The organism is Sulfoacidibacillus ferrooxidans, from assembly GCF_022606465.1.
In the GTDB taxonomy this organism is placed as follows: Bacteria; Bacillota; Bacilli; order Alicyclobacillales; family SLC66; genus Sulfoacidibacillus; species Sulfoacidibacillus ferrooxidans.
The window spans coordinates 1-43477 of the sequence record NZ_JALBUF010000015.1 but is presented as its reverse complement, the minus strand read 5'-3'; the positions used below and the strand labels follow the sequence as shown (position 1 = coordinate 43477).

The window sequence follows — 43477 nt, the reverse complement described above, 5'->3', positions numbered from 1 at the left end:
CCTGTACAATTCCAATCAATGTATTTCAAAAAAGCGAACAAAAAGGCAAGCTAAATCCAAGGTGCAATCCGTCAGACTGTTTTGATATTCTTTGTTCGGTGTGTCCACCATATTGACTTAATACCACGGTTATGGTACGGTATGAATATTGTCAAATCCATGATAGCATTCATCGATATGAGTTCTTATATGGAACTATATGTTTGTGAATAAGCCAGCATTGAATGATTGCAGGAAATATGCATGGTTTGGCCTGTTGATTTACCTTCGTTTACATAAAGTAAAATCTAACTGTGTTGTCTTTCATTTTACAGTGTGATACTAGATATCATCTATCGATAGCAGACACTAAGATTCTATCTTGTATGGATACATCCTTCATTATATTACACGTTAAGTTCATGATTTTTGTAGCTATCAAGGATACTTTTAGGCTAGTTTATTTCGTTGGATAGGATGATTATGAGAAGATTATATGTACGAACTTTGCTAATACTCAATGGATTAGCTATCCTCTTATTTGTTTATTTAAGTCATGTGTTTTGGGATTTCACGATTCAAACCACGCAACAACGGTTACTTGTTCAAGCGGAGGCCACTTCCGTGTTGCTTGATCATCGCTGGCATAGGAATCAACAGATCATCGAACAAGCGGCGAAACGTTTGGCGGGTACTTTCTCACCATCAAGTACAAAACATGTTCTCGATCAGTTGCAACATGCTCTAGAGACGGAGCGAATGGAGACTCTTGCGGTCATGACTACCACTGGGCATGATCTTGTATCTGTTGGCCCACACATTTCCGTTGATCACATCGTTTTTCAGCACACCTTTTTTATTTCTCCTCCTTTTTCCTCTAAACAACATAGGGGATCTCTTGTCGTACTTGAAGGAACTCCAATTGATGATTCGGATCATCTGTATCTAGGCATGATCCAGCCAGTGGGGTTGTTCCAGATAAGTCGCCTAGTGCCTACACCACTTTATACAGGTATTCACATACGCATCATTCAAGCAGAGGCAATCAGGCAACCTAGTTCTTTGTTATTTCCTACACCATCAACGATGTCGGATCCCAATTCATGGTTGGCTCAAGTCATCCAGCACACCTCGAATACATCATTCGGTGTGTTGACGCACACCATGGGTGCGCATGGGAACTATTGCATCATAGGCTATGATAAACTACAACATTATCCGTTCTATATAGTGAGTAGTCTTCCAGTGAATACGGTATTTTGGACGTGGATTCATTCGATGTTCATTGGAATAGTCGGATTTTTGATGCTGGTTATTTTTTCTGACCTAGCCATCTTCTTTTTCCTTTTTAAATTAGATGCCTCTCACAATCGAAAAAAGAGCACGCTTCAATTATACGAGATTCTTTCTACAGTAACTCATATTACGAGTACAGCTGAGGATGAAACAACCTGTCTTCAAACACTCGTCATCGCATTATGTGCATGTTTTTATGCCGCGTCGATCGGGCAAGTCGATGGTGAAAGAGTGACTATTCTCTTTTCTGCAGGACCCGGTGCAGATCAGTTGCAAAAGCTATCTTTTGATTTATCCAATGAATTTTCTCAGAATGCACCACTAGCTGTACGAGCGATCAAGGCGAAACAAATCTCCTATGATAACCATCTTCAAAGGGTCGATAAACAACAAGACTATGGCATGATGATCGAGGAGTATAGCTATGCTTCTGAACTATCGATTCCCCTCATACGTCAACAACAAGTATGGGGTGTGCTCAATCTCATCAGTGATCGTTCAGGTGTGTTTGATCGAACGGTCCTTCCACTTGCCAATCAAATAGGGCATGTATTGCAAGACGCACTCGAACGTTTTGATTTGCGTGAAGCACAGGCCATTCATGATCAAAAGAATGATATTCATCTTGCCTTTCATGATGTGATTGGTGTCATTGCACAAGCATCACAAGATCATCTATCTGAAGATCAGCTTTTGCAGTTAGTATGTGACACATTCATTCGACGGCATGTGTTTACAGGCGTAGAAATCGGTATGCCATTATCCGATGGCATGTTTCAATTCCCCTATTATGCCGGGATAGGAATCGATGATGCTAGCAACCATCTAGAAATACGGGTCGATCATGGGCCCCTATCACAAGGACCAGCCAGTCGTGCATGGCAATCAGGAAGGTATCTAGTAGAAAATGATGGGGAAACATCTGTAGCGATGATTTCATCCCGTCAACGTACAGATGAACGCAATCAGTGGAACGCCAGTGCATATTTCATCATCAATCGCGAAAAGGAAAAATACGCATTATTAGGGTTGTACCATCAGGACAAAGCCATTTTTGATGAAGAATTCATTCAATTAGGCATTCGATTGGTCGAATTAATTGGACAGATTCTCACCAATCAAGAGCGGGAAGCAGAGCTCATTCGACTGCACCACTTTTATGAAGCGTTAGCCAAAGCCAATGAGTTGATCATTCATATGAATGACTCACAAACTTTATTTCATCAATTGGGTGAGTTAATCATGTGTCGAACGGAGGCATTAGGCTGCTATATAGGGTTCGAAAAAGATCATCACTTAGATATAAAAAGTAGATTATTTACCAATGCAGAATTAGAAATACTTTTTGATCAGAGTATAGCGCAATTTTTATATGGTTTTCCTGGAGCTCCCCCAACGGTGGTTGGAGATGTGTTACTTACACATCAACCGGTGGTTGTCAATCGCTACTCAGAAACTACACGTTATCCTGGAAAGGAGGGATATCCCTTCATGTCGCAATCTGAATTAGATTCGATTGCAGCCTTTCCGATTTACGGCAGCGATCAGGTAGGCGTGCTGACAGTGTTGGGTACAACAGATTTGTTTTCTTCGGAAATTATCACTTTATTACAATCGCTTGCAAATAATATAACGGATAAACTTCGTCAGTTACACACGGAGCAAGAGCGGAATTCAGCACAATCAGAGCTGGCTTATCAAGCTTTTCATGATGCGCTAACTCGTATTCCTAATCGTGCCTATTTAGAAAGAATGATCGATCATATTCTTGTAAAACAAAGCCAATCTCCTTATCCACTTACACTCATTATCGCAGACTTAGATGGATTTAAACAGATCAACGATACCTATGGACATAGGGCTGGAGATGTCGTTTTACAAGTGGTTGCTATGCGATTGAAGGAATGCTTGCGTTCAGATGATCGGATCTTTCGTTATGGAGGAGATGAATTCATTATACTTGTTGAGGAATTATTACCCCTAGCAGCCATGGAGCGGATTTGTAAACAAACGCTCCAGCGCATTCAAGAACCGATTCTATGGGATGGGAACTCGTTAACTGTAGGGATCAGCATCGGCATTGCACAAGACTCATCTGGGACTCAATCGCCACGGTCTTTATTTAAAGAAGCAGATGAGGCATTGTTTATGGCAAAGAAAGCAGGTAAAAACACGTATGTTATTCGATGAATAGGGATAGACCCATGATGGGAGGAAGGGATGATTTTATGGAAAAGGAACAGTTCGCTAAACTATTGGGCTATCCATCTTTTTATCAATTGCAAAATGCAAGTACCTATAGTTTGCTAGATATGGATTCAAGTTATTACATTACACCTACACAACAAGGGTGGGTAGTGTGGTGTGATGCAGAGGAACAAATGAATCAAACGAACATGGTTATTTTCTCTACGCAAAGAGAGGCTCGATTCTATTTGCATGCATTAGTGAAGGAACTACAATAAACCTATGTTATGCATGTATTACACGCAATTTTTATAATATAACCTCTCGTCATTAGAAGGCCGTTGAATAGACAATAGCAGTAAGTATTCGAGAATTTTACTGGGAATGAAAAGCGCCGGGCTCGAATCTCATTTTCCAAACATAGGGGGTATGATAAAAAACGATAATTAAATGATTTTTCAAAAATAGTCGTTGTTTTGGTTTATAGCCTGGCTTTATGCTGTAAAGAGCGTCGATTTTAGGTCGATATCGATCTCTTGATACCAGGCATCTGTGTATTGACAGATCATGATCCCCACATTCGGGTGAGGCCTATTTTCGTGCTGCGATGGCTGCAGTTTCAAGTAGATAGTCAAGCTTTTCACGTTTATTGAACGCTCCACTGTCGTTCTCCATTGGTAGACATCTCTTCACGCGTTGCTGTCACATGCAACCTGTGGGTAAACAAGCGCTGCGTGTCCTTCGTATCGATGTGTATATGCGCAGACCGTAGAACCAGTCAGAATAAGGTGAATCACAGGTGCAGACACCGTTCTTTCATCAGGGGATAGCGATAGGTAATGCCGTCCACGGCTGCGATCGTAGCCATTGTCTTTCGTGGCGAGTCCCTTTTGACAAACGGGCATACCTTCGAGAGACATCATGATGTTGCCCTTGTACTTCTTGTTTTCGTTTTGACATTGGTTTAGGTCAATGAATGCATGGGGTGCCCTTAGACTCGAAGTAGATGTAAAGAGCCGGACATTCTGAGCAACATCCAGTACAATCTGTTGCCAATGCCCAAGTGGGTAATATTGCTCCAAACTCTTTGATGCTTACGATAAGTGAAGTGACACAGAATCATGGCGTGAAGCTCGCTCCCATCGAGGATCGAGTGGAAGGTCATAGTGATTGTCCGAGGCCGTGAATAGGTACAAGGTGGTACCCGAAGTAATCGCAGTGGCTGTTGCCATTCGGGTGCGTATAGATGCCGTTTCAGGTGCATGGGTCAGTCACGTTCTCAAGAGCCACAACTATGCGTGTTATGGGGAAAAGTAGCGGGTCGCGCAGGTATTTCATCAGCTGGAACAGAAAGCGCAGCTACGTCACCAAGGAGATCGAGCCAAACTGCTCACGAACCTAGGGACAGAAGAAGGTCTATGTGAGAATGACCGTACGCTAGATGGACGTAGCAGGATTCTGTTGATCAAACGTTCAACTTTTATGGAAGTTGTGGTAGGTGCTTGTTCACCCTTCTTACCTTTGTCGGGTTTCCTATTGCGTGTAGGCTTGATCTTGCCAGTCAGATGAGAACTGGTCGAGGGCCAAAGACGAGCAAAGAATCGTAGAAGATGCATGTGTCCAGGTATTAAGTAAATATGGTGGACACCCCGAACAAATAATTTAAAAATAGTCTGACGGATTGCCCATGGAATGTAGTTTGCCTTCTTGTTCGCTTTTTTGAAATACATTGATTGGAATTGTATATGCGGCTTAGATCCAATTGACAAACGAATCCGCAGACGGGTTTACCACTTCTCGTTGTATTCCCTAATGTCTTTCTTTGCTCGTTTACGTGTTGGAGACTTTTCCAACTGTACTAGTTCGCGTTTCATGACGCTGTGGAATGACTTCATACCATTCACTTGATGATATAGCCTGCAGTCTTGCTTCGCCTCAAACTATCCCTGGAGCTATTCGAAGAGCTTCATCCTTAGCCTCTCATCAACAAGTTGTGCCTAGTTTAGCTAGGCGCACCATTACAGGAATGGCTCCTTTACGACTTTTCGCCAAGTAAATAGCTAACAACACTTTTCGCCGTGTATGTTGTATGATTAGCAGAAATCAATTCAGCAACTTTATGAATACCATCTCCACTCGTAACAATAGGAGGTTCTAATAAGGTGGATGTTTGATACTGTGACAATCCGGCAGTTGCCATTAATCCGTTACATAAGCATTTGCGCCCCACAGTGTTTTCGATACATCCGCCTTTTTCCAAATAAGTATGTACAGGTTCTGCAGCACAGCGATATTGTACATGGTTCTGCTGATCGAGATAAGCTTCTCGTAAATATCCTAAATCGCATCTTCTCGTGCGGTTTTGGTATACTTCTTTATCTGACAAAGAACCTATTACATCCACAACTTTAAATGGGAATCCGGTAGGTGAAGCAAAGGGATCCGTATGGACATGGATTGGATGCTTTATAATATCCTGTATGACTTGTTTTTTAACCTTTCTATCCATTCCGGATTCTTCGCAATATGCAAACAGTGTACCTACCTGAATTCCTGTTGCCCCGTTTGCTTGTGCAGATTGTAGCCCTGCAGGAGAATCATATCCTCCAGCGAGCCAGAATGGATATCCAAGTGCTGCAACCGCATGAAGATCAACAACATCGCGTTGATCATATATAGATTGCCCGGATTCATCATATTTTTTAGGCCCCCGCGGTGGGGCATTATGGCCCCCAGCAGTTGGCCCTTCAATGATAAAACCTTCAACAGAACCTGTTGATTTTTTTGACATGAGCAAAGCTAAACTATACGATGAAATGATCGGAAAAAAGGCCGGACGATGCAACTCTTGTCGAACACCATTATAGTCTCTTGGATCAAAGTGACTACTAGGTCCCTCTCCAGCCTTCATTCCCACAACTTCACATTTCAAACTTGCCGGTTCATTTTTAGCTAAAAGATTAATGGCTCCAGGAATCTCACGAGGAATGCCAGCTCCCATTAAAACAACATCTACGTGAGCGTTCATGGCGCCATATAAAATCGCTAAGTTAGGTAGTGATAATTTAGTCAACAGATTGATGCCAACTTGACCATCATGATCGAATTTAGCTAACCAAACTTCAGCAAATGCCCCAAGCATAGCCACTGTGCGTAACCATGTAGAGGATTCCAGTGTCCACATCGGTAATCGTTGATACGGTTGTGAAGACAACTTTCCATTAGGAACAAAGTACTTATCTATGATCTTTTGTGCTAGAGATGGCCATGGTGATGCCGCTAAAGCTTTTCGCATATAGCCTCCCACATCACCGTCTTGTAATCGTCTCAAAAGCACAGTATCAATTCCTGTTCCAGAAACTACTCCAAGCTGTCCAGTTCGTGAAACAGCACGTGCTAATTTCCAATTGGAAATTGCCACACCCATACCACCTTGGATGATTTCGGGCCATTTTTTTGTGGTGGTTGTATTTACATCCATATAAACACCCTCCAATGGCAGTGATAGAGTAACAATTGATCTTCTGGACAACGAGACTCATGGATGTGAAAGACCCATCGATAATTTTTTTAGATCTATTGTAAAGTGAATGGATACTAGCTTCCATGATGCAAGCAACGCTTAGCTAAAGCGTTAGCCATCCGATAATTCTTGTAATAGCGCAATCATGAATCTAAGTGAGTGTTGTACGGTGGGATCCTTTCTTAATTTTGCTAAACGAAACATAGAAATAGATGATTTATCTTCGGAAGATTTAAGTAGTGCATCTGTAATAATAGTAGGACGAGAAATGATTGGTTTGCATAGATCAGCGGTCAAAACTAAAAGCGGCGTCAGTTGCAATAAAACAGGTAATACTTGAAATAACTTGATGCCAGATGGAAAAACATCTTCTTTTAAGGGTATGGAAAGTTGTTTTATACTCTGCAAAATATTATCAAGAAGTTCAGGATCCTTTGCCATAGGTTCTAATAAATCCATACCCATCTCTAAATAAGATGTCATTTTAACCAATAAAGGTAGTTGATCCATTAGTGTATTTAAATTATCCACCATGCCGGTTTTTTTAAGTTTACTTAATTCATTTGTTATATTTAAGATTAATTCTGGATCTTTTACCATAGGCTCAATCAACTCTGTTCCAAGCTCAAGTATTCCTAACCATTTAGCGATAGTTGGCATAGCTCGCAACACAGTTACGGTTGCGTTTTGAATGGTGTTATCTCCTAAAATTTCAAGGAGTTCGTCAACTTGATCAACAGCTAGTGATTCAGAAGTCATCCTGTTCCCTTCTTTCTAAGTAGTAATACATCACTAAAATATTAAATCGGTAAATTGGTGAATCCATTTTTCATTTTCCAAATGAAATATTTTTCAAATGCTATTTTTGCTCCATGAACCCAAGATCCATATTGTAACGTGTAATTTTTTTGGGGTGGAAAAACTGGATCAGCAATCATATAAATACCGGCATCACCAGAATCCAATATGCATAGCGCTTTCATATCATAGGGATTGAATTCAACATGGGGCATTCCGTTAATTTCAGCAATGATGTTCTTTACGGCCGTTTTTGCCATATGTTCTGCCATATAACCCGTTTTTGGAACACCAGTAGGTATAGGCGTCGGTTCTTTTGGACTTAAAGCGACATTAACTCCACCCGCAAAAATATTAGAAAAATTAGGATGACGGTATTCAGATGTAACTGGGATAAATCCTTTATCATTTCCAAGACCAGGTGTATTAAACACGGCTTCAATTCCAATAAACGGTGGGATGAGCATGCTATATGAAAAAGGAATCTGTGTCCCATCGTCTAGAATCACTTGATCTTTCTCCACTTTTTGAATGGCATGATTGGGATAAGCTACAATATCAAGTTCTGCAAACATTTTTTTAACCATATGTTCAGAATCACCTACGCCGCCTAAGCCAAAGTGACCAAGAAACGGTTCTGGAGTGATCCAACTTATCTTCACTTTGTTTCTTAAGTTATTTTTACGCAAATAACTTTCAACATTTAACAAAAATTCATATCCAGCACCAAAGCAACTTGCTCCTTGAGTTGCACCAATCACGATAGGCCCTGGATTTTTTAAAAACTCTTTAAAAGCTGCTTGTGCAGATAAGGAGTGCTGCAAGTTGCATACGGAGTGCGTGTAGCCACCATGTGGTCCCAATCCTTCAACTGCAGCAAAATCAAGTGCCGGTCCTGTGCCTAAAAATAAATAATCGTACTCCAATGTTCCTTTTTCTGTATAAACTATATTTTGATGCGGATCGATTTTCGTAACAGAATCATGAATAAATTGTATTCCATGTTTATCCATTGTAGGTTTAAGAGGAAATGAAACTTGATCAGGTGTTCTTGTTCCTAAAACAACCCAAGGCATAGATGGGATAAAAACAAAGTTTTCCTGTTTTGAAATAACCACTACCTCATGTTCTTTACCAAGTTCTCTTCTCAGATCTAATGCGGCGGTAAGACCCGCAAAGGATGCTCCAACTACCATAATTTTAGCCAATTTAGCATCTCCTTTAATTAAATATATTTCTTAAATAAGTAAATCATGAAATGCACTATTGATGTGAACCGTAATCTCATATTACATTTATAGCTTATCTGAGAAGAGGACTATAAAATAAGATCCAGATGGATGATATAGACTAGTTCTTATGTACTATTACGATCAATTTATGTACTAGCGTTGCAGTGAACGATCAAGTCCTAAATGTGGTGTAAATTCGCCCCACGGTAGATGTGTAGATATGTTAACTGATTTGTTGTAGTTTCGGTTGCATTTCGCTTAGTTTTTTCTGTTCATCACGCCACACGAAATACTCCGCCATATCCAAGTATTTGTGTCCCGTTTGCCACTTCTCGTCCATCTCCATCAGCAACGCGCCAATGAGCCGTGTCACAGAATCCCGGTTAGGATAAATCCGAATCACGCGATCCCGTCGCCGTATTTCCTCATTGAGCCGCTCCATACCGTTGGTTGTGCGCAGTCGTTTGCGATATCGGTCTGGCAATGACAGAACCGCTGTAATGTCATCGAATCCGTCCTCCAGCACAGCAATGGCTTTAGTGGCTTTGTCTCCGTAGTCTTCTACAACCTTGTTCATCAACATCCTCGCGGTTTCCACGTCTGGCGCATCAAGAATGGCACGGACTTTTCCGTACAGCTCGTCGTGTAGACTCTTTGGTGTCGCTTCCAAGAAGTTACGCATGAAGTGCGTTTGGCAGCGTTGCCACGTACTCCCCTGGAACTGTGAATGTAGCGCCTTGACAAGACCGCTATGGCTGTCCGAAACCACGATGTCGACACCGCGTAAGTCACGACTTTTCAGCCATGAAAAGAATTCAGACCAACTCGCAGTGGACTCACTATCCCCAATCATCATGCCAAGAATCTCTCGATATCCTTCTTCGTTGACACCTGTTGCAATCATGACCGAGCGAGCACGAACACGCCCATCCTCACGGATTTTCAATACAATTGCATCTACCAAAACAAAGGGATATTTCTTCTCTTTCAGGTTACGTCCATTCCACGCATTCACGATTGGGTCAAGACGTTTGCACAGTTCCGACACAGTAGATTTCGAGAATTCAGCACCACACAATTCTTCGGTAATCGCAGTGATTTTTCGAGTCGACACGCCCTGAATCACCATCTCCACTAAAGCCAGAAGCAGTGCCTGCTCACTGCGCTGGTATCTCGCAAACATTTCGGTAGAGAAGTTCCCATTGCGAAGCCTTGGGACGTGCAATGTGAGCGTTCCAACACGCGTCGTTAGTGGATGGGGACGAGTCCCGTTACGATAACCTTGGCGCTCATCTGCGCGTTCATAAGGCTGTGCTTGCACCTGCTCAGTTGCCTGTGCCTGAAGGACTTGGTTTAATACCTGTTCAAGCAAATCTGACATCCCTTTATCGCCAGAAAAAAGCCCTTTCAAAACCGTGTCATCCAGTGTAATGTTGTATTGTGCCATTCGCATAAACCTCCCAGTAGATTAGGTTCTCGACAAACTCATTCTACCAAAAGGGGCGAGATGGCACTTTCATATGATGTCACCCAGTGCGTCCACTGAATTTACACCATTATACGGACTCAACTCAGTGAACTACTACGAGGCTAAAAACTTCGTGATAGTTCACTGCAGAAGTATACATTTGTGAACGCCTTGTCAAGTGCGAACTTTTGTGTTTATGATTTTATTTCAGATGATTCAAATTAAATTTTTTAATCACTGTGTCCTACTCATACTGCCACACACTATACGTAAAGATCGCTTCCGCAGGATATACGCGTCTCCCCCTAGAGGTTGGCGTACCTTTTCTGTGCAGACTTTTGATCAACAAGATCCGACATGTCGCAATGGTGCGGTTACCCTTGTAGACGTCTAACATTTGTCGACGAAACCCAATGACTAATACATACTCATCACCACTCATAGTTGGTTATACATCGCAGATTGGCTCGTCTCATACCACACCATTGTTTGATCGCCCAATGCAAATTGATCCACATAGAAGAATAACTCGATCTGCCAACATCTGCGAGATAGCGCGGCGATCTCTAGATCATCAAAATTTAAATCATTTGTCCTCTCGATCGTTTCGATATCCTCTGTGTGAATAGCAATCAAGCATAGCTTAGATGTTATTCCTTTGAATCAGAGATTCAGGATGAACGTGACGATCTTCTTTCACTTTGCTAATCCGTGCATAGGATATGACTGGAGACAAACTGAACTCCCATTGCGTTGTAGTGATCAAATGCCAGGTAGATAACATTGCCCTAAACAAAGACATGAAGCGTGCCTTCATCAACCTCTGTATTTTTACATATAGTATCAAACGAAAGTATGAGTAACCATCAGGTCATACCTACTTGCGTAGAGCGAAACTCAGCCCAAGGATAGATGCTAAGGTGCATGGTAATGATCATTGATGCATAGCTTCTCACTTCTGTTCTAGCCAAATAGAAGTGAGAATTTCGGCTACACGCAGGAAACCAATACCTAGAACGTTTATGAATTCTCATCGCGTATCTTTGGCAAAAGTATGGTTGTGCTGATTGATGAGAATACAATGTCACGATGGAGCATCTCATGTCCATGAAGATGTAGACTGGTCAGAGATGTGTATTCCCTTACATCTAGATTTATAGTAAACAGTTCGTGCGTGTAGCAAATCGCCGTGTGAAAAAGTGCTTCAATTTCATACAATTAAGGTGTTTTGTGAATGGCTGTCCCGGTACCCTCGTCCGTGTTGAGCCTCTTTGGCCAAAATCGAACGAGACAGGCTGTACGACTTCATCAAATAATAAGATTCATAAAATTCTATTAAATTAAAACATTCAAAGCAAAAATAGCTCATTTAGACCGTCAAATTTAGTACTTGTATACCCTATATGTCATACAAGTTTTTGTTATATTGAATTCAAGTTAAGAAAATAGAAAAGAGGCATGTGTCATGAATACTTTATATGATGTTGTTATCATTGGTGGAGGAGCTGGCGGATTACAAAGTGCAATACATATGGGTCGTTACGGATGGAAAACATTAGTTATTGATAGAGGAAAGGGACGTACATTTTATTCCCCTGTATATCATAATTTACTTGGCTTCCCTGAGGGTATATCAGGTGCTGAATTATTAATGCGTGGTAAAAAACAAGCTAAAAAATATGGAGTTGAATTTTTGAATAAAATAGTAATCGATGTGATTAAAGATGAGTCCGGAATGTTTACGATTACAGCACAGCGTCGGAAGGAATTTCGAGAACATTCCAATTTAGAAATATCTATAATACACACACGTAAATTGGTTATTGCTACTGGGATTATGGATCAACATCCAAATGTCCCCAATGTTTATCATTGGGCTGGATATAGTATTTATTATTGTCCTGACTGCGATGGTTATGAGTTACGAAATAAACGAGTAGTCGTAGTCGGAAAAGGCGATGGAGTAGCTAAAAAAGCTCTTATGCTATTGAATTGGACACGTAATATGACTATTGTTAACGTAGACACTCATTCTGCAATTAGCCCTAACCTCTTAGCGCAATTGTCTGATTACAATATAACCATTTATCAAAGCGAACTAAAGGAGTTTTCTGGTTCCAGTCGTGACCGTATTGAAAAAGTTATTCTTCAAGATGGTACAGAAATTGTAACGGATCTTGTGTTTTCGTCATTAGGTATGTATAGCGTAAACTCTGAATTAGGGTCGAAATTAGGCATAAAAACGCTAGATAATGGACATATTATTGTAGATGCTAGAACAAAAGAAACTTCTGTTAGAAATGTATGGGCCGTTGGGGATATTGTTGCTCATTCTCAACAAGTTATGATCGCAATGGGTGATGGCGCTCAAGCTGCAATATGGATCAATAAGTCGTTACGAGGAGATGGATTATTACCGCAAATAGATTTGATTGATGAAGAGGCTATTCTTACTACCAACTAATTCATTTGAAAATACACTATTAAGTGTGAAGTATCTAATGTACCCCTTAGTGAAAGATATTTGTGTGCATTTTATTGATTGGATTCGCCGTAAAACCTTTTGCTTTAGCCCTTAGCATTATCCATAAGTAGGGATTGCTGATGGCTTCATTGCAATAAGTACAAGGATTTATGAGGTTTTATGTCGGAACTGCACACATGACCTTTCAAATTTTTACCATTAAATCCCGATATATTGAGGGCGGCATGTACAAACATACAGAGCTTCAATTCGTAATGCCAGACGATGTTTTCCCTCCCTTTGTCAGGCTACTGAATAATGAGAATCAGTGGATTCAACTCGCCTCCTCATTCTCTGGTGGAAAATTGAAGCTCACTACGTTCAGACGTTCCAACCCTTCCGCAGAGGGGAAGGGTTGGAACGTCTGAACGTAGTGAGCTTGCTACTCTTATCATTCCGTCTGAGCGACTGTGAGACGGTTCAACTGATCATGGAGTTAGTATAAAGTAATGGACACGAGACAATCTATAGTACCGCAATACACACGGATTTCGGTTAAGTGTCCAGGCGCTTCTCAAAGACTCACGAAGGAAGAGCGAAAGGATCATAGACAAACGAGGCTTAATGCGGCGGAGCATAATGCCGTTCAAAAGAAGTTTGGCGAAGAGCGCATCTACGGACTTGGTCTGATTAAGGCGCAACTTGCAAACACGAGCGCGACCGTCACGGCCTTCCAACTGCTGATGATGAACCTGGAGAGGAGTGCTACTTGTCCCACTTAAAGAACATCTAGATGTGATAACGTCTGCGAGAACGTGTAGTGATCGTATTGCATCAAGGTCCAGATCATTCGTAAGTATTTCGATCATTTCGTTATCCCTTGAGTAGACAGTGATTAAGTACAGCTTTGATGTCATTTCTTTGGATCAGAGGTTCTGGACTAACGTGACGATCTTCTTTCACTTCGCTAATCCGTGCATTGGAAATGACTGGATAGACCAACAGAACTCCCTTGCGTTATAGTGATCAAATGCTGGAGAGTTAACATAGCCCTGAACAAAAAAAATGTAGCGTGTCTTCATTGACTCCTATTATTTACCTATTAGCATATTCTGAACGTGGTGTGTATTTGCTCCTCAGTAGATATCGAATTATGTTCACTTATTCTTGATCACTACATAGAGGGAAAAAATAGTTCCAGCGATCTATTACCAAATCAACAAGGGTTGGATCAAATTGAGTCCCTCTATGTGTACAAATGAAATGTCTAATTTCCTCTGACGACATTCTTTTGCGATAGAGCTTTTCTGTATCTAACGCATCCATCACATCTGCAAGACTAACAATTCGTGCACAGAGCGGAATTTGAATCCCTTGCAATCCATGAGGATATCCTGCACCATTCCACCATTCATGGTGGAATTCCGCCTCTTCCATTGCGTAACGCATGAATTTTTCAATAGAATATGGGGAAGAAGCTATAATCGGCATGATTTGACTAAGTATATATCGGCCTGCTCTTGCATGGGTTTGCATGGCACTACGTTCATCGGGGGTCAAAATATCTGCTTTAGTTAGAATGTCCTTTGAAATGATGATTTTCCCAATATCATGAGCAATCGCCGCTTCTGATAGCCAGGTAATATCCTGATCTGCTAAATCGTACTCCTCCTTAGCTATTTGTGCGATTTTTCTTGAATATAGCTTCACATGATCCACATGCGGATCGATCATTGGATCATTCCATTCAGCCATTTGAATCATCACTTGTAAAAAATGTGTAGTCACGTAGTGAACGATCTCTTCACGTACTTTTTCTTCTTTTATATCATAGTTTTTTTGGTAGACTTCATACATAATGACTTCGCGCAGTTGCATTCGTTTTAGAAATAGGGGAAAGAAAATATCTCGATCTTCGAGGGTCATCCTAATAAACACTTCTTGAATGATAAAATGAAAGGTTTTTGCAACCCATTGGATGGGAATACCCAAGTCCACATGGATTTTTCCTATATGTTTCATCGTTTGTTTTTCATAAGCTAATGTCGCGTCGCAAAGTGATAAAAAAAATCCCCTCATCCCAAACTCTAAGTGGTCTCGTCGTGGTCGAATCATATCATGTAAAGAAGGCTCGTTCTCTAACATATTGTAAAGACGTGTTACCACATCGGGAGCATGTTTTTCGAAGAAAAAGAAATTGGCAGATAATTGTAGTGCGTCTTCATTGGAAAATACATGATCAATATCCATATATCAATCTCCTCCAGAGCTAGAAACACCATCATGATCCGTAGTTTACAATGAGTATACAAACGATATAGTGCTTTTACGTATACCCACATTGACATCTCTAGGTGTTCATTCGCACTCTATACCTTGTCAAACTTATTTTTGTGATACCGTTCTCATAGGCAGATGATCTTCATACGAACTATACACGTGTATTTTTTCATGTTAAAACGTTGTACATTCTTGTCATGACAGACGGTTTAGCTTATCCTACCTTCACTCGTTTTGTCATTGGATCGTTCCATAGACTACTTTGCAAGATGTTCTGCATTCACTTCTTCTTCAGATAAATCGTTAAAAAGTGCTTCTAAGCGCAATAATTCAGTCTCTACAATTTGTAAATTGCGTTGTTCAGCATCACGATCCATTGTATTGGTGAAAATGAGCAATCTCATACCCAGTAGAGAATTACGCACTTCATTTACTAATGCCCAGGGCACTATTTGTGCGCGTATGGTTCTTTGAGCGGGTATTTTATTTTGTTCACGCGTATGTTGCGTAGCAAGTTGATGACTATGCCCTAGCCATGCAATGACTGAGCACCCCAAAAATTGCAAAATAATAGGCGCCCAATGTTCATGGTGACCACCATTTTCCATGATCGATAACGCAGTAATCAGAATACCTCCAAAAACTGCAGGGACAAATCCAATGCTGTAACCAACAGCTCCAGCTAAAAGCACTTCTATACTTGAAAATACATTATGTTCGATAAATGAAAATAGTAAAAAGACAACACCAAGTAATGCAGCCATCAAGGTTACGCGCAAACGTAAATAATTGAGTACGTTTTCATCAAACTGAGAAATCAATTTCATGCTATGAGTAACCAGACGTTTGATATTTCTCCACATGGTAACCCCTTCTATTCTGCAGAATCGTTATTTTTCAATCATTGAAGGTTGGGTCAACAAAAGAGAACATAGCTCATTAACCTTTGTGACCCACCAACATGCCACGTCAGTTTCAACATCTCTTCTTATCTTACTGAGATCGCTACCCGGTTTACTTTTGCCTGTTCGAGGTATTTGGCCACGACATAGCCACCACTCATGTTTTGTACTTGTGTAAAGCCATGTCCTTTAAGGATTTGATGGGCAAAATAGCTCCGCTGACCGGATCGACAATAAAGGATCGTTGGCTTTTGAGGATCTAATTCGGCGATTCGTGTGCGCAACTCATCGAGTGGAATATTGATCGCATGGGGCAACATCCCTTTGGCCGTTTCATCCGGTCTTCTGACGTCCACAATTTGAAACTGCAAAGGATCCATTGGCCATTCGTTGAGTAGTTCTACTGTCCCATCATATACATGTTCTGCTGCCATACCAGCCATAATCACCGGATCTTTCGCCGACGAAAAAGGTGGAGCATAGGCGAGATCGAGATCTGCAAGATCCTCTACCGTCATACGACCAAAAATAGCCGTTGCCAACACGTCCACACGCTTATCGACGCCTTCACGTCCCACCACTTCCCCGCCGATTAAGCGACCTGTGCTCTGCTCGACAATCAACTTGATCGTTATATCGTGCGCACCCGGGTAATAGGAAGCATGATGCCCTGCCGTATTGTAAGAGACGAAGTAGGGAATACCTGCTGCCTTAGCCGCTCGCTCCGTCATTCCTGTCATACCTATATTGACTGCACCTACTCGTACAATCGACGTTCCAAGGGCTCCTCTAAACTTCACGTGCATCCCACAAACATTCATTCCGATAATGCGGGCTTGTTTATTCGCAGATCCAGCTAACGCAATCCAATGCATCTTTCCATCGATCATATACTTGACTTCAGCCATATCCCCGCCAGCATAGATATCGGGATCACTTGTTTGCATCATATCGTTGACTTTCAGCGCTCCTGTCACACCCAACGCTAAGCCCGCGTCTTTTGCCAATTGAACATCCGGACGTACTCCAAGTCCCAAAATAAATACATCTGCCTGCACTTCTTTCCCACTTTCAAGAATCACCGATCGTGCACGGTCATCGCCTGTAAATGACGAAACCCCATCCCCTAACACAGTCGTAATCCCCATGCGTTTCAACTCATCCACCACGCGACTCGTCATCTCTTCATCAAAGGGCGGAAGAACCTGTGTTGCTTTTTCAATTAATGTTACGCGCAACCCTAGTGCACGAAGATTTTCGGCCATTTCAAGTCCAATAAATCCTGCTCCAATCATGACCACTCGTTTTGCCTGATACAGTGATATAAATTGTTTAATCGCGTCTACATCAGGGACATTGCGCACAGAGAAGATACCTGGCAAGTGCAATCCTGGAAAGGGAGGAATCAATGGCTTTGCGCCAAGTGCTAACACGAGCTTGTGATAAGTCTCTTCATAGATGTCTCCAGTGACGATATTGCGTATTGAAACTACTTTTCGTGTTCGATCAATAGCGATCACTTCTTGACGCGTACGCACGTCAATTTCAAAACGTGCTTTTAACGACTCTGGCGTATGCAAAAGCAAGTCATTGCGATCTGGAATGACGCCACCTAAGTAATAAGGTAAACCACAATTAGCAAATGATACATGAGGTCCTTTTTCGATGATCACAATCTCAGCTGTTTCATCCATTCTCCGTACCTTGGCAGCAGCACCGGCACCAAGTGCAACCCCGCCAATAATGACAACCTTTAGTTTGTTCACCTCTTGCATAGTCAATCGCCTCCTACAACCATCTTAAAAGCACATCTCCGTTCACATAAGCCCCAAACAGACTATCCGCATATAGCGCAAAGAGACTACATGCGAGTGATCTAATATGCTACATGTCATCTACAAGCAAATTCCTTCCGCCTTGCTGTTTTGATGTAGACGTAGCTGTACAATCTAAGATTCATAAGGGAAAAGTATGGTGGATGTCTCTCATAGCTGACCTCTCCGTGATGACAATGATTATGAATCGAATCATTGCATTTATTTATAGTTTTTTTATGAATCCTTCTCGCACTGCATAGGTAGCAGCCGCTACGCGATTGATAACATGCAATTTATCCAAAATACGTCGCACGTGATTGCGTACTGTATTTTCACTAATAAAGAGACGTTTGGCAATATCCTTATTGGTGGCGCCTGTTCCAATCTCCCTGAGGATATCGATTTCTCGTAAGGTTAGTGGTTGTTGTGCATTCTCTATCTCTTCATAGGTAGACGGATTAGACAGGCCAGAGAGAATCGTAGGGGCTAGATGATCCGGAACAACGGTTTCGCCCTTTGACACGTTATGCACAGCTTCGACTAACTCATCGGGATCGACCGTCTTAATGAGATATCCTTGTGCGCCATGTTTCATTGCATCAAATAAGGATTTTTCTTCCTCGTTGACCGTTAAAATGAGAATGTGTACGGGGACTTGTAACTTACGAATGCGTCGTATCGCTTCGAACCCATTCATTTGGGGCATAGATAAATCGATGATTAATACATCTGGGCGAAGCGATTCAACAAGGTGTACAGCTTCAAATCCATTCTCGCCTTCTCCCACCACCTCAACGTCTGGGGAGTTTTGCAGGATGCCGATAACACCGTTTCGAAACAGCTGGTGATCATCTACCACAACCACTCTAATGCCCACATAGCATTCCTCCTACTGTATCTACCCAATACATACTCTCTTTTTTCTAGTATTCCATAAGAACCTCTGGGGTAACACAGCCATTCAAACTATACTTGTAGTCCTTATAGACTAAAAGGTAACAGCATCGTTTTTCATTCTCAGAAAAACAAGGAACTGCCCAGCCATATGACTCGATAGCAATACTCATGGTCAGTGCTACATGAGAGCATAAAGTCTATCTTTGACTTCATCTTAAGCTTATCTTCTATTGAACTATGGGTGCATGATCAACAAGTTTTCTCGATTCCCATGAGAGGACTATAGGTATTTTCAAGGGGTGCCATCTTACAATTTTATGATCAATTTCTACTTATTTTTGTTCACCATCCGATAAAAAATGAACGTAGACTACGGACTGTAGTTCAAAACGACTATGCCTAGCATCCTAGTATTCTATCCATATGAACCAGAGAAAGTAGTCGTTTTGGTTCTTACGATAACATCGCCCATCCATTACCATGAAGATATCGAAAGCGAAGGGAGTGGCACGCGATGGTAAACTTCTCAAATGCGTGGCCCAATTATTATGTCGGCTATCTATGGCTCATTGTTTTCATGATGTTTGTTGCAGCCAAATATCCTCACCATGATCGAGGCGATAAAAAATGAACTGGACCAAAAGCATGCGCACCACAGTGACAGAAAAGTTGACGTGGGATAATCTCTTACCTTCAGAACAACCCATTTACGTCTCATCGCTCGTCTATAGTTTTGGTGTTTTTACATTAAGCAGTCTGGTCTTCACGATTATGTCAGGTGTCATCATGGCGGCATACGGCCCCACTTGGTATCAATATTCTGCTGCGGGGGCGTTCTTTCGTTCGGTGCACTTTTGGAGTGTTCAGGCCTTTTTCTTCTTTATGACGATGCATCTGGTAGGTCAGTTTTTTATGGGATCGTGGCGTGAAGGTCGCGCCATGACATGGGTACTTGGGGCACTCTCCTTTGGTGTTTCCGTGATCACCGCCTTCACCGGATACCTATCCCGCGGTGACTTCTTTTCGCAGTGGAATCAGGTACAAAGTAAGGATGCCTTCAATGGCGCTGGACTCGATGGGTTTTTGAACATCTTAAATAACGGGCAAGTCTACGGTCTCCACATCGCCGTGTTACCACTGATCTTAATCGTTCTGGTCGGTTGGCATATGGTTGCCGTTCGAGCCAAAGGCGTTGTTCCACCCTATCAAGCAGCACATGTTCAAAAGAAAGAAGGGGAAAAAAGATGACTCGAAAAGCGCACTTTGAACGCAATACTTTGCGCTTTCCCCAAAAAGACTTCGATATGGTGAAAGAAGGCATTGTTAGTCTTGGCATCGTAGGCGTCGCAGTTGTGATCGTGGCAGCTATTTTCGGTGCACCGTATCGCCCTGCCATTACCAACCAAGAGATCGCTAATCAAAAACCGATACTCGTGATGCAAACAGCCATGGGTGACCTTGATGGTCAAGGAGAAATGGCCGCCTATGGTCCACCATACAATAACGGTTGGCACGGTGTCGCACAAAACATTCAATCCATTGGTCCCTTTTCACCGCAAACATGGTGGGGTACTCCCTACCATCTCTACACGCCAAATGCGGATGTCATCACACCCTTAACCATGCTTGCAACGGCATCCAATAACTCGGCGTTGCAAGCTGCCATACAAACCTACAACGCAGCTTCCTACACGCAGCAGCAAGCATGGGATAACAACTTTACTAACGCATTAAATAAAGCCACTGTGCAAAACGGGCAAGTCGTTGTCCCAAGTGGTCAATACGGCCCGGTGCAACTCATGATGAACGATGAATTGGCTCTCGCGAAGTCTGGATTATTATCTGGTGCACTCGATCGGGAGACCAACAATGGAGTTTACCGTTGGAACATCCAAAATGATCTCTTATTTTTACAAGGTCCAGCACTTCATCAATATGCTAAAACCATCGACATGAAAGGTGGGCAATGGGGCATCAACCACGATGAACAAGCGTATCCTGGCCCCTGGTGGTTGACTCCATACACTTTCTTGTATCAAGTACCGCCAGGTTCCACGTCGCCATCCGGCGATGAAATCGTCGCGTACACCATTGCTGTTTTATTTGGACTACTCATTTTGCTGCCGTTTATTCCCGGTCTCAATAAGTTGCCACGCGTACTTCCTGTGCACCGTGCTATCTGGCGAGATTGGTACAAACGGTTAGAGACAACCAACGCCTGTGCATCCTGTCCACTAGCTACATCGTGCAATAAAGAGTTTCATGGTCCTATGACCGCTGCAGCAGACCATAAGATACCAGCATGCTATGATCAGACAACATCAGGAGCGGAAGGTTCGCGTTTCGTATCACAAGACTCTGGTATCCAACCGCATGCATAATCAAACGAATGAGTAGTTGCCATTGTAAATGAACCTATAGGTGGTGTAAAACATACACCACCTATACAGAGGAGACGACGAAGATGAGTAAGGGACTCAAGTTATGGGTGATTTGGATATTAGCATTACTTGCAGGGGTGTATGGAACGGCTGTTGTATACCAAGCGATCACGACCACAGCGAAAATAGATTATGTATACGGGATTCCTATTCTCCTCTTTGGCATCTGGGTGACAGGAAACATCTGGGCTTCGGCACGTCAAGCTTACCGCCGGCAACGCGCGCATCAATCCTAACATTGACCTTATGAGGAGTTGAGTACAATGACCACTCGATGTCACCTATCCATTGATGTATATGGAAATCCTATCGTCTATCGAACCCAATCCATGAACATCGTACCCATACTCTAATGCATATAAAAACATGGCTGGGTGACGCAATTTACGGCGTAAATGACGGTTTAGCTGCCATATTTGGCATTATAGCGGGTGTGTCAGGATTTACGAATAGCCATCGGATGATTCTTGTATCCGGTTTATTTGGAGCCATCGCAAGCACTCTGTCTATGGGAGCTGGCGCATGGCTTGCTGCACGCTCTGAAAATGAAGTAAAGGAACGAGATATAGTGGATCATCAGCGCCACTTTACTACTCATGTAGAAGAGTACATCAGCGAATTGGTCCATGACTACGAGCAAGATGGATTTACTCATGCAGAGTCTCTTTGGATTGTAGAGCGTCTTTCAAAAGATCCAGAACGGTTCTTACACCGAGTTCTTACTGATCATACTGGATGGATGGAGTTGCACTCAAAAAATCCATGGCACGCCATGCTTTTTGCCGGAATATCCACACTCATTGGCGCCTTTATACCGCTTGTCCCACTGTTTTTCTTTACGAACTCATGGGGATTTATGCTAGCTGCTATAGTGAGCATCATCGCGCACTATGTAGTAGGTGCAGTCAAATCATGGGTCACTCTACGCCCTTGGTGGCAAAGTGGTTTAGAAATGATGATGGTAGGTATCCTTGTGGGCGTAATTTCCTATGGCCTTGGATCCATGAGTGCATGGTTCATTTAAGTCACTAATCACTCGTGGATCACAGAAACTCTTCCCCCCGGATACAACTACGTCATCTCGGGGGGAGAAGAGTTTCATTTGAATCCTACTATACGTAACGATGAAAGTTAGCTACGGTAAAGGATATGCGTTATTCATGCAAATAGTTTTTTACATGCTGACTGACCCGTGTTGCATCTTGGATACAGTCAGGAATTCCCATACCCCGATATGCAGCTCCAGCCAAAAAGATACCCGGCAACTTTGCGATTTCCTGATCAATTTGCTCCAGTCGTTGTAAATGACCAACATCATATTGAGGCATAGAGGATTCCCAACGTTTTATGTGAACAAACTCAGGTTCATCTTTCAACCCTGTCGTTTTTTCCAAATCCTCTTTCACTTTTCGAATCAGCTTTTCATCATCCCATGTAACTGCCTCCTCATCTCCATCACGTCCCACATAACAGCGAATTAATAAAGTTCCTTTTTTTGACGCATGCACCCATTTATTTGATACAACCGTGCAGGCAGTGATGCTCATCCCTTCATGACGTGGCACTAAAAATCCAGATCCCACAAGCGAAAATGCATAAGAAGGACGCGTATATCCGAATGAAACAGTGGCCGTTGAGGCATAACGAATGGTCTTTAACTTTCTCACATCTATCTCTAATCCACCCAAAAGTACAGCTGAGTCAAAGGCTGGTGTAGCCAGAATGATTGCATCCGCAGGCACCAGCGACTCTCGACCCTCTTCAACGATGTGAATATAGTATTTACCATCCGATGTCAGCTGAATATCTAAGGCTTGAGTATTTACTTTCACATCGGTATACTCTGTAATCTGTGATACTACGTGATCCACTAATTGTTCGAGGCCATGTTCAAGTGTAATAAACATCGGCCCTGATAAGCGCGATACCGATGATACACGTTTTCTTTGCCGAACTGCACCAAGTAATAACCGAGCATTTTTTTCGTACAATTCACGTAACATCGGCATGGTGGCCTGTAAACTCAAATGATCGATATCTCCTGCGTAAATCCCAGATAAAAGAGGTGCTGCAAGAGTATCCACAATTTCATTGCCCAGTCGTTTTCTTAAAAACTCCCCTACTGATACATCATCTGGATAGGGTACATGCGGAAGCAACACCTCAAGGAGTGCACGAGCCTTACCTTGCAAACTCACTAATTTCGTTTTTGCAAAGGCACTAAGATCTGATGGAACGCCCGTTTGAATGCCTGGTGGCAAAGGATGAAGTTTACCCTGATGCCACACAAGCGTGCCACCTTGTGAACTGACTGGAATCATGGTATCGTGTAAGCCTATTTCTTTCATGAATTCAACACCGGCCGGTTTACGGGTAAAGATCGAGTCTGGTCCTACTTCCAGTGTGTATGCATCCGTTCTCTTTGTTTGAATTTTCCCGCCAAGTCGGCCCTCTTTTTCTACGAGAGTACACGATATAGCACCTTCTGTTTCAGATGCATAGAGTTGATGGAGACGATAGGCGGCCACAAGCCCAGTGATTCCTCCCCCTATAATGACCACATGAGGGTTATTCATAATTGTAGATTCCACCTTTTACGGATTACTTCACATGTAACTGTGTAGGTACATAAGAACAGGCTGGATCCTCCGCTAAAGGATCTCCTGAATCACTAAATGCACGAGAACGAGACCCACCACAAGCATCCACATAATCACACACACCACATTTTCCACTGAAAGTTCCACTGCGAATAGCCTGTAGCGTTGGATGGTTACGATAGATGGTAGATAAGCTTTCTTCACGTATATTTCCAAGTGGAAGTGGTAGAAAACCTGCTGGATAGACGGTTCCATCATAAGATACAAAGATAATGCCTTTTCCATCTCGTGTTCCGCTTGTTTGAGCTTTAGATGCCGTTGTTGAAGCGCCTAATAACATGGTTAATTCGTTCGATAACTTCTGATAGAGAGGACTCAAATGAAAGATCTCAGCGATCTGTTCTGGAAGAGTCATCGTCCTTTGGGGATCATGTAGTTTTCGTTCAGCTACTACCCTGCGAAAAAAAGGTGCCTCTACGGTGCGCACGGTCATACCATAAGTAGACACATCAAACAAAAAGTGAGAGACATCTTCACATTCAATAGGTGAAATTTCTTGTGAATCGATTCCCCGCCCTACGTGGATGAGGAAAAAAACTTCCCAAATGTGCACCCCGTTGGTTTTTAATAAGTGGGCGATTCTAGGTAACTCATGAACATTATCGCGCATCACAGCAGTATTGATCTGAACTTCAAAACCAGCATCAACCAGTCTTTGCATCGCGTCGATCGTATCAGAAAAATGCCCTTCAATTCCACGCACGCCTTCATGAGTCTGAGCCGTAGCTCCGTCTAAACTAAGCGAAATAACCTTTACACCAAGATTTTTCATTTGTACAATGGCTTCATCTGTTAATCGTGGGGTAACGCTCGGTGCTACTCCAACTGGAATGTCTAACGAACGGGCTTTAGCAATGAGAGCGAAGACATCCTCTCTCATCAGAGCATCACCCCCTGTGACAATAAGAACGGGATAAGGCTTACCAAATGAGGTTAAACTTTCAATAAAACGATATCCTTCTTCTGTAGACAGTTCTCCTGGCATAGGTTGTGCTATGGCTTGCGCACGGCAATGTTTGCACGCCAGTAAACACGCTCGTGTCGATTCCCAAAAAACTAGTATGGGTCGTTCATTAACATTGAAAGCTCCCATATCAATCCCACCTAAGACATTAGAATGATGTTGATACAATCATCATGTACCTTTACTTGACTGTAACATGGAGAGCTTCTGATCTCATGACCCATTTGGACCAGTTTGATACCTGTAACACACATATGAATAGATGATCATTATGGTCAGAATACGAGACAGGCAGCATGTTACCAAAAGGTAAAACAGACTAAAATCATGTCTGAATATGAAACAATACATGAATATACCGTGAAGGTGATCAAACCTTTTGACTATTGGATTACATCCACCGATTCAGGCAGGTCCAGCATGGTAATATTCATTTTTAAATTTATCTATTCCGGATATCCTTGTTGTGGCTACTATGTTGGTTATTTTTATCGTAGCGATTGCATTACCGTTTCCGGGAGACAAATCATGAGTAAGAATTGAACGCGCTCTACGCGCGAATGGATCAATCGAACGATTCCGATGGAACACTTACTGCCTGATACGATGCCAAAATATGTGCACTCTTATCAAATGCGCCGTAAAACCCCTTGCTTTAGCTCTTAGCATTACCCATAAGTACCTCCAAAATAATGCTGAACACATGCCCTGAGTTTTTGTAGACTTGCCTCATGAGTACTCAACTTATGCCAGCGGCTTCAGGTCATCGTTACTGTGGGAGAGTCTTCTCCGAATCGGATATTGAGATGATTCGGACGATCACCACATCCCAACAATATCCAACCAGAGCAGCCATTGCTCGTGCTCTGTGCACTGCCCTCACTTGGGTTAAACCTGACGGACTTCCCAAAGTCATGTCCGCCAGAGTGGCTCTATTGCGAATGCAGGAGGATGGACTTCTGTCACTCCCTGCGCCGACACATTCATACACGCCTGTCTGTGGTACGGAATTCACGGCTGCTTCCAACCCTCAACCGGAGGTGCGTTGTGCGATTTCGGAAATGGCGAGTCCCGTACTCCATCGAGTTGTCACCGCGGCAGATTCTAAGCTATGGAACGAAGTCGTGGCGCGTTATCATTATCTGGGGTACAAACCGTTGCCTGGTGCCCAGATCCGATATCTTGTCAGGCACGAAAACATGCTATTAGCTGCCATAGGCTTCGGTGCTGCTGCCTGGAAAACAGCTGCCCGAGACTCCTTTATCGGGTGGACACCTGAGGAACGTACTGCACATCTTCATTTAGTGGTCAACAACGCTCGCTTCCTAATCCTACCTTGGGTTCACGTGCCCAACCTGGCGTCTCGCATCCTTAGCCTAGCCGTTCGGCAAGTGGTGCGCGACTGGCCACAACTGTATGGATACCACCCAGTTCTACTAGAAACCTTTGTAGAACGGCAGCGATTTTCCGGCACCTGCTATAAAGCTGCCAATTGGCTCTACGCGGGTCAGACTACAGGGCGAGGTAAATTGGACCGTCATCATCGCCAGAACGTTCCTGTTAAGGATGTTTATCTGTATCCCTTACACCGCCATTTCCGACAGTCATTGACCACTTCGAGGACACACTGATGCTGTGGGCAGCCAAGGAATGCGGAACAGCTGATTTTGGTGATGCTCGTCTTACTCAGCGACTGGTTTCCTTCGTTGCAGAGCTGACTGAGCATCCGCAAAGTTCCTTACCCGAAGCCCTTGGTCAGTGGAGCGCCACCAAAGCGGCCCATCGGTTCTTCAGCAACGAGAAGGTAACAGGTAAGGCCATATACGATTCCCATAGAGGGGCGACTCTAGATAACATGCAGGATCAGTCTATGATTCTGGCCGTACAAGATACGACCATTGTTACTTTCACCTTGCACCGAAAGGCCGAAGGACTGGGACCTATCGGGCAGACAGGTTTGTCTGGTTTTTTCCTACACAGTTGCCTTGCCGTATCTACCAAGGGGGTCCCGCAAGGAATCTTGGCCCACCGTTTGTGGACTCGCTCTACTGAGGATAAGGGAAAACGGGAACTCCGTAGACAACGTCCTTTGGAAGACAAAGAGAGCGTACGTTGGATCGACGTTACGAAAGAAGTACGAACTGTCGTTCCTGATACTACCAAAGTAATGATGGTCGGAGACAGGGAAAGTGATATCTTTGATCTGTTCCTTCTCGCAGTCAACAACCATGATTTTTTGGTTCGAGCCGCCTGGGATCGCCGACTTCATGATTCGGATGACCATCTCTGGCATGTTGTTGAGAACGCCCCCGTCCTTGGTCAAACAACCATCAAAGTACCACGTAGAGACGAACGCCCTGAACGGGAGGCCATCCTTACCTTACAGGCTGCAACGGTAACCTTAAGGACGCCACATCATCGAAAGAAGGAGAATCTGGCACCCCCCACAGTGAACGCCCTACTCGTGCGAGAACAATCGCCGCAGGATGGCGAACCACCTATCGAGTGGATGCTTTTGACCACGTTACCTATCACTACTTTTGAAGAAGCTCTACCATGTTTAACTTGGTACACCTATCGTTGGCGGATTGAGCGATACCATTACATCCTAAAAAGTGGTTGTCAGATAGAAAAGCTTCAGTTGGAGACGAAAGATCGGCTCATGCGTGCACTCGCAGTATACAGCATTGTGGCCTCACGTTTGCTGCGGCTTACTTATCAGGCTAGGGAAACGCCAGAGGCACCCTGCACGGAAGCGCTCAGAGAAAGCGAATGGCAGGCCCTCTATACAGCGACGCACAAGACAACCGTTCTTCCCGAGCAACCTCCGAATATGCAAACCGCTGTACTGTGGATTGCCAAACTCGGTGGTTTTCTCGGACGCAAAAGCGATGGCAATCCCGGCTTAAAGGTGCTCTGGCGAGGCTTCCGCCGACTCCATGATCTAACTACGATGTGGGAGATCCTTCACCCGCCTAATATTTATGGGTAATGCTAAGCACTGAAGTGCGGGGCTTTACGGCGGATAAATATGGTTTCCACGGCTCTAGCCATCGCTATGTGGTAGAGCGCGTAGCCCAGATCATGGAGACCCCCAAGGAACGGATGCGTCTCATCAGTTGTCACATTGGCAATGGCGTGAGCGTGACATCCATCCGCCGTGGTCAGTCGTACTACACGTCAATGGGCTTTACGCCACTTGCCGGAGTGACGATGGGCACACGAAGCGATACTATCGACACCGGCATCATCCCTTACATTGAACAGATAGAGAACAGCACGACTGCTCAAGTCTTCGACATGCTCAACCACCACAGCGGCTTACTCGGCGTCTCGGGTATCAGCAACGATGTGCGGGTCTTGTTGGATCACGAGCAGAGGGGAAGCAAACGCGCTCATCTGGCGCTCGAATGATATATTTCGAAGCTGCACAATTATATTGGGCTGTCTCTCGCTGGCCTCAACGGAACCGACGGACTCGTATTTACGGCTGGCATTGGTGAAAACAGTCCAGAAATGAGCGAAAGAATTTGCCGAGGCTTTGAGTACGCCGGCATCTATCTAGATGCCAAAGCCAACTATGAAGGGAGTGGCGAACGAGTCATCTCCAGTCCTTACTCACCCATCAAAGTCATGGTGATCCCGACCAATGAAGAACTCATTATGGCGCGCGACCCCTATTGTATTGTCCAAGTAGCACATGGTGCGGATGTGAACGCTACGATCCTTCTCCGGTCAACCGCGAATCAGCCACTGTCCAATAAAGGCGATGAAACCGAGCGTCGCGCAGGTGCCTCCTGATGCTAGCCATGGTAAAGCCCACGTCGCAGTACTTTGCTGACCGATCCCGATCATGCCGATGATCAGCATCACGGCCCCTAGTCCGGAGACGCTGACTTGTCCGAGGGCCCACGGTGCCGGGGCCGGTCGGCGGTTTAATATCAGCGGGAAAAAGGTGTATCCTATGCCATATACGAGCGTGGTTACCCACCCTAAAAAGAGCAAATGCAAAGATGGCAAGGACAAGGGGTCCACGCCAAGTACCTGCAAGACACCAAGGATGAATGCAAACAACCATGCCATCCACCACGCGACTCGGCTCACTACAGGCACTTCTTTAGGCATTCGAGGTAACTCTCTGAGGTAAAGTGCGGCAAGCCAAGTAAACGAGAGACCTATGGCTCGCAGAGCCCAGTGGTGAAGCCATCCTTCCGGATTCGCAAAACCAGCACAGAGCACGCCTACAAACCAGAGCCATTGAATGATAGACACTTGTGTTTTTTGCAAAGGACGCACGCGCTCATAACGCGGTAGCAAATGCAACGAGACAGCGAGTACCGTTCCAGCGAGCCAGCCGTCATACAATAGAATTTGTATGCGTGTAGAAGACAGCCACGGTGTGCCTCCGTAGCGAATGGCCTGAATACATGCGACGACAGCAACGCCTACAAAAAGAACAAGAGCCATACTGGTTCCTCGTTCGGCCACGCGATCGGTCTGACGCCATATGACATCTTGTCGACCCAAACGAAACCCTGCGAACGACGACGGTAGGGAAAGCAATTCAGCAGCACTTGGCGCAAAGGATTCGGCAACACGTCGAGGCTTATGAGCATCGACGACGGCCGACAGAACAGCTGCCATAAATAGAAGAGCTGCTAAAGCCTGCAAGGACCAACCGACGTCCAGTATCCCCGTTAGCGCGGTGCCATTGCCCAACAAAATGGCGATGAGTCCAGCCTCGGCACTCGCGAAGTGTAGCCATGGCAACACGGGCCAAGGAACGCGCAAGGACGCGAATAGCTGCAACACGGCATACGTCATTCCATATATGAGAAAGGTGAGCCAGCCAAAAGGGTTAAGTTCAGCGTGATAGGGCGTAAGCAGATTAGCCCACGCCAGATGATTCGTCATGAGCGCGCCGAGGATCGCACCCGCAAGAAAATGAACCATACCCATTCCGATAAAAACACGGGCCACGGGTTGTATTCTCATTGTGATCCTCCTCTTGTAGTGGTCGATCTTAGTGTAACGCATCGTCGTCTGCGTCTGTTGTGTGCTGAATCACATTTGTGATTTTGAGCACAATGTCAGCGCATCAAATAGCGTATAGTTTGGTTCACTGATCTACCCATATGAATGGACGGTGGTGCTGTCGCACTACCGTCTACACCGTTATTCTGAGAAGTGAGGAACCCGACCATGACCAACGTCAGTACTCAAAAAAAACATCTCTCCGCGACACTCTGGTACGTAGGGGTTGCACTCGCATGGGCTATCCCTACATGTGTACTATCCGGATATTCGCTTCCTTTTGCAGTTAGCGGCAACCTCGGGGCGGGTGTGATCCTAGCTACAGTACACGCGCTTATTCTAGGCATGCTGCTTACAGGAGCGGCCGGCATCTTGTGGCAGTTCGTACCGATCGCGTTTCAAGCGAGGCCGCTACCGCGACATGTGCTCTATTGGCACCTGCCTCTTCACACGCTTTCCGTCTTGCTGATGGTCTTTGGATTTCTAGCCAACCGGTTTGACATCGTCGCCTATGGTGGTCTGTCTCTGCTACTTGTCACCTTGGCTTATGGTTTTTTGGTCTTTGCTGCCTTGCGGCAGGCACGCAATCGCACAGCAGTCTGGGAGCAGGTCGGCTGGCCCCTATTCATCTTGCCCATCGTCATGATTCTCGGAATTGTCCTTGCCTTCGGCACGATCAATGGCAGTAATCAGTGGCTGACCACACACGGCGGGATCGGCTTGCTCGGTTTTTGGATGCTGATGGTCATCATATTATCGTATAAATTCTTCCCAATGTTCGCACTCAGTCATGGTTATGAGGTCTCGGCTAAGCGTGTTGTCCGCATCTATGTACTAGGACTGCTACTCTTGCTTTCGGGTATCTGGCTTCATGATGCCTCACACGGGTGGCGTCCGGTGCTGACCCTATCCGGCTTTCTAGGTGGATGCCTGATGCTTGTTGCTTTACTGCTTTTTACCCGCGACTCCTCACGGATTCTCAAGGCGCGAAAGAGGAAACGATTGGCACCATCGCTGATCGCCGCACTGGTCTCCACAGCAGTCTTACTCGTCGCCACTACGGCCGCCATTGTTGCGATGTGCCTGCAGATGGGAACTTGGTCCGTGGCCATTACCTATGTCATGCTATTTGGAGGACTCGTCCCACTGTTTATTGCTTATTTGCATAAAATCGTCCCCTTTCTCCGTTTTGAATACCGCTATTCTTATGCGTCCGATCGCAAAACGGCTCCTGCCCTCGATGACATGGTACAACGTATACCTTTTGTATGGGGAATGAGTATCTATGCCTCTGCCTCGCTGTTGGGCCTGTTCACGCTATTGCTGGATCATGCGGCCGAGGGATATGGGTGGGAAATCCTCATTGGCGTCGCGCAAGCGATCGGTTTACTCCTCGTGAGTCTAGGACTGCTGCACATTCTTCGCATAGGCGGAGCACGTCCCATGTAACCAGTAGCCCAGTCCGAAGCGTAACGGCTCCACCTTCTCCTCATGATGAAACGGTGCGTTTCTGGCGAGTCGGGCAGTGTCAAGCCTGATTCGCGTGGCGTAGGCAGCCGCCTGTGCGATCTCTCGATTACTTGCACCCGTACTTAGTTGTCTCAAAGTTGAGTCCGTATAATGGTGTACATTCAGTGGACACACTGGGTGACATCATCATACGGACTCAACTCGGAGAGGTCGAGTAGCCAGAACTTCTGGATGAATGACCAGTCCTTGGCGACAAGCATGAGAATGCCGCCAGAGTAATGGCTACGTCATTGTTCGAGAACGAAAGATTGGTACTGGTCGTGCGCACGAATGGAAGGTAACATGGGGTTGACTACCCCTTTCGTCGAGGATAGAGTTGGATGGCTCTGCACCGCGATTATTGGGGTGGTTTTTACATGTCAAGTGTTATTTGCAGATTTTTGAGGTGTTTTTTCGGCGGATTTCGAAAAGAAACTTCTATTTTTCATACCTAAGAAGGTGCGACGACCACGTCAGTGGTGGAGGAAACGGCAAAAACCTCAAGACCATCAAGCCTTGAGGAATCAATAAAAAACAAATGCCGAGAGGCTATCCAGTTGTGTGGAGGCCGCTGATGGTCCGACCTCATAAGATAATTTCAGTGCTTCTTCTTTGAATTCTTTGTCATACACTCGCATATGGATTCCTGCTTTCTTTCTTTTTTTATCATTGTGTCCAGATTTACTAGTTTACTGACTCAACAAAAATGATACTGCTCCAACAAGGGTGTCTTCATTTGTGGAAAGCCAACGAACCCAAGCGGGGCATGGCTTCACGAGCGCTATCAGGGTACGAAACTTGAGGTGACAACCTATAGTCACCCCAGCATTGTCTGCGGTCGATGTCGGTTACTGATTCCATCTACTGTTTCGCCTGGAGTATAAAGGCATAACGGATCACTCTCAAAATAATTTCCAGTGACTGCGTATGCGCGCGCCCGCGATCCCCCGCAGGCCTCTCTAAATGGACATATACCACATTTGCCCACTAGCCGAGACCGATCCCGTAATGCGCAAAATACTTCCGATTCGCGATAAATATGGCTGAGCTTATCGTCTCGTATATTACCTGATAGAATAGGCAAAAATCCGCTAGGAAACACGTCCCCAATGTGAGAAATAAAAACAAATCCATCACCATCATTCACGCTTCTACGGACACTGGCTGAATCGTGTAACAAGGCAACCCGCCGGTATTCAGGGGATTCCGTGGTTTTGATGAGGAAAGGGCGACGGAGACTTTGTTGATATAGCCATTCCATTACTTGCTCATGCTCCTGTGCAGAAATCATGTCTTGTGCACGTGCTCGCCCGGTTGGGATCAACGAAAACACACTCCACAATACAGCTCCGAAAGACTCTGCTAGGTCTGCAATATTCGACAGATCGTGAAAGTTATACACTGACAATGTGGAGTTTAGCTGGATGGCAATACCTTCCTCGAAAAGTATATTCAGTGCATTTATGGTCAGATCAAATGATCCCTTCGTTCCTCGAAATTGATCATGGATTTGCGCTGTAGAACCATCTAAACTGAAAGCCCACCGAGACAGTCCTACCTCCTTGGCCCGTACAATGGCCTCTTTAGTTACCTTTGGAGTAGCACTCGGCGAAATGCCAACATGGAGCCCCAAACTACGAGCATAGGAAATAAACGTAAACAAATCCTCTCGTTCCAGAGGATCACCACCTGTGAATACGATGAAAGACGTACCCATTTCAGCAATCTGATCGATAAGTTCGAGCCCTTCCGCAGTCGAAAGCTCTCGCGGATCTCTCTGCCGTTGAGCCTGCGCTCGACAATGTAAACAGTGCAATTGACATGCACGAGTCACTTCCCAAATTGCAATATATGGAGACTGGGAGAAGTCCATTTGTATAGCGGGACTCTTTTGCACGTACTCATTTACGACATCCATGGTGGAACCCTCTCTCGTCCTATTGACTTCGTATCATCACTACGTGTCAAATATATCTGCCATCCTCAGTACGCAATAGACACGAACCTACTAACTATTCGTTACCAAATGACTAGATAGTAGGAAGTCCGATCAGACTAGTCTCAACGTGAAACAAGCCAAGTGGTCAGTGGTTCTACTGAAACAAAGGCCGCTTCTCGTGTGATCGCGCCTTCAGACATAAGCGGATTGCGGTCGCAATTTAATGTGCATCCGGTGTGAGTACGAGCAGCACCACGCTTTGCTTGATCGATCTTACGGCGTGCTCCACGTACGCGTCTATCGTGGCGAGATCGTGTGTACGCAACACGACGCTCTCGTTGCCCGCCACAAATTCAATCTCACCCGACAAAACGACGATCGTCAGCACCTGCGCCGCATGATGGCGGTCCAGGGTCTGGCCTTCTTCCAAAGACAATTGCCTCAGTGTCAATCCTTCCCTCTGCATCATGGTTTGGATCTTCGGTTGTGTAAACGTCAGTGTGAATTTTCTCATGAACTCTTTTTCTCCTTTAGTTTCGTTAACACCAGCACCATTTGGACACAAAAAATCAGGATCGCCACAGCCGTCACAACCGTTCCCGTCCATGTTATCCACTGCCACATCAGGCCACTACCGACAGTGAACAGCAAGACCCCAGCTCCAAAGGAAAGAAAGACGGGTTGTGACTGACGCACGTTTAGAAGATCAGCAATCGTAGCAGGTTTTCCTGCCCCAGGATCGTGGCGTGAGCGATGGCTCCAGATTAAAAATGGAAGGATCTTATAAGCGTAAGCCATGACTGTCAAGGTGACACACCCCAGTAGATACAAGATAACAACACTCTGCCATCCGGCCTGCTCGTCCGGGTGCAGCCACTGTACAAAAGCCAACAGAACCAACCCGAGGACGCCTGCCAAAAGCGCCCATCTTGCCGCCTGCATAGGTGACTCTGGCCGCTTGCGCATACGGTGTACAAACATGTCACGCAGTGAGAATGCATGAAAGACGAACGCCCCCGTACCAACGGCCATCCCGGAATAAGTAATCCCATCTATATGACTCCAGATTCCCGCGATGGCCAAAAGGATCGAGATATGGACCAGCCAGAGTGTCGGTCGATACCAGTGAACACGATAGCCGTGCGCTAATGTGAACATGGGAAAGAGTTTGTAACTGAACCCCATAAGCAGCAATGTAAAGAATCCGCCTACGGCCAAGATGATATGCGTGGCGATCAATTGATTCATCCATGGGTTCAACCCTGGTGTCGTTCCAGAGTCCGTCAATACCAACAAAATAGCGACGCTAACTGCCAAGATTAGATACACGTGCGCCGATACAATAAAGCTCCATAGACTATCCTTTTTCTTTACACTGCACAACGATACGAGGACCGTACCGGCATAGAGATAGATGGCCAGGATCAGCGCTCCACCGAAAACGAGAAACCCCATTTCCCACCACTGGCTCATCGTCACCCATAACCCGACAAACGACATAGCATACAACCAAAAATTCCAGCGAGCGATACGCACACTCGCGAGTGGGATTAAAAAAGCAACGGTTGACAGTTGATAGACGGCGCCCATGACAAACGACAGCAACGACCCGAGCGTCAGGAGATGCGCGGCCGCAACCACAGACGCCGCCCCTGGATTTCCCACCGCAAGCGAGGGCGTTTGCGAGGTCATATCGAGGGCAAAAAGACCGAAACAAAATACTCCAAAGGTCATATACCGAAGCGGTACGGTATAAGGCGGAGACTGACTGGAAATTTCAGTTTCTCTCATCATGCGTATGCTCTCCTCGTCTCAGGGTATCTGTTGGCCAGCGGGCAGACGTTCGTAGAAAGAGCTTTGGGATCACCATCCTAATTGGCGCTTTGCGGCGTCTGACATCCGTTCTGGCGACCATGGCGGATCCCAAACGACGTCGACGTAGACCATATAAACATGAGTCGCCTGAGCTACTGCCCATTTCACCGCTTGACTCAAGTTGTCATGTGCGGGACACCCGGGCGTGGTCATGGTCATCTCCACTTGTACCGTACCCGGCTCCAGTTCCTGCAATCCATAAATCAGCCCAAGGTCCACCAGATTGATCCCTATTTCGGGGTCACAGACTTCCTTAATCCTCTCACGTATTTCTTCAAGATCGACGACACCGTGCTTTCCATCGCCCATGAATATTCCCTCCCGAGTTAGCGCATAACGTTGCCTTACCGATCGATCCGAACCCGTACGATGTCATCCTCCTCGTAGATCTCATATACCCAACCAGTTTCATCTAACTCTGGTAGCAAAAAAGCTGGCACCCGATCATTCCAGATCTCAAGTCCGATGTCCCCGTTTTGCAACTCCGAGATGCCTTCTAAACATTCGAGCGTGCGCGTCATGGGTTGCGGTGGCTCAAGCCCACGATTGTCGAGATGCTTATAGGGCCGTTTCGAATCGTCTCTGTAGAAGTCCACGATAAAGTGCTCTGGACTCATTTGGACAGCACAATGAGAAAGACCTTGTCGACTCATTACTCGAATCAAAGGCTCGGGAAGAAAGGTCGCATGCAACTGAAGTACGTCATTTCCTTTCAATCCCTGCACTGCCTCCATAATGCGGGCAAAAGGTTCTTCTCTGGCCTGCAGCATCGGGCGAACATCTAGCTCCACCAAACGTCGTGTCATGACGACTCCCTCACTCTCTTGTCAATCTGTACCTGCCAACGAGTAGGACCCTTTTCAATGTAGGTCCACTCAAACTGACCTGCATACTCGGCGGACAGTTGATAGTATAGCGTCCTAGGGTCGTGATCATTGACGAGTAGCAACCACGATCCATGGGATAGTGCATCCCACACACCGAAAATGGTCTGATGCTTCACGGCGGGGGCAAACTGACGAACATCAATCACTGCAGCGAATCATTCTTGTACCAACAGGCAGTCCCTCCTCATTCAGTCGCAGTAACAACTTCAGTATGCACCCTAGGTGCGCAAGAGAGTGTGTTCTGAATCACACTAGAACCGTCCCTTGGGTGATAATCTACAGACATACAACATGCAACGGAGGTGCAAAGATGAGTAAACAAAATTGGTCCGTAAATTTAGAAACAGAGGAATATGCAGATGATCGTGACCTGGTGATTGCAGACTCTATCCAGGCGATTCTCGAAACGGGGCCGGGGGGATTTGTGAATTTGGCCATTGCGCCACAGCACGGGAATCCCGACGATTACTTGCTTCGGGCTCTGGCTGATCGCTTCCGGGATGCAGTTGCGGTGCGATTCGTGGATCAATGCGGGTGCGGAGGGTATGTATATCGCGTATCGCGCCTCCAATAATCAGTATCGAGGGACCTGAACTTTCAGGCTCATGGCAACCGTTCCGGGTAAACGATCCACTCCCCCCGATCGCCTGTAATCACGCCAGCACGTCTCAGCTCATTCCATACTCGATTGACGGATTCCCGTGTCATACCGATCATCATGGCCATCTCGCTGTTAGTGATCGAGAGACGCAAGTGCACGCCGTCATGCTGCGTTCTTCCATGCTCTTCGATAAGGTGCCGTAACAGAGTCAGAACACGCTCGTGAGAGTTCGATATGAATAAGTCCTGCACTTTGGTCTGCAGTTGCACAATGCGCTCCCCCATGACGCGCATGACTTTGCGTGCGATCAACGGATCATCCATCAGCAGCCTATCGAACGCAGCACACCCTATGGCTAACACATCGCTGTGCTCCACTGCTTGTGCGGTGCCTGGATAGGGATCATCCGTAAAGAACCCGACGTGTGGGAACATTTCGCCACGGCCCAATAGATTCACGATGTGCTCTCGACCTTCGACATCGACCTTGGAGATTTTGATCAGTCCCTTACGAATAAAATACACTGCTTCTCGAGTCTGTCCCTCGGAGAACAGAGTCTGTGTGCGGACATAGTGGTGTTCCACGCACAGCGCCCGAACGCGTTCTAGTTCCTCAGCACTCAGGTCACGAAAGAGGCTTACATTCGCCAATAGTTGACTGGACTCCATATCACACCTCCATTTTCCCTGCCCATCGTTTTTTCTCGATCATAATCCAACGCACACTTGACTCCGGAAAATCGCGGTATCCTTTGCTTGTGGCGATGTTCATCATAGGCCACAAGAAGGAGATTTTTGATATGGCTTTTACCGTTACCTCTCCAACCCACGCTTCTTTATATTCAAAAGACAGACTCTCGATTCGCTGTACTTCATTTGTCACTTTGGTGATCGATGCAACCGCGTCGCTAGTGAAGTCCGCCTCCACTCATTCGTACCACTCCATTAAGCAAATAGTAAGCCCTCGTCAAACAATCAACCAGATTCGAATGAACCATTTGCGCCCTAGTCCATTTTTACTATCAGTGGAATTGCCGGATCATGACAAGATAGTCCACTTGGGGTTTCCTAAACCTCCCCATGGATAAATCCAGAAGGTTCTAAAAACCTGATATGAACGAGGCCTGTCAAGTCTCCCAGCCAGATCTTGTTTTTCCCCTTACCACGCGGGTCCTTCGGTCGTCAAGAGTCCGTGGAATACCGCAGCGAAGCGAGGATATGCCGCGAAAGCTCTTGACGAAGCAACGTTAGGCCCGTACTGAACTACGGGAGGTGTCGACCTTAAGGAGACATCTCCACTGGTGCACAGTTTGAAAGTGAAGGATCTGGTTCGCAGGCAAATCTTCTGCAACGGTCGGCAATCTGATATACGCGGGTTGGGTACCGCAAGTGATACCTCCGTCAATGGCTGCCTCAGACTAAAATCGTGCGTTTGACGAGCGTCTAGCACATAGGTTGTACGAGGATTCCCTATCCCGGGACTTGCCTACGAGCCAGATCCTTCACCACAGTTGAGACGAAAGAGCACGGACATTGCGCCATGAATCAGGCTGATGTTTGCTCCCGCTCCTTGTCTCTTTGTTCAACCTCGCAGGCAATGGCCCAAACAAAACCGAGTAATTCACGTGCAACTGCTGTTAGGCTATAGGGGTGGACACAACGAATCGAGAGTGTGAAAATAAGTAAATCGATTCGAGGTGTTCATGGTGACAAAGACAAATAGATACAGCACGGAATTTACTCGGAAAATCTGGACACGCTCTGTTTAGGGAATCAAGTAAAGAGGGGGATGGATGGGTTCAATCGTATGAAAGAATCTTTGAATTAATATTTGAGCGTTTTCATCAAAATGCAACCGAGGTTAGTAACTCGGTCGAACTAGCGGACGTCTTACGGTGGTTACCTCGCACGGCAGCAAATTTATCGCCAGACTTTCTCAGGGTATTATGGAAGTTATTTCATAGTAAAAGACTAGATGCTCTGAGAAATAACGACCTTCTGGAAGCGTGGGATTTTATCAAGTATATTCTCGATTCACAAACCTGTCCGGATGACGAATCAGTTCGTTGGGATGAATTGCGCATCTGGCAGTGGATAGATGATTCGAGAGGAATGTACTTCGAGACCACAGACCAATTTGCACTCCGTAAAGATGCCCGGTTGGAAGCATTTAAACCAGTTAAGAATCGATTCATTCGTATTGAATCGATTCAATGTAAAAGGTTATTATTTGTGCGCACGCCCAACTTAATCGATTCACCTGTTCTTGAAATAAGTGCAGAGGTAGAGGCATTGCTTCAGAATTGTACGGGTGAGTATACTGTTAAACAATTAGAAGCCTCCATTTGCCCGCAGGCAAGACTGAAGGAAAAACTTCTATATTTGTACGAGTACAGTGCAATAATATTCAGTTAGACAAACCATTGGACCGGTAACCTAAATCCGTGACAATTGTATTTAGAAAGTCTTAAAGTCGGAATATTTATAGACTAAAATTGAGATATCGCTAGATGCGCTTGGGATCACATTTCAACGGTACTGAAATTTCTGCAAGCCCAAGCCTGGAGCAGATATCTCGAACACAGATGTGGCCTATACCTACGTTGGTCTACTCTATTAAGGGAAAAGTGACTCTAACCCAACGGGTGCTTATCAGTAATAGTAAATTTATTTGAAACTAATGTAAATTTATGGTTCAAAGCACGTTAATGTTACTGCATTGGGTCGCACGACTCCGTCATGCTGTCATGATCGTTGTTAGTACGTATTCATCTGACTAATCGTGGGAGGCGTGATAGTAAACAGATCATAGCCAGAGTTGACGAGTAGAAGCCATAGGCTAATCGGTGAGGACAGATACCATCAGATTCGGAAGGAGAATACCATTGGTTATGCACACAGGTGGGTCCATTGTGAAGCGGTATCCTCTTGTCTGGCGACTATGGATATCCCGATTTCTGACGGCAAATGCCGCTGGCATTGGTCAGTTCTCGATTCAGTGGCTGGCAACCACATTTCCCAATCCGGCGTTTGCACTAGGATACGTCAATACGTTTGGAAGTATCGGATCCATTCTTAGCAGTTACATTTTTGGATGGCTGTCGGACAACTTCTCTCCATCCATCTTGATGGTAGCAGGTAACGTTGTAGGTGCAGTTTTCACGATAGGTATCGGATTTTTGTTACGCAACCAACACTCCATGCCATTGCTACTCATTCTAGTCTTTCTGTGGAACGTGTTCATAGCGATTACACGGGCTGCTTCACGCTCCCTTGTGCCGCAAACGGTGGATAAAGAAGACTTGCCAACCGTAAATGCCTGGATGGGCACCATCGCGCCGATTCAACAGTTTCTGGCGAAAGGATTCGCTGGCATACTTATTGCGACCGGCCTTTTTCATGCATTTCTCGCGGCCGGTATCGTCATGTTCCTCTCTGTCTTTACTTTAATAAGCCCGAAACACTATCCAAAGAGAGGGACGAAAAGTCACAAGACGACGAATCCTCTTTTGGGGCTGCATATTGTATGGTCCAGTCGACTCCTGCGGCAAATGGTTATCTACACGTCCGTTCAGAACTTTGGCTTCAGTGTCTTCCTCGGGGAATATGTGCTGTATTTGAAGCAAGCTGCAAATCTATCTGCCACCCAAATTGGTGTGGGGCTTAGTCTTGCGACGGTGGGGACTGTGCTGTCATTAATAATGGGTCCGCGGCTGTTACGGAGTCGCAGTCAGATGCTTGTTGTGGTGTCTCCTGTGCTGATTGCTGCTGGAATTGCCGTCGTCTCGCTGGATGGAGGTATGGGTGGGCTTGTGTTCGGTCTGTTTCTACTCGAACTCGGATCTGGATTTGCCAATCAGACGATCGGCTTAATTCGTCAACGCACTGCACCGCTTGAATTTATGGGCTCTGCAACGGGGGCATTAACGTTGCTTCACTCGGTTCTCGTTCCTGTTGCTATGGCGATATCAGGACTCATCGCTGTCCAGTATGGCACGGGCGTGACGATGTCCATAGCGTGGATTGTCGTTCTGATATCGGTCGTCTTTGCATGGGGACTTGCAAAATCAGTTCAGGGCTACCTGCAGGATACTAAGGGGGATCTTTGAGCCAAGGCGCTTATTGGAAAACTGATTCCAATCTTGAGTCCATTTTACTCTACTCTACATGGCGTCACGTTGGTGTACAATAGCGGTAAAACCATCCAGGAAGGATGTTATGACCGTGAAATCCAACAATGCCGAACACAAACACACCAACCGCCTCATCCACGAAAAGTCGCCCTATCTGCTCCAACACGCGCACAACCCGGTCGACTGGTACCCCTGCCCTGGGGTCCAGAGGCGTTCCAAAAGGCAGCCCGTGAATCGAAAGCGGTATTTCTCTCCATCGGCTATTCGTAGCCCTGCGGGGCTACGAATAGCAATATACGCTGAAAGTGGAGTACTTTACCGACCTGTCACTGATAACAGGTCCATAAACGAATCCAGCGTAGGAAAATAGAGAGATAAAGCATATGGATTCAGGAAATCAGCAAAATAGGTTGGCTGTTTCTCTGTTCAACGGGGGTATTCACTATAATGAAGAAACAAACGCTTTCTCCTCAAGACGCATACGAGTTAATTCCTTTGGCCGTGGAGAACGCAATGGAGTTCATCTCAGCTGGGGAGCTTCTTGCTAAGAATCGGTTATACAGTAAGGCCTTTATTATGGCCTCCTTTGCAGTAGAAGAACTCGGGAAAGTGGATCAATTACAGGCCATTTCAGTCGGTGGGAATGCGGATGTATATAGCCACGATCACAAAAATAAGGCTTTCTCGTTGCGGGAATTTATAGCATTTATGACCGTTAAATATAATGATGTATTCTCACCTCTGATGGAATGCATGAATAACAATCTGACCGCGGGCGAACTTCTTGACTTACTTTCTGAATTCAAAAATCAACATCCGGAAATTGAAGCGGAAGTTCAAAAGTTTATGACTGCTTCTGATATCGACAATCTCCATTCCAGGTGGATAAAAATGAGATTTAAATTGCTATATACGAATCCGGGCGAAAAAGATGGAATATATGAAAAATGGGAAAATGCCAAGGAGGAATTTGAAATGGCGCGCATAGTTGAGGATGGCAGTGTGTTTGAATATTTAAGGATTTTTGTTGAGGGGGTGAAAGCTTCAAATCCTGCAATGAACAATATTTCGTTTTCTCTTTTCAGGGAAATTACGGATCCAATGTTGAACGAATTTAAGCGGACTTTGGCCGACGGTTAGGGAACAACAACCTTTGGATTCGATGCGATCACCTGCGTCTCCTGGGAATCGCTTTGATGGTCATGGGCTGTTCACAATGTACGCGTTTGTTATATAGTAATAAATGCCAATATTTTAATGTGCTCTTGTTTCAATTCTCTTGAGGTATACTCAAGTCAAAGGATGGTGTTTGCTGATGAAGCACATGACTGTGGACGAACTCTACGATAAATTGAAAGGGAAAACTTATGTGGAGTGGACAGATCTCGTTCAACTGATTGAAGACGAATTCCAAGTCAGCTTGGTGGTGGAAAAGAGCCCAGATGATGATGACATCGTCGCAATCGCCGGGGATCCAGATATCTTACGACAAATTCGAATGAGCCAACAAGATCGGGAGAATGGACGCGTTTTCGGGCAGGAGGACGGGCTGAAGTACCTGCGGGAAAGAATTCAGGGTGCCGAACGTGGATAAATCGTACCAAGTCACTTGGTCCAAGACGGGTATTGATGAATTGGCGGGGATACTCGCATATCCAACGAATGTGAAAGAGCGAATTTTGGATGACTCTTTTCATCGACTCTCGCATTCTCCGACCCTGACGGCCAAACAGATCAGAAATGGTCCTCTGGAAGGATATTGGGTACGGCACGGGCTCTATCAAGTCATGTTGATATTTCGCGTGGACGAGCAGTGTCTTTCAGTCCATATTGACGGTATCAAGCATAAAGCCCAGGATGTTTACTGGAAGCGTGGACAATGATCAGTGATAAAAGTGGACAACAGCGTGCGACCGCTTATGTCGTAGCGGATTATGCTTATTTAAATTTCACCTCAATATCAATTTCGCCCCCGTTCCGCCTGTATTCAATCCGCTCAATAATCAACTTCATGAGCCGGTTGCGCTCTTTTACGTCGATGGCGGTTGTCCAGGAAGATTTGAGTTCGTCAAGCCTCTGCTTTCGTTCGGCGTGGGTAAGGGGTGATCATCCGTCCAGGCTCTCCTTCAGTTGTTCATACTCGTCCTCTTTTTTCACTATCAGATCCTTCAGGCGTTCCAGCCGCGTTTTGTACTCTGCCTTTGTCACGTCGCCCATCACGAATAAGTCCTTGAGACGATTCACCCCATCCCGCAGAGATTCGAGTTCCCGCTCCTTCGTTTGCAACAGGTGCTCCGTCGGAATGTCAGATTCGTGAATGGACCTAGTATAAATTGGTGGACACAAAAAGAAGGACTGATAGACTACTATCGAAAGGGTGTCTTAAACAAAATGGGAACAAAACAAACTAGGGTATTTTTGCCCATCCCCTCGAAAAGGTAGAATAAGCGAACGCTTGCAAGAGTGCATAGAGATCCACACCAGGTACACTCCGTCCTGATCCTTTAGCGACGCCATCTTTGATCGACAGGCACAGCGTAGGCTTGTACAGGTTTTGCGTGAGTTTCCCTGCGACGATCCCAATGACTCCTT

39 protein-coding genes and 2 pseudogenes are annotated in these 43477 nt (G+C 45.3%); 19 read left to right on the top strand and 22 right to left on the bottom strand.

Annotation, left to right across the window (positions count from 1 at the left end; translation table 11 throughout):
• Positions 1-462: 462 nt before the first annotated feature.
• Positions 463-3465, top strand: a complete 3003-nt coding sequence (locus tag MM817_RS13980) for a sensor domain-containing diguanylate cyclase (RefSeq protein WP_241716259.1) — start codon at positions 463-465, stop codon at positions 3463-3465.
• Positions 3466-3503: 38 nt separating this feature from the next.
• The gene (locus tag MM817_RS13975) at positions 3504-3740 is read left to right on the top strand and encodes a hypothetical protein (RefSeq protein ID WP_241716257.1); all 237 of its coding nucleotides are present in this window, start codon (positions 3504-3506) and stop codon (positions 3738-3740) included.
• Between the two features lie 411 nt (positions 3741-4151).
• Here the strand turns inward: MM817_RS13975 and MM817_RS13970 are convergent, their stop codons facing one another.
• The 5 genes from MM817_RS13970 to MM817_RS13950 form a co-directional block, all read right to left on the bottom strand.
• On the bottom strand, positions 4152-4385 hold the full coding sequence (locus MM817_RS13970; RefSeq protein WP_241716255.1) for a hypothetical protein: 234 nt from the start codon (positions 4383-4385) through the stop codon (positions 4152-4154).
• Between the two features lie 1112 nt (positions 4386-5497).
• Positions 5498-6943 carry a nitronate monooxygenase gene (locus tag MM817_RS17485; protein ID WP_241716253.1) on the bottom strand — a complete coding sequence of 482 codons (1446 nt, stop codon included), beginning with the start codon at positions 6941-6943 and terminating at the stop codon, positions 5498-5500.
• Positions 6944-7096: 153 nt separating this feature from the next.
• Positions 7097-7744 (bottom strand): hypothetical protein, encoded by a 648-nt coding sequence (locus MM817_RS13960; RefSeq protein ID WP_241716251.1) that lies wholly within the window; start codon positions 7742-7744, stop codon positions 7097-7099.
• A gap of 41 nt (positions 7745-7785) precedes the next feature.
• Positions 7786-8991, bottom strand: a complete 1206-nt coding sequence (locus tag MM817_RS13955) for an NAD(P)/FAD-dependent oxidoreductase (protein WP_241716249.1) — start codon at positions 8989-8991, stop codon at positions 7786-7788.
• A gap of 247 nt (positions 8992-9238) precedes the next feature.
• Complete coding sequence (locus MM817_RS13950; protein WP_241716247.1) at positions 9239-10462, bottom strand: IS256 family transposase; 1224 nt, start codon at positions 10460-10462, stop codon at positions 9239-9241.
• 1486 nt (positions 10463-11948) lie between these two features.
• Here MM817_RS13950 and MM817_RS13945 point away from each other — a divergent pair.
• Both MM817_RS13945 and MM817_RS13940 read left to right on the top strand, forming a co-directional pair.
• Positions 11949-12947 carry an NAD(P)/FAD-dependent oxidoreductase gene (locus MM817_RS13945; RefSeq protein ID WP_241716245.1) on the top strand — a complete coding sequence of 333 codons (999 nt, stop codon included), beginning with the start codon at positions 11949-11951 and terminating at the stop codon, positions 12945-12947.
• 509 nt (positions 12948-13456) lie between these two features.
• Positions 13457-13729 (top strand): hypothetical protein, encoded by a 273-nt coding sequence (locus tag MM817_RS13940; protein ID WP_241716243.1) that lies wholly within the window; start codon positions 13457-13459, stop codon positions 13727-13729.
• Positions 13730-14108: 379 nt separating this feature from the next.
• Here MM817_RS13940 and MM817_RS13935 read toward each other — a convergent pair whose 3' ends face one another.
• From MM817_RS13935 to MM817_RS17290, 4 genes are all read right to left on the bottom strand, one after another.
• Complete coding sequence (locus tag MM817_RS13935; RefSeq protein WP_241716242.1) at positions 14109-15197, bottom strand: HD-GYP domain-containing protein; 1089 nt, start codon at positions 15195-15197, stop codon at positions 14109-14111.
• A gap of 287 nt (positions 15198-15484) precedes the next feature.
• A complete protein-coding gene (locus MM817_RS13930) occupies positions 15485-16090 on the bottom strand; it encodes a hypothetical protein (protein WP_241716240.1) in 606 nt (201 codons plus the stop codon).
• 125 nt (positions 16091-16215) lie between these two features.
• Entirely contained in the window at positions 16216-17904 is a 1689-nt protein-coding gene (locus MM817_RS13925) for an FAD-dependent oxidoreductase (RefSeq protein ID WP_241716238.1), read from the bottom strand.
• Positions 17905-18169: 265 nt separating this feature from the next.
• Positions 18170-18823, bottom strand: coding sequence for a response regulator (locus MM817_RS17290; protein ID WP_241716236.1), 654 nt, complete (start codon positions 18821-18823; stop codon positions 18170-18172).
• Between the two features lie 647 nt (positions 18824-19470).
• Here MM817_RS17290 and MM817_RS13915 point away from each other — a divergent pair.
• The 4 genes from MM817_RS13915 (at position 19471) to MM817_RS13900 (ending at position 22308) form a co-directional block, all read left to right on the top strand.
• Positions 19471-20091 carry a cytochrome b N-terminal domain-containing protein gene (locus tag MM817_RS13915; RefSeq protein ID WP_241716234.1) on the top strand — a complete coding sequence of 207 codons (621 nt, stop codon included), beginning with the start codon at positions 19471-19473 and terminating at the stop codon, positions 20089-20091.
• Positions 20088-21224, top strand: a complete 1137-nt coding sequence (locus tag MM817_RS13910; protein ID WP_241716232.1) for a hypothetical protein — start codon at positions 20088-20090, stop codon at positions 21222-21224. The genes MM817_RS13915 and MM817_RS13910 overlap by 4 nt, the downstream gene beginning before the upstream one ends.
• An 83-nt stretch (positions 21225-21307) precedes the next feature.
• Positions 21308-21520, top strand: coding sequence for a hypothetical protein (locus MM817_RS13905; RefSeq protein ID WP_241716230.1), 213 nt, complete (start codon positions 21308-21310; stop codon positions 21518-21520).
• Between the two features lie 116 nt (positions 21521-21636).
• Positions 21637-22308, top strand: a complete 672-nt coding sequence (locus MM817_RS13900; protein ID WP_272880003.1) for a VIT1/CCC1 transporter family protein — start codon at positions 21637-21639, stop codon at positions 22306-22308.
• 130 nt (positions 22309-22438) lie between these two features.
• Here the strand turns inward: MM817_RS13900 and hemG are convergent, their stop codons facing one another.
• Both hemG and MM817_RS13890 read right to left on the bottom strand, forming a co-directional pair.
• Positions 22439-23860 (bottom strand): protoporphyrinogen oxidase, encoded by a 1422-nt coding sequence (gene hemG / locus MM817_RS13895; protein ID WP_241716226.1) that lies wholly within the window; start codon positions 23858-23860, stop codon positions 22439-22441.
• A gap of 25 nt (positions 23861-23885) precedes the next feature.
• Positions 23886-25037, bottom strand: a complete 1152-nt coding sequence (locus tag MM817_RS13890; protein WP_241716224.1) for a TIGR04053 family radical SAM/SPASM domain-containing protein — start codon at positions 25035-25037, stop codon at positions 23886-23888.
• A gap of 602 nt (positions 25038-25639) precedes the next feature.
• On the opposite strand from MM817_RS13890, the gene MM817_RS17480 reads away from it, so the two are divergent.
• The 3 genes and pseudogenes from MM817_RS17480 (at position 25640) to MM817_RS13880 (ending at position 28709) form a co-directional block, all read left to right on the top strand.
• Positions 25640-26539: a DUF4338 domain-containing protein gene (locus MM817_RS17480; protein WP_419723407.1), complete on the top strand. Its 900-nt coding sequence runs from the start codon at positions 25640-25642 to the stop codon at positions 26537-26539.
• Complete coding sequence (locus tag MM817_RS13885; protein ID WP_241716223.1) at positions 26539-27900, top strand: IS4 family transposase; 1362 nt, start codon at positions 26539-26541, stop codon at positions 27898-27900. The genes MM817_RS17480 and MM817_RS13885 overlap by 1 nt, the downstream gene beginning before the upstream one ends.
• Positions 27900-28709 (top strand): annotated as a pseudogene (locus MM817_RS13880) (hypothetical protein). The gene MM817_RS13885 and the pseudogene MM817_RS13880 overlap by 1 nt, the downstream one beginning before the upstream one ends.
• Here the strand turns inward: MM817_RS13880 and MM817_RS13875 are convergent.
• Positions 28644-29903: a hypothetical protein gene (locus MM817_RS13875; protein WP_241716221.1), complete on the bottom strand. Its 1260-nt coding sequence runs from the start codon at positions 29901-29903 to the stop codon at positions 28644-28646. The pseudogene MM817_RS13880 and the gene MM817_RS13875 overlap by 66 nt on opposite strands.
• Before the next feature lie 411 nt (positions 29904-30314).
• Between MM817_RS13875 and MM817_RS13870 the strand changes: the two genes are divergently transcribed.
• A complete protein-coding gene (locus MM817_RS13870; protein WP_241716219.1) occupies positions 30315-31391 on the top strand; it encodes a hypothetical protein in 1077 nt (358 codons plus the stop codon).
• 877 nt (positions 31392-32268) lie between these two features.
• Here the strand turns inward: MM817_RS13870 and MM817_RS13865 are convergent.
• From MM817_RS13865 to MM817_RS13840, 6 genes are all read right to left on the bottom strand, one after another.
• A complete protein-coding gene (locus MM817_RS13865; RefSeq protein ID WP_241716217.1) occupies positions 32269-33369 on the bottom strand; it encodes a radical SAM protein in 1101 nt (366 codons plus the stop codon).
• Between the two features lie 241 nt (positions 33370-33610).
• On the bottom strand, positions 33611-33904 hold the full coding sequence (locus MM817_RS13860; RefSeq protein ID WP_241716215.1) for a cupin domain-containing protein: 294 nt from the start codon (positions 33902-33904) through the stop codon (positions 33611-33613).
• On the bottom strand, positions 33901-35184 hold the full coding sequence (locus tag MM817_RS13855) for a hypothetical protein (RefSeq protein WP_241716213.1): 1284 nt from the start codon (positions 35182-35184) through the stop codon (positions 33901-33903). The genes MM817_RS13860 and MM817_RS13855 overlap by 4 nt, the downstream gene beginning before the upstream one ends.
• A gap of 69 nt (positions 35185-35253) precedes the next feature.
• Entirely contained in the window at positions 35254-35574 is a 321-nt protein-coding gene (locus tag MM817_RS13850) for a metal-sulfur cluster assembly factor (RefSeq protein ID WP_241716211.1), read from the bottom strand.
• A 35-nt stretch (positions 35575-35609) separates the two neighbouring features.
• On the bottom strand, positions 35610-36071 hold the full coding sequence (locus MM817_RS13845) for a DUF2249 domain-containing protein (protein ID WP_241716209.1): 462 nt from the start codon (positions 36069-36071) through the stop codon (positions 35610-35612).
• Positions 36068-36298 carry a DUF2249 domain-containing protein gene (locus MM817_RS13840; protein ID WP_336605181.1) on the bottom strand — a complete coding sequence of 77 codons (231 nt, stop codon included), beginning with the start codon at positions 36296-36298 and terminating at the stop codon, positions 36068-36070. The genes MM817_RS13845 and MM817_RS13840 overlap by 4 nt, the downstream gene beginning before the upstream one ends.
• A gap of 164 nt (positions 36299-36462) precedes the next feature.
• On the opposite strand from MM817_RS13840, the gene MM817_RS13835 reads away from it, so the two are divergent.
• Positions 36463-36726 carry a CGCGG family putative rSAM-modified RiPP protein gene (locus tag MM817_RS13835; RefSeq protein ID WP_241716207.1) on the top strand — a complete coding sequence of 88 codons (264 nt, stop codon included), beginning with the start codon at positions 36463-36465 and terminating at the stop codon, positions 36724-36726.
• 29 nt (positions 36727-36755) lie between these two features.
• Here the strand turns inward: MM817_RS13835 and MM817_RS13830 are convergent, their stop codons facing one another.
• Entirely contained in the window at positions 36756-37421 is a 666-nt protein-coding gene (locus tag MM817_RS13830; RefSeq protein WP_241716204.1) for a Crp/Fnr family transcriptional regulator, read from the bottom strand.
• Position 37422: 1 nt separating this feature from the next.
• Positions 37423-37680, bottom strand: coding sequence for a hypothetical protein (locus tag MM817_RS13825; protein ID WP_241716203.1), 258 nt, complete (start codon positions 37678-37680; stop codon positions 37423-37425).
• Between the two features lie 1184 nt (positions 37681-38864).
• Between MM817_RS13825 and MM817_RS13820 the strand changes: the two genes are divergently transcribed.
• The 6 genes and pseudogenes from MM817_RS13820 to MM817_RS13795 all read left to right on the top strand — a co-directional run bounded on the left by MM817_RS13820 (position 38865) and on the right by MM817_RS13795 (position 42768).
• Complete coding sequence (locus tag MM817_RS13820) at positions 38865-39167, top strand: hypothetical protein (RefSeq protein WP_241716200.1); 303 nt, start codon at positions 38865-38867, stop codon at positions 39165-39167.
• Positions 39168-39664: 497 nt separating this feature from the next.
• On the top strand, positions 39665-40861 hold the full coding sequence (locus tag MM817_RS13815; protein WP_241716198.1) for an MFS transporter: 1197 nt from the start codon (positions 39665-39667) through the stop codon (positions 40859-40861).
• A gap of 109 nt (positions 40862-40970) precedes the next feature.
• A pseudogene (locus MM817_RS13810) lies at positions 40971-41152 on the top strand (DUF255 domain-containing protein); the annotation flags it as partial.
• 180 nt (positions 41153-41332) lie between these two features.
• Complete coding sequence (locus MM817_RS13805; RefSeq protein ID WP_241716196.1) at positions 41333-42025, top strand: AbiV family abortive infection protein; 693 nt, start codon at positions 41333-41335, stop codon at positions 42023-42025.
• A 175-nt stretch (positions 42026-42200) separates the two neighbouring features.
• Positions 42201-42479 carry a hypothetical protein gene (locus MM817_RS13800; RefSeq protein ID WP_241716194.1) on the top strand — a complete coding sequence of 93 codons (279 nt, stop codon included), beginning with the start codon at positions 42201-42203 and terminating at the stop codon, positions 42477-42479.
• Positions 42472-42768, top strand: coding sequence for a type II toxin-antitoxin system RelE family toxin (locus tag MM817_RS13795; protein ID WP_241716192.1), 297 nt, complete (start codon positions 42472-42474; stop codon positions 42766-42768). The genes MM817_RS13800 and MM817_RS13795 overlap by 8 nt, the downstream gene beginning before the upstream one ends.
• A gap of 223 nt (positions 42769-42991) precedes the next feature.
• Here the strand turns inward: MM817_RS13795 and MM817_RS13790 are convergent, their stop codons facing one another.
• The gene (locus MM817_RS13790) at positions 42992-43171 is read right to left on the bottom strand and encodes a hypothetical protein (protein WP_241716190.1); all 180 of its coding nucleotides are present in this window, start codon (positions 43169-43171) and stop codon (positions 42992-42994) included.
• 121 nt (positions 43172-43292) lie between these two features.
• The coding region (locus MM817_RS13785; protein WP_241716188.1) for a hypothetical protein at positions 43293-43477 on the bottom strand (185 nt) is incomplete at its 5' end.

Bases quoted from the DNA above. Each gene is read 5' to 3' on its own strand.
- MM817_RS13980 (WP_241716259.1), top strand. From the start codon at position 463: ATGAGAAGATTATATGTACGAACTTTGCTAATACTCAATGGATTAGCT.
- MM817_RS13975 (WP_241716257.1), top strand. From the start codon at position 3,504: ATGGAAAAGGAACAGTTCGCTAAACTATTGGGCTATCCATCTTTTTAT.
- MM817_RS13970 (WP_241716255.1), bottom strand. From the start codon at position 4,385: ATGATGTCTCTCGAAGGTATGCCCGTTTGTCAAAAGGGACTCGCCACG.
- MM817_RS17485 (WP_241716253.1), bottom strand. From the start codon at position 6,943: ATGGATGTAAATACAACCACCACAAAAAAATGGCCCGAAATCATCCAA.
- MM817_RS13960 (WP_241716251.1), bottom strand. From the start codon at position 7,744: ATGACTTCTGAATCACTAGCTGTTGATCAAGTTGACGAACTCCTTGAA.
- MM817_RS13950 (WP_241716247.1), bottom strand. From the start codon at position 10,462: ATGGCACAATACAACATTACACTGGATGACACGGTTTTGAAAGGGCTT.
- MM817_RS13945 (WP_241716245.1), top strand. From the start codon at position 11,949: ATGAATACTTTATATGATGTTGTTATCATTGGTGGAGGAGCTGGCGGA.
- MM817_RS13940 (WP_241716243.1), top strand. From the start codon at position 13,457: ATGGACACGAGACAATCTATAGTACCGCAATACACACGGATTTCGGTT.
- MM817_RS13935 (WP_241716242.1), bottom strand. From the start codon at position 15,197: ATGGATATTGATCATGTATTTTCCAATGAAGACGCACTACAATTATCT.
- MM817_RS13930 (WP_241716240.1), bottom strand. From the start codon at position 16,090: ATGTGGAGAAATATCAAACGTCTGGTTACTCATAGCATGAAATTGATT.
- MM817_RS13925 (WP_241716238.1), bottom strand. From the start codon at position 17,904: ATGCAAGAGGTGAACAAACTAAAGGTTGTCATTATTGGCGGGGTTGCA.
- MM817_RS13915 (WP_241716234.1), top strand. From the start codon at position 19,471: ATGAACTGGACCAAAAGCATGCGCACCACAGTGACAGAAAAGTTGACG.
- MM817_RS13910 (WP_241716232.1), top strand. From the start codon at position 20,088: ATGACTCGAAAAGCGCACTTTGAACGCAATACTTTGCGCTTTCCCCAA.
- MM817_RS13905 (WP_241716230.1), top strand. From the start codon at position 21,308: ATGAGTAAGGGACTCAAGTTATGGGTGATTTGGATATTAGCATTACTT.
- MM817_RS13900 (WP_272880003.1), top strand. From the start codon at position 21,637: ATGCATATAAAAACATGGCTGGGTGACGCAATTTACGGCGTAAATGAC.
- hemG (WP_241716226.1), bottom strand. From the start codon at position 23,860: ATGAATAACCCTCATGTGGTCATTATAGGGGGAGGAATCACTGGGCTT.
- MM817_RS13890 (WP_241716224.1), bottom strand. From the start codon at position 25,037: ATGGGAGCTTTCAATGTTAATGAACGACCCATACTAGTTTTTTGGGAA.
- MM817_RS17480 (WP_419723407.1), top strand. From the start codon at position 25,640: ATGAGTACTCAACTTATGCCAGCGGCTTCAGGTCATCGTTACTGTGGG.
- MM817_RS13885 (WP_241716223.1), top strand. From the start codon at position 26,539: ATGCTGTGGGCAGCCAAGGAATGCGGAACAGCTGATTTTGGTGATGCT.
- MM817_RS13875 (WP_241716221.1), bottom strand. From the start codon at position 29,903: ATGAGAATACAACCCGTGGCCCGTGTTTTTATCGGAATGGGTATGGTT.
- MM817_RS13865 (WP_241716217.1), bottom strand. From the start codon at position 33,369: ATGGATGTCGTAAATGAGTACGTGCAAAAGAGTCCCGCTATACAAATG.
- MM817_RS13860 (WP_241716215.1), bottom strand. From the start codon at position 33,904: ATGAGAAAATTCACACTGACGTTTACACAACCGAAGATCCAAACCATG.
- MM817_RS13855 (WP_241716213.1), bottom strand. From the start codon at position 35,184: ATGATGAGAGAAACTGAAATTTCCAGTCAGTCTCCGCCTTATACCGTA.
- MM817_RS13850 (WP_241716211.1), bottom strand. From the start codon at position 35,574: ATGGGCGATGGAAAGCACGGTGTCGTCGATCTTGAAGAAATACGTGAG.
- MM817_RS13845 (WP_241716209.1), bottom strand. From the start codon at position 36,071: ATGACACGACGTTTGGTGGAGCTAGATGTTCGCCCGATGCTGCAGGCC.
- MM817_RS13835 (WP_241716207.1), top strand. From the start codon at position 36,463: ATGAGTAAACAAAATTGGTCCGTAAATTTAGAAACAGAGGAATATGCA.
- MM817_RS13830 (WP_241716204.1), bottom strand. From the start codon at position 37,421: ATGGAGTCCAGTCAACTATTGGCGAATGTAAGCCTCTTTCGTGACCTG.
- MM817_RS13820 (WP_241716200.1), top strand. From the start codon at position 38,865: ATGTACTTCGAGACCACAGACCAATTTGCACTCCGTAAAGATGCCCGG.
- MM817_RS13805 (WP_241716196.1), top strand. From the start codon at position 41,333: ATGAAGAAACAAACGCTTTCTCCTCAAGACGCATACGAGTTAATTCCT.
- MM817_RS13800 (WP_241716194.1), top strand. From the start codon at position 42,201: ATGAAGCACATGACTGTGGACGAACTCTACGATAAATTGAAAGGGAAA.